Here is a 55,008-nt window from a genome sequence, read left to right on the forward strand (position 1 = left end):
TCGGACCTTTCGCGAACGTCAAACTTCTCGACACGCCCTATTCCATCGACGTTGTCGATCAGAAGGTGCTCGACAACCAGCAAGTTCGCAGCCTCGATCAGGCGCTGAAATATGTCCCATCGGCCCAACTCGAACCGCGCGGCGGTATCGACGTGGGGCGCCCTCAGTCGCGCGGCTTTGAAGGCGACACCTTCGCCAACACGCGCCTCGACGGCATGAACATCTTTGCCGTGACCGCGCAGCCGCTTGAGATGATCGACCATATCGAGGTCGTCAACGGTCTCACGGGTGCGTTCTACGGCCCGGCGAACCCCGCCGGCATGTTCAATTTCGTGGCGAAGCGGCCGACGGATTATTTCCTGAACGAATTCACGACCGGCTATTCGACAAACGGCGGCTGGCTTTCCCATGCCGATGTCGGCGGGCGTGTCGGCCCGAACGGCTTCTTCGGTTACCGCCTGAACTTCGTGAATGAAGAGGGGAGCGGCTACGTTTCGACGAGCCATCTCGACCGCAAGCTCGCCTCGGGCGCGTTCGACTTCCGCTTTTCGAACAATACTGTGCTTGAAGTGAACGCGAGCTACTACAACTACCAGAAGTCCGGCTACCCGGGCGGGTTCTCGGTGCCGAACTACTTTTCGAATGTCCCCACGAGCATTCAGCTTCCGAAGCTCGATCCCACGCAAGCGGGCTACGGGCAAGAATTCACCTCATCGCGCTATGAGGTCGATACGGAAAGCGCCAAGATCAAGCACGACTTCGGCAACGGCTGGAACCTGACGGCGGGCGTCCTTCACAACCGAACGGATCGCTTCTTCTCATCGGTCTCGAACGCCATCTCCGCCGATGGAACGAAGTTCACGCAAAGCCTGTCCGCCAATCCGGCCACCCCGCCTGCTCGCACGGATGCGTTCAGCAACACTGCAAATCTGAACGGCAAGCTCGACACCTACGGCATCGGCCACGAGGTGGTTCTTGGCACGACCGGCTATCGGACAGAGGCGTATAGTTCTCCCCAAACCAGCGCGTTGACGAAAACTCTCGTCACAAATCGGGATATTTACGATCCGCTTGAGGTGGCTCCGATCTACATTCCGGGACGTCCGCCGATGTACAAGAGTTCGGACGGATGGCAGCAGAGCGTGATCGTCGGCGACACCATCACCTTGAATCGCTATTTCTCGGCAATGGCGGTGGGCAGCTATAGCTGGATCGGCTCGCACGGCTACAACGCCAGCGGCGTTCAGACGAGCGAAACCTATACGGACGGTTTCAGTCCGACCGCAGCGCTGATGTTCAAGCCGCTTCAGAATATCACGACTTACGTGGCCTACGCCGACAGTCTGCAAAAGGGCGATACGCTCACGGCGGGCGGCGTAACCCGGACGCTTGACCCGTATCGCAGCGAACAATACGAGGCGGGCGTCAAAGCGAAGCTCGGCGGCATCGACGCGCGCGTCGCGATATTCCAGATCGAGCGCCCCTTCGCCTATGTCGATGGCACCGTCGTTAATGAAGCGGGTAACCAGCGAAATCAGGGCGTCGAATTTCAGGCGGGTGGACAGGTCTACGAGAATATCCATTTGCTCACAGGCGTGACGTTCCTCGACCCGAAGCTCCTTGATGCGGTCGATCCGAATGCCGAGGGCAAGCAGATCATCGGCGTGCCCGAAGTTCAGGCCAACATCCTCGTGGAATACTATGTGCCGTGGGTCGAAAACCTCGTGGCCAGCGCCAACGTGCATTATGTGGGAGAGCGTGCGGTGAACAACGTGAACACGTCATGGGCCGATGCTTTCACAACCGTCGATCTCGGCGCGCGCTATGAAACGGAGGTTTTCGGCCGAAAGACCACACTGCGGCTGAACGTCAACAACGTGTTCGACGAAAAATCTTGGGCGGCGGTCATGCCGGGCAGCATCATCGGCGACCCGGGCACAGCTACAAAGGGTGCTAACACGGCTTTTCTTGGCTCCCCGCGCGAAGTTGTGTTCACCGGCACGGTTCGCTTCTAGCAAAACTCACGCGAGAGGTGCCGCACTGCATTGCGCGGCACCTCGGCTGCCAAGCCTCAGTTAGAGAACGCCTTTTCCTGCTTCTGGTCATAGTCCGAGAAAGCCTTGGCGAGGCCCGTCAGCACCTCGGCGCTCGTCTCGAACATGGCGCGAAACTTCGGCTCGTCGACCTTGTCGATGTCCTCGCGCATGTGCTTTGCAAGATCCGTGAGCGCCGCATGCATCTTCTGGGTGTGATGGTGCGGATCGGAAACAGACGTGTCGGCCATTGTGCTTCCTTTCGATTATACGGGCGCCCGCAGGAGCGTCAGCGCGTCCTGTATGGGCGGGGATACAACCGAAACTCAAATGGCGGGTGCCGGTTCCGGCGGTCGCGATCAACGGCGTAGAGCGGAAGACTGCAACCCACCCGCCTAAAGCATCCGCACATAAGCGGATGCATCGACGACCGGCGCGGGCGCGGGCTCTTCCTTCGGCGTGCCCAGATAAAGGAAGCCCACGATCTGGTCCTTCTCGCCAAGCTCAAGCAGGTGATGCAGGTTGCGGTCGAACATCGCCCAGCCGGAGCGCCAGATGCCGCCGAACCCCTGCGCCACCGCTGCCATCTGCATCGCCATGACGGCGCAACCCGCCGTAAGTTGTTGCTCGAACAGATGAACGACGTCGCTCTCGCGCGCCTTGGCCACCACCACGATGACGAGCGGCGCGCGCAGCGGCATTTTGGGCGCGCGCTTCACGATCTCCTCGCTCTTGCCCGATGCTTTCGCCGCCACCTCCATCAGCGCGCCGAGGCGCGCAAGTCCATCGCCCCTGGCAACGATGAACTCATACGGCCGCAAGTGCTGGAAGTCGGGCACGCGAAGCGCCGCCTTCAGGATCGCATCGAGCGCCTCGCCTTCTGGAGCGGGTTCGGTCAGCGCAGAACAGGAGCGGCGTTCGTGAAGCAGCTTCAGCGCGTCCATGCATAATCCCTTCTTTTCAATCCTTCGCAAGCAAACCGGCCCACGCCAGCGGCGCGTCGATGCGCTCGCCGCTGCGCAGGCGGTGCCTCAAGGCCATCAGTTCGCAGTCGATCCGTTCGAGCACCGCGAGGTTCGCGCGCTCGTCAGCCCCCGTTTCGATGACGCCTGCGACCGCCCCATTTCTCACGGCGATTCGCCTCGTCCCCATCAGCGCAAGAATCGGATCATGCGTCGAGATGAGAACGATTTTTTCGCTCGCGATCAACAGGTCGAGCGAGCGCTTCCTGTCGATGCCCGCATTTTCGATCTCGTCGATAAGCACCACGGGGGAAGCAGAAAGAAGTGCCGTGTCGGCGATCATCAGCGCACGGCTCTGCCCACCGCTCAACTGCGTCAACGACACGGCCGCGGAGAAGCTCTCGCCTGCGAGTTCGTTCGCGCAGGCAATTACTTCGTCCACGATACGGTCGCGGTCCTCGACCATGCGGCAGTCGGCGTGCATCGCCACGAACTCGCCCACGGTGAGGTCGACCACGAAATTCATGTTCTGCGAAAGCTGCGCGATGAGCTTTCGATCCGACGCATAGCGCCAGGATGGGTCCGGCGCTTCGCCATTGACCAGCACGCGGCGGCGGGACGGCGTATCGCCCTGCGCAAGACACTCGATGTCGGCGAGAAGGCGGCTCTTGCCGGACCCCGTCGGCCCGACGATGCACAGCACGTCGCCCGCGCGAAGTTCGAGATCGAGGCGCTCGGCTTCGCCCTTCTTGTCGCGTCCGCCGAGGATCGTCAGCGAGCGCACTGTGACCTGAGAAGGAGCCTTCAGCGCTTCCACCTGTTCTGCGAGCGCCACGATATGAGAGAGCAGTTGTTCGCGCCCCATGCCGATGTCGGAAAGCCGCTCGTCGGTGAGCGAGGCTAGCCACGAGGCGACCGTTCGCGATGGCTTCGCGCCCTCGCCGCCCGTCTGGGCGAGGAGGTCGGCAAAAGCCGGGTGCGTGCGCGTCAGGTCTCCAAGCGTGAGCATCAGCGGATCAACCTTCATGTCCGGCGCATCCGAAGGTCATCTTGCGGACATTGCCGCGCTGATAGTCCTCGCCGATGACCGTTTCGCCGATGCAGTAAGGACATACGGCGGACGGCATCGGAAAGCGCAGGCGGCGCCCTTCGAGGCGTTCGATGCTCTGCGCGGCTTCGAGGCGATGCGCAAGTTCGCCCGCCCCCTGTCCGGTGATGCCGTTGAAGAACAGGATGGTCGCACGCGGATTGGCGAGCCGGACGTTGAACGCGAAAACCTCGCGCTCGGCCTGGCTCACGATGTCGCCCTTGGTGATGACGACGATGTCGGAGAGCTTCAGCATCGGCCCGATCTTCTTCGGCGTATGCACGCCCGAGAGCGCGTCCACCACGCAGACGGCGAGCGTGCCTTGCACGTGGGGCGAGCAGCGGTTGCACAGCCCCGCGCTTTCCGCGATCAGCATGTCGAGCGCCTGATCGCGGCCCCAGCCGAGGCAATCGTCGATGTTGCTGACGAAGAAATGGTCCGGGCAGACATTGCCCGCGAGGCCCACCGTCACCGGCAGCCCTGCGCGCTGATAGAGCTTGTCGTCGGATGTCGACAGCGAGTCGAACTTGACGATGCCGACGCGCTGGCCGGGCCTGTTCAGAAGTTCGGCCGTCTTGAGGATGACGGCGGTCTTGCCGACAGACGGCGGTCCCGCAACGGTGATCACGCGCATGGCAGAAACTCCTTTCGCGCGGCAGCCGCCGCATCCTGCGCCGCTTCAAAGGCGCGGCACGCGGCCTTGATGACTTCGCCCGTCGAACGATGACGGACGAAATCCCAGCCGATCCATTTGAAGCGCGCGCCGGGCGGCAAACGCGGCGCGACACCCGGCGCAAGCGCGGGATAGCGGTTGGCGTTGAGCGTGCGGGCGAGCGCGTCGCCGTGAAAATAGTCGACGAGCGGCGCCACGGCATTCGCGCGGGCCGCCTTGACGGTGAGCCACAGCGGGTAGGCGAGCGCGCCGTCTTCGGGCCAGACGACCTGCGTGCGGTCGCGGCGCGGGCACATGTCGGCCATAGACCACGGCAGCACGTAGATGCCGCCCATCGAAGCGTCGGTTCCGGCAAGGCGCGGCATCTGCGCAGAATGCATCAGCCCTGGCACGTTCGCGACGAGGCGGCGCACGCCATCGAGCCCGAACTCCTTCGCCATCGCGAGCAGGAAGAACTTGTTGTAGGCGCTGTAGCGGCGCTGATCCTCGCGCTTCCAGCCGCCGAAGACGACTTGTCCGCGATAGTCCGGCTCCATCAGGTCGGCCCATCGGCGGGGCACGGGGAGGGAGCCGATCTGCGTGCGGTCGATCAGGAGCACGAACGGCGCGACCGCATAGACGCCGATGAACCCTTTCGGATCGACGAGGCCGCAGTCGGCGAATACATCCGCCACGCCGTCCGGCTGGCAGGACGCGAACGCACCCCGCTCCACGAACTCCGCCTGAAAGCGCCGGTTGAAGATGTTGCCGTGTTCCGCCGAGACGATCATGTTGGGATAGTCGGCTAGATCGCGGATGAAACGCAGCCGGTCGAAAGGCGTTTCTCCGCCGCGCCCGTGCGGGAAGCAGCATTTGAGCGGACGGCCTCCGGCGGCGAAGTGCTCGATCACCCGCGCCTCGACGCCGTCATGGATGCGATGGCGCAGCGGCACCGGAACATTGCCGAGGAAGTCCCACACCTTCGGCGCTCCCACCGCTTCGGCGGCGTGGCCGAACAGTGCGCTCGGCGGGGCCATGTCTTCGAGGATGGTGGAAGCGCTGGTGAGCACACCCATTGACTATTCTTTCCACTTCGCCAACTGGCAAACGCTTTCAATGCGTTGAGTACAGCAAGGGTCGTGCCAGCTATATATCGCGCGATATTTATTCGTGATCGTACCGGAGCGAACGAAACGACGCCGTCGTGTACCGCCACGCACCTTTCAGCTCAGTCGTCTATCGAGGTGATCAGATCGTGCCGCGCGGGTTCGATGCCGGACAGCGTCGGCTGCGTCTTCGCCGCCTCGGCGCGTGCCTTTGCCTTGTCGACCCAAGGCAGGCCGCCATGCACGATCGCAAGGCTGACTTCATTCAAGAGGTCGATGATGTCGTGGCCCTCGTCCACGATAATCGGCTGCACGCCAAGCGCCATCAGGCGGCGGATCGAAGACGCGCCGATGGAGGCCGCATAGACGGCGGCGCATTCCTGCACGAAGTCGAGCTTCGGAATGACCTTGTCCTTGTCGGTCCCGGTCAAGCCGACGCGGGTCGTCTCCCCTTCCTGTTCAGCCTTCGGAAACTCCATGAACCCGACGAGATCAGCCTGCCCTGGAGCCACATCGTAAAGCATCAGCGCTTCCGCGCCGCCGAAATGAAGGTTGACCGTCTGGCGGTCGCTCGTGGCAAAGGCAATTCTCAACATGCTTTTCGATCCGTTTCGTCGTCGCGGGGCGTGCCCTGCCAGTAGATCGAGCGGTAGGGCGCGAGTTCGCGGTAATGGGCGGCGAGCAGGTTCGCAGTCTCGAATAGCGTGCTTCGCGCACCGCCATAGCCGACCCACACGCGGCTGTGCGCGCCGTAGCTGTCGTAGAGCGGGAAGCCCGCGCGAAAGAGCGTCGTTTTCGTCCGCTTCGCGATCTCCGCGCCGTGGGAATTCGTCACGATCATTTCCGCGCCCGTTTCGCGCACGAGCCATTCGAAGTCTTCGAGGTCGCCGACGACGACTTGCGGCAGTGGCAGCGTCGCAAGGTGCTGCGCCCGGGCCGACGCGACGGCCGCGACGATCTCAGCACCCATCGCCTGATAAAAGCGCACGAGGGTTGCCAGCAGGTCCGGGTCCGCCGCGATGGCGATTTTCGCGCCGCCAATCTGGAACTGCGTATCCACCATCGCGTCGAGAAGCTGCGCGCGCTTGCGCTGGAAGCCGGCAGGCACGGGCACGCCCGCGATGCCGGACAGCGCGCGGCTGAAGGCGTCGCATTCGTCGACGCTCATGAGGCCGGAGAAACGCCAGTCCGTAACGCCCGTCCGCTCGCGCAAAGCGTCGGCGGCCTTGTCGAGCGACGGGCCGATGACGAGCGTCGCCGCCGATTCTGCCATGGTCGCGATGCTCGCACGCGCCGCGCCGCCATAGGTCAGCGTGCGATAGCCATCATCGGTAAGGTGGCCATCGAGCGAGTCCGCAATGTCGGGCACGACAACCGCCGAGAGCCCGAACGACGCGATCCAGTCTTTCACGGCCTCGACGTCGCCCGGCGTCAGCATCGCCGAGGGCAGCACGTTCACCTGACGCGGGCGGGCCACGTTCGACGCGGCCTGCGGCACGAGCGTATCGAGGATTGCCTCGACGCCCGCCGCAAACCCTGTTTCGAGATTGCCGAGCGTATCCGACGCGCTGATCGGGACAATCGCCACGCCGTCATATCCCGGGTGGCGCTGGCGGAAGGCGCGAATCGTGGACGGCACGTCTGCACCCTGCACCTCGGAAAGCCCGGTCGTGATGAGGCCGATGACCTCCGGTTTGTCCTTTGCGCAGATCGTGGCGAGCGCCTCGACCACATTGCCGTCCGCGCCGAGCACCGTGGTGAGTTGGTCCATCGCCGTCGTCTGGAGTGCGATGGGGTCGCGGAAATGGCGCATGAAGAACAGTTTGTTGAAAGACGTGCAGCCGCGCGCGCCATGCTCCAGCGGCATCGCTTCGGCGAGGCCGAGGATCGCAAGCGACGCGCCGATGGGCTGGCTGGTCTTCAGCGGATTGACGGCAAGCGCCTTCGTGGGCAGAACGATCTCAGCCATGGTCAAGCCGCCCGCCGCTGGACTTGCGGGCGCATTCCGGCCTTGCGCCACACGGGCGAATTGACCGCGCGCTCCACATTGCGGGCAAGCTCGATGGCGCCCTCATAGCCCGCATAGCCGATGCGCCGCACGTGGTCGATGTCGAGGAACGGAATGCGCGATTTGAGCGACGAGTAGATATAGCGGTCGCCCGCAACCATCAGATCCGCAGCCCCGTCGTGGAACGCGCGGATCAGGCCGTTCTGGTCGTTGTCGGAGATCATCAGCGCGTCGTCGCCCATGAGCGCCTTGATGCGCGCCTTGTCTTCCTCGGTGGATTTCTCCGTGCCGGTGGCGACCACGATCATGCCTAGATCCTGCATGGCGGAAACGAGCGACCATGATTTGTAGCCGCCCGCGAAGACGAGCACGCGCTTGCCGGAAAGCCGGTCGCGAAAGGGCGCGAGCGCCGATGTCACGCGGGCTTCCTCCCGCGCGATCATCGCTTCCGTGCGGTCGGTGAGGTTCGCATCGCCGATGAGCCGCGCGAAGTCGCGGAACGCGTTCGAGGTATCGCGCACGCCGTAGAAGCTGCCCTCGAAGAACGGTGTGCCGTGATCTTCCTTCAAATGGCGCGCGACATGGATCATCGCCTTCGAGCAAACGACCATGTTGGCTTCCGCGCGATGCATGGTCTGAACCTCGCGAAATCGCGCGTCGCCGGAGAAGGTGCAGAGCACGCGCAGCCCGAGTTCATCGAACAGCGGCGCGACGTTCCAGAACTCGCCGCCGACGTTCCACTCGCCGATGAGGTTCACATCGTGAGTGCGGATGCCGGGGCGTTCGGCGGAGGCGGGTACCGGGTCCGGCTCGCGCGTGCCGATGACGCGCTTGTAGACGACATCGCCCGCGATGCGGTTGCCAAGATTCTTGTTGCCGTAGAATCCCGCGCAATCGACCGGGATGACGGGCAGGTCGAAGCGCTTCGACGCCGCCTTGGAGACAGCGACGATGTCGTCGCCATGCATGGCGGGCACGCAGGTCGTGTAGACGAAGATCGCAGGCGGTCGGTGGGCCTCGACGCACTGGCGGATGGCGTGAAACAGCCGCTTCTCACCGCGACCGAGGATCACATCCATGTCGGAGAGGTCGGTCGTCATGCCCATGCGGAAGGTATCGGCGCCGGAGGACCGCGAGCCGCGATTGTCCCATGACGACCCGGCGCAGCCGATAGGGCCGTGCACGATATGGGCGGCGTCCGCGATGGGCAGGAGCGCATTCCTCGCGCCGTCAAAGCAACACCCGCCCTGGGTCGAACCGGGCTGGGGCCGCGCGCAACCGGACTTCTCTTTGTTATTATGGGCGCAGTCTGGCTCGGTCTTGAGCGCTAGGATTTCGTCGGCGTTCATTCGGCTCACTCCTGTATTGATGACGATACAGCAATGAATGTGCCAGCACCACCGCCGGGCGCGAAAAAGCGTCAGGCCGCCGCAGCGCGTCGGGGTACGTCGGGCCAGCGAGGAGCAGCCGGCGAACTGTTCGAGAATGTACGGCTGCTCTCCCAATTGTACGCGCGACGCTGTCCAGCTTGCAGTTGGGCCTCGACGGTGCGGGACCACCCCCAGCAGCCGACCGCATCCATGTCTATCATGATGATTTTGACCCCAAAGAGTTCGGATTGTTCGGCAGCGTACAGCGGCATGGATAACCCTTTCGTGACCGGCATGACCTCTCCAAGAGCAATTGCCAGGCCAAAAAGCTATTCCTATGTCGATATAGCTATGGCAGGATGCTTGCATTCGATGGCGAACGCACTCTGCGGAAGTCTGAAACGCTACAAAATGTTCGTTTCCTCCCGCTATCGCCGCCCCTTGAGGGCCATCCGCCGTCTGGCGGCTGAAAATGTGAGAAAAAATGAACGGTTACTTTCTCGTTGATGGCGGCCTTCCGCCTGCCTTCCCGGCATTTCGTTCCTATTCGTGCCGCGCCTGCCTGACCGCAGCGGGGAGGCGCTGATGCCGATCCAACGCTCGGTCTCTGTCGAACTTGACGACATTTCCGATGATTTCACGCATTGTTTTACGGGCGAATGCCGCGTCAACGTGCTGCCGATCCTTTATCAGATCAGCGAAATCATTAACGACAGCGAAGATCTCGCAAGCTCGCTTTCCATCATCCTGAATGTGATGCAGCAGCGCCTGAAGATCGTTCGCGCCATGGTGACGCTCTATGACCGCCAGTCCGAAACGATCTTCATTCACGCGAGCTTCGGCCTGACGGACGAACAGAAGGCGAAGGGCATCTATTCGCCGGGCGAGGGCATAACCGGCAAGGTGGTGGAGGCGGGAAAGCCGATCATCATCCCGAAGCTTCGCGACAACCCCGGCTCGGCCAATCAAACGATCAGCGGCGACGGCGTGAACGGGAACACTTCGTTCTTTTGCGTACCAATCGTTCATTCGAAGCGCGTGCTCGGAACGATCAGCGCCGAGCGCGTCTATATCAATCGTCGGCTTCTGAAGCAGGATGTGGAGCTTCTCGCGACGATTGCTTCGATCATCGCGCCCGCCGTAGAGCTTTACCTCCTCGAAAACGTGGACAAGGTGAGGCTCGAAGCCGAAAACAAGCGCCTCAACGCGGAACTGAAGGAGCGCTTCAAGCCATCCAACATCATCGGAAATTCAAAGCCGATGAAGGACGTGTACAGCCTCATTCACAAGGTTGCCTTCACCAAAGCTACCGTGCTCATCCTCGGTGAAAGCGGCGTGGGCAAGGAACTCGTCGCGAACGCGATCCACTATAACAGCATCACAGCGGACGGCCCGTTCATCAAGTTCAACTGCGCGGCGCTGCCTGAAAACATCGTCGAAAGCGAGTTGTTCGGCCACGAGAAAGGCTCGTTCACTGGCGCCATCGCAATGCGCAAGGGCCGCTTCGAGATGGCGCATGGCGGCAGCATCTTCCTCGATGAGGTGGGAGAGCTTTCGCTGTCCATGCAGGCAAAGCTTTTGCGCGTGCTTCAGGAGAAGACGTTCGAACGCGTCGGCGGCATGAAGCCGGTGAATGTGGATGTCCGCATCATCGCTGCCACGAATCGCAACCTTCTGGACATGGTGGACAAAGGCACGTTCCGCGAAGACCTCTATTACCGGCTGAACGTGTTCCCGATTACCATCCCGCCACTGCGCGACCGGTCGAGCGATATCATCCTGCTCGCGGATTATTTCGTGACGAAGTACGCGGCCGAGACGGGCAAGGACGTGACGCGGATTTCCACGCCCGCGCTGAACATGCTCATTGCCTATCATTGGCCGGGCAATGTCCGCGAGTTGGAAAATGTCATCGAGCGCTCGGTGATCCTCGCGGAGGATGGCGTCATTCACGGTTACAATCTGCCGCCGTCGCTTCAGACGCCCGAAACTACGCCCGGCGCACCGTCGGGCATGACGATTGAAGCCAAGCTTCAAGCCGTTGAATACGAAATGATCGTGGAGGCGCTGAAAGCGCACCATGGCAATATGACCGAAGCGGCAAGGGAGCTTGGCCTGACCCGGCGCATGCTCGGGCTTCGCATGGAAAAATACGCCATCAACTACAAACAGTTCCGTCGTAAAGAGGCAGCAGCATGAACACCGAAACTCTGGAGCGTCTATCGCCCACGCAGTTGTACCATCGCGTACTCCTCGATATCGCGACGGCTGCGGCGGCGAGCGCACTCGGTACGTCGACGAACGGTGCTGCCCGCGCTACCGAAGAAAGCTACGTTCCAGGACGGTTGCGTGAAAGTCTGCTCGCCGAGTGCGACGAGGGAATGCGGCGGCGCCTCTCGTCGCTTGCGAACTCGGCAGTCGCAGCCCTAGCGATGCAGGGCCCGGACAATCTCGCGCAATCGGCCCGCAAACACGGCATCGATTTGTCAGCGGAAGAGGCGCTCCAGATCTCCGAGCATTTCGAAGCGAAACGCAATGCCGTGCTGAGCTATCAGCGGGGCCGTGAGCTGAGTTGAGCCGAACGACGCCGGAGCCGAAAGCGGTTCCGGCGGCGGCGTTTTGTCAAAGTGGCGAGATGCCGAATTCCTCATAGATCGTGTCGCGCGCTTTCTGAAATTCCTCCAGCGTGAAGTCGTAGCCCTGCTCGCGGATCAGAGCCCACGCGGCTTCCTCGTCATCGCTCTTCGCGTTGATGAGATGGTGGAAATCGTTGTCCTCGCGCATGCGGGTGATATAGGCGATGGCGGATTCGACGGACATGTTAGCTCCTTGCGTTCGGCGATGTACGAAAACGCGCGAGGCGTTCGCGGGGGTGCCTTCTTGGGATCAGGTTGCGGCGACGCTTTCCGCCGGTTCGGCTGCGTTTTCGGCCGGTACGGGCTCGAACAGCTCGATGCGATGTCCGTCCGGATCTTCGATGAACGCGATTGTCGTGTGGCCGTGCTTCTGGGATCGCGGCTCGCGCGGCATGGGCACGCCCGCTTCCTTCAGCCGGTTGCACAGCCCGTAGATGCCCTTTACTTCGATGGCGATATGGCCGAAATCCTGCCCGCGCTGGTAGGGCTCGTCCTGCATCCAGTTGAACACCAGTTCGAGCGCCATCTGATCGAAGCCGCCCGCATAGCCGAGATAGACCTGCGTGAACTGGTTCTTCTTGTGGTCGCGCTGCTGAAGCACGCGCATGCCGAGCTTGCCGGTGTAGAAGTCGAGCGCCGCGTCGAGGTCGCTCACGCGCAGCATCGCATGCGCGAGGCGGAAGCCGGTGCTGTCGATTGCGAGTGTGCCGCTCATGACGCCTTCTCCGCAAATACCGCGGCGAGTGCCGTTTCGACCTGTTCGCCCTTGTACTTTTCGATTGGCTCGATGCCCGCCGCTTCAAGCATCGCGCGCGGATTGGCGCCGACCTTTTCGAGCAGAAGCACCTTGCAGTCAGCGAGGATGCGGCATGCGGTATCGCGCACGTCTTCTCCTTCGAGCGCCAGTTCCGAGATGGACCGCTTTTCGACGAGCACCGCGCCTTCTACGCTGGCATCGTAGATAAAGAACGTGTCCGTCGCGCCGAAATGCAGGTTGATCTTCCGGCCGTCACGGGTCGAAACCGCCGCGCGGATAACGCCCGCGTGCGAAGTTTCGGATTTCGTTCGTTCAAGTACGTTTTCGGGCATTGGCTCTTCTCCTGATGCGATTTCGCGAATAGGTGCGCAACCATCGTGCCAGACGTGCTTCGGATCGTTTATCAGATCGTGGGCCCGAAATAGTACGCGCGCGGACGGTCGCCTGTACGGCAAAGAACGAAGATGTGCGAAACCATACGCACGCGAACGCCCATGGGACAGCGGTTTGCGCCTCATAGCTATATATAATGCGTAATAGCACGCCCGCGCGCTCATTCTCCGGGCGACATTAAAGTTATATCGCATAGGGAACAGCTTTTGGCGCAGTTTGGCACGCTCCCTGCAATAGGCTGGATCACAACGCTCCGTCTTCTGCCGAACGGATAGCATAGACCAGCAAGTTTGAGGATTAACTGCCATGCCTATGGTACTTCTCAAGTGCGATACGGATATTCCGGAGCGCCAAAAGCATATCTATTTGAAGGTTGACGGCGAAGACACGCGCGATTTCCTTCCTGTCTCCAACGCGCCGACCATCCCCGGTACGCTCTCCGAGCGCGGCTGCTCCTTCTGCGGCGCGAAGCTCGTGATCGGCGGCGTGTTGAAAGACACGATCCAAATGATCCACGGCCCCGTCGGCTGCGCCTACGACACCTGGCACACCAAGCGCTACCCGAGCGACAACGGCCACTTCCAGATGAAATACGTCTGGTCGACCGACATGAAGGAAAGCCACATCGTGTTCGGCGGCGACAAGCGGCTCGAAAAGGCGATCAACGAAGCTTTCGACGAGATGCCAGACGTCAAGCGCATGATCGTCTACACGACATGCCCGACCGCGCTCATCGGCGACGACATCCGCCACACCGTCAAGAAGGTGATGGGCGAGCGTCCCGACGTCGACATCTTCACGGTTGAATGCCCTGGCTTCGCCGGCGTTTCGCAGTCGAAGGGCCACCACGTGCTCAACATTGGCTGGATCAACGACAAGGTTGGCCAGGTCGAGCCGGAGATCAAGAGCGAATACACCATCAACTTCATTGGCGACTACAACATCCAGGGCGACACCCAGCTTCTTCAGCAATATTGGGACCGCCTCGGCATTCAGGTCATCGCGCACTTCACCGGCAACGCGAATTACGACGAACTGCGCTCCATGCATCGCGCTCAGCTCAATGTCGTGAACTGCGCGCGCTCGGCGGGCTACATCGCGAACGAACTGAAGAAGCGCTACGGCATTCCGCGCCTCGACATCGACTCGTGGGGCTTCAACTACATGGCAGAAGGCATCCGCAAGGTCTGCGCCTTCTTCGGTATCGAAGAACGGGGCGAAGCCCTCATCGCGGAAGAATACGCGAAGTGGAAGCCGCAGCTCGACTGGTACAAGGAGCGCCTCAAGGGCAAGAAGATGGCGATCTGGACCGGCGGTCCGCGCCTCTGGCACTGGACGAAATCGGTCGAAGACGACATGGGGATGACGGTTGTCGCGATGTCCTCGAAGTTCGGCCATCAGGAAGACTTCGAGAAGGTTATCGCCCGCGGCGCGGCCGGCACCTACTACGTCGACGACGGCAACGAGCTGGAATTCTTCGAAATCCTCCAGCATGTGCACCCGGACGTGATCTTTACGGGCCCGCGCGTCGGCGAACTCGTGAAGAAGCTGCACATCCCGTACATCAACGGCCACGCGTACCACAACGGCCCCTACATGGGCTTTGAGGGCTTCGTGAACATGGCCCGCGACATCTACAACGCCACCAACAACCCGCTCCTCTCCCTCGCCGCCAAGGACATCCGCGGCGCGAAGAAGACCGCCCCCGTGCTTGAGGCCGCCTGACCATGGAAAAGATCGACCAACTGTTCGCATATGTGCAGGAGCGCTGCCTGTGGCAGTTCTTCTCCCGCTCGTGGGACCGTCAGGAAAACATCGACGGTATCATCAAGACGGCTGCCATCCTCCTGAAGGGCGGAAAGCCGGTGCTCGAAACGCCGATGGACCGGCTGTTCTACGCCGACGCCAAGATCATGGTGCAAGACTTCCGCGAGCGCTTTTCGTGGATCAACGAGGCAAGCGCGGACCAGATCGACAGCCTTCTGGCGGAACTGAAGGACCGCCTTGTGGAGCACACGATCACGAAGTCGCTCAACGGCGAGCTGACGCACACGCTCTACTAGAGCCAAACCATCTGAATCGGCCCTCCGGGGCCAGCCCCCGCCGCGCGAACCACGCGGCGGGAACCGGAACACTATTCTCGAAAGGTTGACCCCCATGGGTTGCGAAGTTGTCTCGAAAGACCGGGTTGGCGTCATCAACCCCATGTACGACTGCCAGCCGGCAGGCGCACAATATGCCGGTATCGGCATCAAGGATTGCATTCCGCTCGTTCACGGCGGTCAGGGCTGCACGATGTTCGTGCGTCTGCTGTTCGCCCAGCACTTCAAGGAAAACTTCGACATCGCGTCGTCGTCGCTCCATGAGGACTCGGCGGTGTTCGGCGGCCATGACCGCATCGAGGACGGCATTGTCGTTCTGGCCCAGCGGTATCCCGAACTGCGCGTGATCCCGCTCATCACCACCTGCTCGACCGAAGTTATCGGTGACGACTGCGAAGGCGCTGTGGTGCGCGTGCAGAAGAAGCTCAAGGAGATGTTCCCGAACCGGAAATTTCACATCCCGGTCGTGCATACGCCGAGCTTCAAGTCGAGCCAGGTCGGCGGCTATGCCGAGTGCGTGCTTTCCGTCGTCAAGGACATCGCGAAGACGAAGACGACGCCCTCAGGCAAGCTCAACTTCTTCCCCGGCTGGATCAATCCGGGCGACCTCGTTCAGCTCAAGCACTACGTGAAGGAAATGGGCGTCGACGCTCACTTCTTCTTCGACATCGAGGATTTCGACTCCCCGATGATGCCCGACAAGTCGATCTCGACGCACGGCCGCACCACGGTCGAGGACATCGCGGACGCCCCGAACGCCCTCGCATCCATCTCGCTCGCCCGCTATGAGAGCGACCCGGCCGCGCAGCACCTCCAGAACGCCTTCGGTGTGCCTGCCGCGAAGCTCGCGACGCCCTACGGCATCGCCAACACCGACGCGATGCTCGAAGAGATCAGCCGCATCACCGGCAAGGCGATCCCGGACAGCCTCGCCCATGAACGCGGCGTCGCGATCGACGCGCTGCAAGACCTCGCGCACATGTTCTTCGCGGACAAGAAAGTCGCGATCTACGGCCACCCGGACCTCGTGCTCGGCCTCGCGGATTTCTGCACCGAGGTCGAACTGAAGCCGACGATCCTGATGCTCGGCGACGACAACGGCCGCTACAAGCGCGACAGCCGCATCAAGGACCTGAAGGATAAGGTCAACTGGGATATGGAAGTCGTCTGCAACGCCGATCTCTGGGAACTGGAGAAGCGCTGCAAGGATCCGGCCACGAAGCCCGACATCATCCTTGGTCATTCGAAGGGCCGCTACATCGCCATCGACGCCAACATCCCGATGGTGCGCGTGGGCTTCCCGTCCTTCGACCGCGCCGGTCTCTACCGGCATCCGCTCATGGGCTATCGCGGTGCGATGCTGCTCGGCGAGTCGATCGCGAACGCGCTCTTCACGCACATGGAATACACGAAGGACCGCGAGTGGCTCCTCAACACGTGGTAAGCAAGCGACCCTTTCGCGACCGGCCCTGAACCGGTCGCGGCACTCTACCAGCAGTTATGAGCGCTTCTCGCGCTTCCCGGCTTCGGGGGTGTTCCTGGCAGTTCGCCCCGATGACGCCAGCTAAGGATTTTCCGTAAACGGATCGAGTGAAACATGCCGCTTCTCGACGATATCGTCGCCGGTCTTTCCGACAGCTGTTCACCGCAGCTTCGCCTGCCCGAACATCGGCAGATAGAGCTGTCCACGGCGCGAAAACTTATCTCATTCGCGCCGGCAGACGCAGACTCCGAAGCGCCAATGCCGCTGGCCCTCGGAGCGTGCAGAACCTTCATGATGCTCGACGCATTTCATGAAGCGCGCCTTGCGGGGGCGGAAGGTGTATCATACTGGCAGAGATATACCGACCTTCCCCGCAAGTCGCTCTCCGACAAGATCGGAGCCGAGATTTATCGCATCCTGCGCGTTGTGCGCCTCTTGACCTTCCACCGCCTCGGCGAAATCTCGATGAAGAACGGCCTTCTCGACATCAAGGGAGAGGTCGCGCGCGAAGTACTGTGGCTGCGCATTTCACCCGCTGGATTAAAGCTGATCGAAAGCGCCGCCGTCTGGTACATGGACGCAGTCCGTCAGCCTTACCCGGACGCCTATATCGATGCGATGATGGCGGAGTATTACGCGGACATCATCGGCGAGATCAAAAAATACTCGGACGAGAAGCGAAGCCTGAACCAGTTCAGGAAGCCGTTTGCGACGTTCAACCGCCATTTCCGCCTCGACTGCGCGAGTTTCCCGCTGAAGATCGGCACGGATGCGCTCGTCATCGAGATAACCGAGTTGCACCGGAACGCCTCCGTCTATCCAGTCGACTTCTATCTGCCGTATGGCGAAGACCTCTACATCGTTCCGGCCGAGGCGCTGGAAAACGGGAAGATCACGCTCGCCGAACTTCCCAAATGGCAGGCACGCTCGCCGGATGGCACGCTGCCTGCAAGATACCGAGCACGCCTCGGCTACGAGGTGCCGGTCAAGAACCAACCCATGACGTGATCGACCGCCAGCAACGAGAGGACTTATCCAATGGACGCCGCGCATCTTCGCATAGCCGTCACGACCAACAGCCTCGTGCAATGCGATGCGAATTTCGCATCGGCGAAGCAGGTCGTGTTCTACGATGTCGGCCGCGACGGTGCCGAATTCGTCGACGTGGTTAGCTTCTCGAAGACCGGCCGCAAAGCCCCGGCTGGCGGCAAGGCCGCCAATAACGGCCGCTGCGTGATGGAAGACATGGGCGACGACGACGGCACGGGCCACGATCCGCTCGTCGAGCGCGTGGAAGTGCTGGAGAACTGCTCCGTGCTGTTCACACTCGGCATGAGCGATCTCGCCGCCGTGCGCGTTCACAACAAGCGCGTCTTTCCGGTGAAGAACTCGCGCATCCGCGATATCGACGACGTGATCGTCCAGATGCAGAAACTGATGCAGGGGACGCCGCCGCTCTGGATGCGCCGCGTGATGTTCGACGGCAAGGGCAGGCGCCTGCCGCTCGACGAGCAAGAGATTTGAAGGGGCCGGCGGCTGACTTTGGGATTCGCCGAAGTCAGTATGCTCCCCTTTCGCCGAACACATTCGAGAATCAGTTCTCTACATCTGACCCAAAAAATGCCGCCGGAGCCGTGCGCCGAGGATCGTGATCAGCGTGACGAGCACGAGCAGCACGATGATCAGCGCCATCGCCTCGCGATACTCGAACAGGTTGAACGCGGTGATGATTTCGAGGCCGAGGCCTCCCGCACCCACGACGCCGAGCGTCGTCGCCGCGCGGAGATTATGCTCCCAGCGGTAAAGTGTGACGTCGACCAGTTGCGGCAGAATTTGCGGCACGACGGAAAAGCGCAGCACGCCGAGCTTCGACACGCCGTGGCTCTTGAGCGCGTTACCGGGGCCGGGGTCCACGTGCTCCATGGTTTCGGCGTAGAACTTGCCGAGCATGCCGGTCGAATGCGTGGCAAGCGCGAGGACGCCGGGGAGCGGTCCGAAGCCAACCGCCGCGACGTAGATCACGCCCCAGATCAGGCCGGGGATCGAGCGCAGCATATTCAGCACGAAGCGAACCGGCACGTTGATGAAGTTGCTCCGCGTCACGTTGCGCGCGCCGAGCGCCCCCAGCGGCAAGGCCATGCACACGCCAAGCACGGTGCCCGCGACGCTCATCGACAGCGTTTCGAGAAGCGGCTTGCCCCAGCTTTGCCAGCGGCTGAAGTCGGGCGGAAACGCATCCGACGCGAGCTTCAGGATCGTGGGAATGGCGTCGGCGTAGCGCTTCGGATTCAGCGCGCCCGCATAGAGGAAGGCGGCAAGGATCACGACTGCCAGCGCCGCTCCGGTGAGGATCGCGGCGCGCAGCTTGCGGCGGCTATCCGCGAGAATAGCCGCCATCTCGGGCCGAAGGGCCTCTGCCGTCATTGAGGTGCCGGGATCGCTTCGGGGTTGGCGTTCTTGATCGCGTCCATCCAGGTGCGGACGCGATCCACGTCGGAATCGACGGCCGGGATGAAGGCTTCGGCGCGGAACACCTTCAGCGCTTCAGGGTCGTTCACGCTGGTGAACGCCTTGCGGATTTCCTCGCGGAACTCGGGATCGAGGCCCTCGCGGAACGTCCACATATATTCGGGGATCGGCGGCGAAAGTTCGAGAATGCGCGTGGCGTCCTTGTCGATCTTGCCCTCTTTCAGAAGGCGCTGGTAGATCGGGTAGGAAAGCCCGCCAGCCGCAACCTTCTTGTTCACGACCGCGAGCGCCACGGCGTCATGCGCGCCAAGCACGCGAAGCTGGTAGTCTCGGCCCGAAACGAGGCCCGCCGCCAGAAGCTGGTACCGCGGAACCCATGTGCCAGATGTCGACGCCGGGTCGCCGAACGCGATTTCGCCGCCCTTGAGGTCCGCGAGCGTCTTCGCGGGGCTGTCAGCCGGCACGATGACGACGGCCTGAAAGGTCGGGCCGACGACAGCGTGCGAGGGCCGCGCGAAGGGTTCGAGCTTGGCGCTTCGGGCACGGAGCAGATACGTCACCGGGCCGAGATAGGCGATGTCGAGGCGGCCGAAACGCAGCGCCTCGCCGGTGGCGGCGTAGTTGGCGCCGACGACCAGTTCCACGGGGATGTTCAGTTTCTTTTCAAGATAGGCGCGCAGCGGCTCGTTGAGGCGCATTACGGTTGGCGCGGACTCGCCGGGGAGGAGGCCCACGACAAGTTTCTCGGGGCGGGGCGACTGTGCGGCCGCCGTCATTACGCCGCCGATGAGCATGGCGGCTGCCATCGCAAGTTTTGCGATGAGTGCAGGTGTTTTAAGCATTACATCTCCTCTTGGGGTTGAAACGCGCGACTGCCCGCTTTCTGGGCAGGCGAAAAAATTCGTGCTTCGGCGTCCGCATCGAATTCCGCAGCAGGGCCATCGAACGCGATCCGTCCACCCGACAGGCCGACGATCCGATCCGCGAGCGCGCGAGCCATCTGAAGCTGATGCAGCACGAGGATCACGGTGATGCCGTGCTTGGTGATGAGGCTTTTGAAGTTTTCGGCGAGGCGCTGTGCGAGCACCGGATCGACCGACGCGAATGGCTCGTCGCCGAGCAGGATCACTGGCTTGCGTATCAGCGCGCGGGCGATGCCGACCCGCTGGCGTTCGCCGCCCGAAAGCTGGTCCGCGCGAACGGCTGCCTTGTCCAGAAGGCCGACCTGCTCCAGCGCTTCCGCTGCGCGCAGGCGCAACTCGCCCGGCCATGGCAGCGGCGAGAGGGGATGGCGCATGTCGGCAAGCCCGAGCAGCACGTTGTCGATGGCCGAAAGCCGCCCGATAAGGGCGTGATCCTGAAAGATAGTCGCGATGCGGTGTCGCGCGGCCTTCAGCGCCGCCGGGTTGTCGAGCGCACCGATACCCGAGACGGCGATGCGCCCTTTCTCCGGCAGAAGGAGCCCGTTTATCGCGCTGACGAGCGTCGTCTTTCCGACGCCAGACGGTCCGACAACCGCAGTCACGGAACATTCGCGGAAGGAAAGCGACAGATCACGAAGGACTTCGACCTTGCCGCGGCGGAGAGTGAGTTGCTCCACGACAATGGCGAGCTTCTGCTCCTCGCCTATGCGCCGCACACTCGCGGTCATTGCCATGCCGAACCCGCAGGAGAGCCGGGTAACGGCATTGGGATGGCTGTCGCCCCGTGAAATTTTCCGAGGTTTCTGAAGGGGACGTCTAAGGACATTATGCCCCGTAAGTTGGTTCGATGAAGATACAGCTTCTAAATCAGGCTAGAGCAAAGATCGAGCCAAAAAAGTTTATAAAACAATGCACACCCCAGCCGCGGGAGGGATTGACGCAAATGTAAAATGTGCGCCGTTTTCTACGTGGGTGTAAAAAGCCGAAGTGCAGGAGAAGACAAAGTGAAGCGAGCAACGAACGTGACGAGGCCGCGCCTCCGCCGCCATCACGTTGGTCAAGAAAAATCCATAATCGAACCGGTCGCGTCAGGTGTGGCGCGCGGGCTATGTGCGCGATACGCGCGGAGGCCGCGCCTTCTACGAACCGAAAGGCTGCCGAAAATCGGAAATCAGCGCGTTTATGTCATTCGCATTCCGAACGGCGACGACGGCGACGAGTTCGCGGCTGTTTCGCTCGCGCCTTGGTAATGGGAAAAACGGTGAGGCAGATGAGGCAAGGCCGCAAGGAATTATGCTGCACCCGCCACAAATGATGTGAGGCAAAAGCCATAGGGCATTAGCGTTCAGACCTCCGTTTGGGGAAAGCCAAATTGCGGCACCTGAGTGATGTAGCCCTGCAACTGCCGGGCTAGCTTGCCCGAAGGGATGGCCTTATTGCTGAGATCGGCGACCGCCTTTTGGGCTGCCCCGTCGCCCGGCACGATCACTGGCAGGAGGCCGCCTTCGATCATGCGAAACTTCTCGCCGAGTGCGATACTGGAAATACGTTCTGTTGCGATCAAACTTGAACTCTATCAGAATCTTCTTGCCGTCGAGCCTGTCGCCCACGCGCCAGAACACTTCCTCGAAGTAGTCCTGAATGGCGGCGGGCGCGAACAGATCAGCATGCTTGTGTCTGATACGTCCGAAATCGCCGATGAGCCCCTTGATCTCGCTCGGCACCGAATAGCCCACAGCCTCGAACACAGTGACGGCGCTGGCATCCGGATCGCGGCGGCCTTCACGGTTGCAGCGACCAGCCGCCTGCGCGATCTGGTCCAGCCCTGCTTCCGCGCGAAAAACGCGAGGAAAATCGACGTCGACCCCGGCTTCCACCAGGGAAGTAGCGATCAGCCGACAGGGACGGTCGTTTTCCAGTCGCGCGCGCACATCTTTCAGGATTCGCGCCGATGCACCGCATAGTGCCGTGTGGTGAGGTGCAAAACGCCGTCGAGCCCGGCCGCGATAGAGGTCGAGCGCGTGGGCGCGGCTGTTGCCGATGACGAGCGCCCGTTGCTCACTCCCAAGCGCATCCACCAGCGCGGCATTGTCCATCGGCCCCGCAAAGTCGAGCCGCGCTCGCCGTGGGCGATCAGTTCGGCGACCCCCCTTTCGCGCGGATTTCCTGTGAGAAAGGAGAAGTGCCGCACCGGCAATCGAATGCTCGACACGGATGTCGCTACCCTCGAGACGGCGTTGGAAATCAGGATGGTATTTGCCAAGGTCGTGCAGCAGCCCGGCCCCCAGGGACACCGAATTGCGCAGCAAGCGCCGAAACTTCTAACAAATGCTCAGCAAGAGGCTGCCAGTCACCCTTACCGCCATCCTTTGAAGAATGCGCAAAATACCTGGTTAATCAATCGTCTATTAACTAGGCTCAGGACTCATTAGCGGAGAAAAAATGTGTCTCGCTCGCTGTCTCACCATAAAGAATATGGTGCAAAATCAATGACTTACGAACAAAGTGGTGCCCAGAAGAGGACTCGAACCTCCACGCCTTGCAGCGCTAGTACCTGAAACTAGTGCGTCTACCAATTCCGCCATCTGGGCTGTGGGCGTAGTACGTAGATGGCGCCGCGGGCTTTGTCAATCGCGCTCGAACGGTCTTTTGACCATCTCAGCTTTTCATTCGAGAGAAGGCGCGATATGCGTTATGATTAATTCCCTCTCCCTCACGCACGCTTGATCTCCACAGGGTTTCGCATGGCATCTGCAAATGGAAATTCGACCGTGGTCACCGTTTTCGGCGGCTCCGGATTTCTCGGCCGATATGTGGTTCAGGCGTTGGCGAAGGCGGGGTTCCGCATCAAGGTGGCTGTGCGCCGCCCGGAACTCGCGCTGTATCTCCAGCCGCTCGGCTCGGTCGGCCAGATTGCGCTTGTCAGCGCCAATGTACGTGACGAGAAGTCCGTCGCCGAGGCCGTGAGAGGCGCGGACGCGGTCGTGAACCTCGTTGGCATCCTCGCGCCGTCGGGCCGTCAGCGCTTCAAGGCGGTGCATGCGGACGCGCCGGAACTTATCGCGAAGGCGGCGCGCGCGGCAGGCGTGAAACGCTTCGTCCATGTCTCCGCCATCGGCGCGGACCGGCTTTCGCACTCGGCCTATGCCCGCACGAAGGGGGAGGGCGAGGCCCGCGCTCTGGCCGCTTTCCCGCAAACCGTGATCCTGCGTCCGTCGCTGGTGTTCGGGCCGGAGGATCAGTTTTTCAACCGCTTCGCCGGGCTCGCGGCCCTGTCGCCGGTGCTGCCGCTCATCGGTGGCAACACGCGATTCCAGCCCGTCTATGTCGGCGATGTCGCGCGCGCCGTGACGGCGGCAGTCGAGGGACGCGCCACAGAGGGCGCCGTTTACGAACTCGGCGGCCCGAGCGTCTACACCTTCCGCGAAATCCTCCAGAAAGTCTGCGAGTGGACGCAGCGGCCCCGCGTTCTGCTGCCGGTGCCGTTCTGGGCGGCGAAAATACAGGCGTTTTTCGTTCAGGCGCTTCCGGGCGCGCCGATCACGCTGGATCAGGTTCGCCTGCTCCAGAACGACAACATCGTCGGAGCCGAGGCGATCCGCGACCAGCGCACACTTGAGGGCCTGGGTGTCACGGAGCCGAAAAGCATCGAGGTCATCGTGCCGCCCTATCTCCAGCGCTACCGGCCGAGGGGTGAGTTCTCCACCGGCCGCGCCGCCGCGTTTTAGCCCGCCGCCCCATGCCGACGACGCTGATTCATTTTCCGCTTTGCCCGGCCTCGCGCGCTATTCGTGTGGCGCTGTTCGAGTGCGGCATCGAGGCGGATCTGTCGGAGGTGAAGCCTTGGGCGCTCGCGCGCGACTTCCTCAACATCAACCCGGCGGGGACGTTGCCCGTTCTCATGCTCGATGCTCGGGCGATTTGCGGTGTATACCCGGTCGTCGAATATCTCTCCGAATCGACGCCGCGCGAAACGGGTGCCGCGGCACGGGCGCAGATCTGGCCGGGATTGCCCGTGGAGCGGGCGGAGGCGCGGCGCGTGGCCGACTGGTTCCTCACCAAATTCGATGCCGAGGTGAGCCAGAGCCTGCTCGACGAGAAGCTTTACAAGCCGATGGCGCGCGGGCGCCTCGCGCCGGACCTTCCTGCGATCCGCGCTTGCCGCTCGAATTTGCGTTATCATCTCTCCTACATCAGCTTTTTAAGCGATCAGCGGAAATGGCTCGGCGGCGATCATATCAGTTTCGCCGATGTCGCGGCGGCGGCGCAGCTTTCGGTGATGGACTATCTGTCCGAGATCCCGTGGACGGAGTTCCCCGAGGCGAAGGCGTGGTATCAGCGCCTGAAATCGCGGCCGTCGTTCAGATCCATTCTCGCCGATCGAATACCGGGCTTCAGCCCTCCGGAGACTTATGCGGATCTCGACTTCTGAGCATGCGCGGTCGGCAGCGGCGGGAGATAATCTTTCCGGCGTCGTGAAGGCGCGCGCGCTTGCGGAGGGGTTCGACACGGTCGGCATCGCGGACCCGGCGTCCATCGGCGGGGCAGGAGAGGGGCTTATGGGGTTCCTCGCGGCGGGTTTTCACGGCGACATGGGCTGGCTCGAAGCGAACGCGGACAAGCGCGCCGATCCGCGCGTGCTGTGGCCGGATGTGCGCTCCGTGATTCTCGTCACGCTGAGTTACGGCCCCGACGTCGATCCGCGCACCGCGCGCAACGATCCTTCGCGAGGCGCCGTATCCGTCTATGCGAAAGGCGCGGACTATCACGACATCATCAAGGCGAAGCTCAAGGCGGTGGCGCGGGATTTCGCCAGCATCGCGGGCGCCGACGTGAAGGTGTTCGTCGATACCGCGCCTGTCATGGAGAAGCCGCTTGCGCAGGCGGCGGGCCTCGGCTGGCAGGGCAAGCATACGAATCTCGTCGCGCGCGATCTCGGCTCGTGGTTTTTTCTCGGCGCGATCTTCACCACCGCAAAGCTTGCGCCCGACGCACCCGAGCGCGACCGCTGCGGCACCTGCCGCGCCTGCCTCGACGCGTGCCCGACGCGCGCCTTCCCCGCGCCGCATCGCATCGACGCGCGCCGGTGCATCTCCTATCTCACCATCGAGCACAAGGGCCAGATCGCGCCGGAATTTCGCGAGGCCATCGGCAACCGCATCTATGGCTGCGACGAGTGCCTCGCGGCGTGCCCCTGGAACAAGTTTGCGCAGGAAGCGAGCGAGATGCGCTTCCATGCGCGCGACGGGGCCGATAATCCGCTGCTCCGTGAGCTTCTGCGCCTCGACGATGCCGCCTTTCGCGCGCGCTTCGCGGGCTCGCCGATCAAGCGCATCAAGCGCGACCGATTTGTGAGGAACGCGCTGATCGCGGCGGGCAATTCCGGCGACGCGGCGCTTCTTGACGACGCGCTGTCGCTCCTGTGCGACGACTCGCCGCTCGTGCGCGGCATGGCTGTCTGGGCCGTAAGGCAATTAGGCGGGCTTGAGCTTAAATCGAAACTGAAAGAAAGTTATAGTTCAGAAGAAAAAGACGTCGCCGTGCGCGAGGAATGGGAGCGGACGCCATGAGCAATCTTTTCGTTTTCGGACTTGGATATTCCGCGCTTGCAACCGCCGTCCATCTGGCTGATGGCGGCTGGCCGGTGACGGGCACGGTGCGCTCGCGCGACAAGCTTGAACAAATCGCGCGAGACGGGATCACGCCGATCCTCTTCAGCGACGCCGAAGCTGTCGCGGCCGGGCTTCAGACGACCTCGCACTGCCTCGTTTCGGTGCCGCCGGATGCGGAGGGCGATCCGGCGCTGCTTGCCTATCGCGACGCGTTGCTGGAGGCACCGGAGCTTCACTGGATCGGGTATCTTTCCACCATCGGCGTTTATGGCGACCACGGCGGCAAGTGGGTCGATGAGGAAACGCATGTGGCCGCCACCGGTGGCAGGCGGTCGGCGCGCGCCGAGGCCGAGATCGAATGGACGGCGCTCGCGAAAGAGAAGGGCATCGCGCTCGACATCTTCCGGCTGGCGGGCATCTACGGTCCCGGACGCAGCCCCATCGACCGCATCCGCTCGGGCGAGGCGCGTTGGATACACAAGGCGGGGCAGGTGTTCAACCGCATCCACGTCGAAGACATCGCGCAGACCGTGCTTGCCGCGATTCGCCGAGACCGGCTGGGCGGCGTCCACATCTTCAACGTGACCGACGACGAACCGGCCCCGAACCCGGACGTGCTGGCCTATGCGGCGGACCTTATCGACGTGCCGAAGCAGCCGCTCATTCCTTACGAGGAGGCGGATCTATCGCCGATGGCGCGCAGCTTCTACGAAGGCAACAAGCGCGTGCACAACGCCAAGATCAAGCGCGAGCTTGGCGTGCTGCTGCGCTATCCGACCTATCGCGAGGGTCTGCGCGCGCTTGCACGGGAGGGCTGACGCGGGCTTACAAAAATTCCGCGAGCGTTGCGAACAGCAGCGCGAGATCCTGCGGGCGCGATAGGCGGTGTTCCGCGTCCTTGACGAGGGTCAGGCGGATGTCGGGCGCGGCAAGACGGTCGATCAGGTCCAGCGAGTGCCGCCACGGTATGTCCGCGTCCTGCTGCCCGTGGATGATACGGACGGGTGCGCTGATGCCGATGGTTTCGCCGAACAGATGCCGCTCGCCGTCGTCGACGAGCGTCTTCGTGATCGGATAAGGCTCCGCGCCATAGGCGGACGGACGCAGGAAAACGCCGTCGCGTTCGAGCGCGGCTTTCGCTTCGGGCGGGAAACGGTCGAGCATGACGCGCGTCATGTTCCAGGCGGGCGCGATCAGCACGAGCGCGGCGGGCGAGGGGCGATCCAGTTCAGCGAGCCGTCGCGCAATCAGCAGCGAGAGCCACCCGCCCATGCTTGAGCCGACGAAAACCGAACGCCCGGAAACCGCAGCCGCCGCAATGACCGCGTCAGCCTCGTCGAGCCATCGGCTGATCGTGCCGTCTTCGCACGCGCCGCTGGAAAGCCCATGGCCGGAATAATCGAAACGCAGGCACCCCGCGCCATTGCTGCCCGCCCACGCGTCGAGCGCCATCGCCTTCTCGCCGTCCATCTGCGATCTGAAACCCGAGAACCAGACAAATGTCGTCCTATTTTCTTCAGCTTTCCGAAATCGCCACGCGATAGAGCTTGTAGAGCCGTCCGCTGCCGGAACGGGGAGCAATTGCAGTTTTCCGCTGTTCATCTTATGCTTCTCCCATGAGACCGAGCAGAAGAGTGAGGTCCGTTCGCCCTTTGTCCGCGACCCCTCGCCGTATAGTGTGATATTTTGGGGCGATGATGCTCAAACGAAGCCCTTGGCCGGTCATTCTTCAGGTTGTCCCCGAGCTTTCCACGGGCGGCGCGGAGCGTACCGCCATCGAGATCGCCGAAGCGGTGACAATGGGCGGCGGCAAGGCGCTTGTGATATCCGAAGGCGGGCGCCTCGAAGACGAGCTTGCGGCTGTCGGCGGCGAGCTTATCCGCATGTCCGCTGCGACGAAGAACCCGGCGCTTGTACTCGCCAACGCGATGCGGATCGCGCGGCTTGTCCGCGAGCGCGGCGTGAGCCTAGTCCACGCCAGAAGCCGTGCGCCTGCCTGGAGCGCGTGGATCGCGGCGCGGCGGGCCAAGCGCACCTTCGTGACGACCTATCACGGCATCTATAACCAGACGGGCCGGGTCAAGGCGTTCTATAATGGCGTCATGGCCAAAGGCGACGCCGTGATCTGCAACTCCGAATATACCGCGCGCATCGTGCGCGAACGTCACCCGAAGGCGACGGATCGCGTTGGCGTTATCTATCGCGGTCTCGATGTGGAGCGGTTCGACCCCGCGCTGATCTCGCCTGAGCGCGTCCGCGCGCTTCGCGAAGCGTGGGGTGTGCCGCCCGGCAAACGAATCGTCCTCATGCCCGCGCGACTCACCCGGTGGAAGGGGCAGCGCGTGCTGGTTGAGGCAGCCGCCCTGCTCAGCGCGCGCAACCGCGATGGCGATCTCGTTTTTGTGCTCGTCGGCGACGATCAGGGCCGCACGCCCTACCGCGCGGAACTGGCGGCCCTCGTCGAAGCGCGGGGCCTTGCCGATCGCGTCATCATCGCGGGGCATTGCGACGACATGCCCGCCGCCTTCAAGGCTTCGTGGCTGACGGTCATCGCGTCGATCGAGGCGGAGGCGTTTGGCCGCGTGTCGGTCGAGTCGCAGGCGATGGGTTGCCCGGTGATCGCGTCGAACATCGGTGCCCTTCCCGAGACGATCGCGCCTGAGCCCGGCATTCTCGCCAACGCAGGGGCAGACGGCTTTTCCGAGCCGGTGCCAGCAGCCGGGCAAAGACCGTGGCTTTTCGAACCCGGCAATCCCCAGGCTTTGTGCGATTCAATTTCGGCCGCGCTTGCGCTCGACGCGGCTGTGCTCGACGCATTCCGTCAGCACGCCATGGAGCGGGCGCGCACGTCTTTTTCGAAGCGCGCCCTTCAGCATCAGACGCTTGCGGTCTATGATCGACTCATCGGGACGCAGCTCGCAGCGAATTTCGCTAATGCCGCTTCACGCTGAAAACCGCCAGGCGAGGGCCCGAAAACGCGCCGCTAAATTCTTATGCATCAATATGGCGCTTGACTTGTCTAGGCGGTTTTTTATCCTCATTTTATGGGCGCGTGCTCGGTTCGAGCACGGCCAAATTGCCGTTTTCATAAACTACGACAGGAGAGTCCGATACGCCGTCCCATGAGAGGCGCCCCCGTTAAAGAAGGGCCGCGCATTAACGAAGGCATCATCGCTCGCGACGTCCAATTGATCGACGAAGCTGGCGAAAATCACGGAACAGTTTCGAAGCGCGACGCGCTTGCGAAAGCCCAGGAAGCCGGTCTCGATCTCGTCGAGATCGCAGTGAACGGGGAAGTCCCCGTCACCAAGATCATGGATTTCGGCAAGTACAAGTTTCAGGCGCAGAAGAAAGCAGCCGAAGCGCGCAAGAAGCAGAAAACAGTCGAGGTCAAGGAAATCAAGCTTCGGCCGAACATCGACACGAACGACTACAATGTGAAGATGCGGTCGATCAAAAAGTTCTTCGAGGAAGGCGACAAGGTCAAAGTGACGCTTCGTTTCCGCGGCCGTGAAATGGCTCACCAAGACATCGGCATGCAGCTTTTGCTCCAGGTGAAAGAGGAAACGACCGCCATCGCCAAGGTCGAGCTGGAGCCGCGACTCGAAGGCCGTCAGATGATCATGGTGCTCGCACCTAGATAACGCTGAATCGGCACGGCTGGAGATGCGCCGCAAGTTGCGGATGCCGGGTTCTTTGCCCGGTTGATTTTTTGCGCGAACGCGCGCATGTTTTCCCCGTGTTGAAATAGTTTTTTACCTGTTGCCCAATATTCGCCTGATCCTATATTATGGTGGGTGGGTGACCGGCGACTGAATCCAGAACGGTGCAACACAAAAATACTGAAATGACAATCAAAGTAACCGGCAAAAATATCGATCTCGGAGAAAGTCTCCGCGAATACGCTCTCAATCGGGTCGAGTCCGCGCTTGATAAATACTCGGGGCGCTCGGTTTCAGGGCAAATCAGCGTTGAGAAAAACACCGACGGATTCTTCTCGCATTGCGCGATTCACCTTGAGAGTGGCCTCGACCTTCAGTCGACCGGCACCGGTGTGGATGGCTATGCCAGTGTGGATTCCGCCATGGAGCGCCTGGAAAAACGGTTACGCCGTTACAAGCGCCGGATTGATGACCATGGCCAGGGCGACGCAGCCGCGCTGCAATTTGAAAGCGCGGGTGTCGACTATATCATCGATGTGGAAAGCGCGGACGAGTCCGCCGATACGCATGACGGGGACGGTGCGCCCGCGGTGATCGCGGAGAGCCCGGTGCAGGTCAAGGCGCTCTCGGTCAGCGACGCGGTGATGCAACTGGATCTTGCCGACAAATCTTTTCTTGTGTTTCGCAACGCTGCGCACGGCGGAATCAACGTCGTTTATCGGCGCGCTGACGGCAACATCGGATGGATTGACACCGGCGGCGCTGTCACAAGCGCGAAATCGTAATGGTGCTTGATGCGGGCAGCATATGGAGGATTACGCGTGGGACACGATATGGATTTGAGTGACCTGATAACGCCCTACGGCGTGATCCCGTCTCTCAAGGCAGCGAACAAGAAGCAGGCGCTTAAAATTCTGTCCGAACGCGCGGCCGATCTGACAGGGCTGAACAGCGTCGAGATCTTCAACATCCTGATCCAGCGTGAGCGGCTCGGTTCGACCGGCGTCGGCTCCGGCATTGCGATCCCGCACGGCAAATTGACCACCATCAAGGCGAGCGTCGGCGTATTCGCCCGCCTTGAAGAGCCGCTCGATTTCGATTCGATCGACGAGGAGCCCGTCGACATCATCATGCTGCTTCTTGCGCCGGAAAGTGCTGGCGCGGATCATCTGAAAGCACTGGCGCGCGTGTCGCGTCTGCTGCGCGACCAGAAATCCGTGGATAAGCTGCGTGCTTGCCGCGACCGGGCCGCGATCTATGCGGTGCTCACCGAGAAGGCCGCGTCGCACGCCGCTTAGGCGGACGGGCCTCCGCGCCGCCTTATCCTTTCGATGGCAAGTGTTTGCGGCCGGTTTTCTCCGGCCGTTATTTTTTGCGGTTCAAGCAAGCGTCCATGCGCCGAGCAACAGGCTGCGATTTCGCAGATGTAAGCCAACGCCGGATCACCCTGCGATCCGATGCGATTCGACGCAGAGAACTCGACCCCAACCGAAATTGGTCCGCAATCTAAGCGCTGCGAGTCGTTGCTGGCGCGACATGTTCTCGAATGGCGGCGTGTCGCGCCAAGCTGCCTTAAGGCCGCGGCTTCTCATAAACGGCGATCATCGGTCCAAGCCCGAACAGCACATTGCCGCTGCGCGTGCCGGGCACGAACAGTGCGGGCGCGGTGCCGCCGTCGAGAAACAGCGCGTTCCTGCATTTCAGCCCATCGCGGAACAGCCGCATGAATGTGTCGAACGGAACGCCGCCGTCCGAGATCGCGAAAACGACGCTCTTGTCGCCGCGAACGCAGACGCCGTCGCGCGGTTTCGCAGAGACGTTTGCCTTCGCGATTCGCGGATGCAATTTGCCGTCGATCACCAGCATAGGCCCCGATTGCGTCGCAAAATTCGCCTTCGGCTTCTTCTTGAGGAAGGCGCCAGTCTCCATCACCCCAGCTTCAGCTTCCCCAAAATAAAAAATGCCGTTCGGCCTGAGGTGGAAATTCCCGGGGCCAGGCCGCGTGTTGGCGCGCACGAGTTCGCGGCCGTTCTCGACATGGAGGCCGACGGGCTTGTAGTCCGGGTGGAACATGCCGCCATTAAGGGCGAAGGCGAGCCGCCCGCCGCGCTCGTCGGTTTTGGGCAGCGCGCTGAGATAGGTATAGGGGCCGCCGTCAGGCTTCTGCCAGAACAGCCTGACCGCGAAGCGGTCCAGCGAAGCCTCGCACAACGTATAGCCGTTGCCCTCGAAAGCGTACGGCTTGCACGTTTGCGCCGCTGCTTCACTTGAGCCACAGAACGCCGCCATCGCGATGAAAGCAGTAGCGCGGAGCATGATCTTTCTCATTCTGTTCACTAGGAAACGAAGATTGATTCGATGCGGAGATTTACTCCGAGGCGTTTCTTGAGGCGGGCGGGCTACGGGCACAAAACCTTGGCTTGTCCGACCACGATATCGGCTTTGGGCATCTCGCCGGCAGCGACGGGATGCGCTTTCGGCGGGCGGAGCGGGACTATGCCGGACTATGGGAACAGCCAGGCGCAGGGTCAAGTCCGTGCTCGCGCGCGCAAGCTTCCGATTGCGAGACGGCGCGCATTCGGCCAATCATCGTTTCGTAACCGCTCGAATGCGAATTTCAGCGACTCCCTGAGGAATGCCGCCTTGTCGTTCAATGTCCGGGCCAGAGCCGCCAAACTTGCATTCGCCAGGCAGCGGAAGCGGTACACGCCGCTTCACGTGCTGGTGCGCGTGTGGAAGTCGATCGCGGCGGACAATATCAGCCTGCTGGCGGCCGGTGTCGCGTTCTATGCGCTGCTCGCGATTTTCCCGGGCCTCGTGTTCTTCGTCGCGGTTTTCGGGCTGCTAGCGGAGACGGGGCAGGTGCAGAATTTTCTGCTCACGCTGAAGGACGTGCTGCCGACGGAAGCGTGGGAGGCGATCAACGCGCAAGTCGAGGTGCTCGTCCGCCAGAATACGACATCGCTTTCTCTCGCCACGATGATCTCGCTCGGCCTTGCCTTTATCAACGCCCGGCTTGGTGTCTATGCGCTGATGAGTGCGCTCAACGGCGTCTACAGACGAACCGAGACGCGAAGTTTTGCGCATACGAACAGCCTCGCGATCCTGTTCACGCTCGGCGCGCTCGCCGTGCTCGCCTTCAATATCCTCGTGGTCGCGGCGGTTCCCGGCATCTTCCGCCTCGTCGGCATTTCGGAATTCACCAACGCGGTGCTGCATTATGCGCGATGGCCGGCGCTTGCCATTATCGTGGCGTTGAGCCTCGCGGTGGTGTATCGGTACGGACCGGATCGGAAAGACGCGCATTGGCGATGGGTTTCGCTTGGTTCGCTTGCGGCAACAGCGCTCTGGCTTGCGGCATCAACGGGCTTTTCATGGTACGTGTCTGCGTTTAATTCATACGACCGGATCTACGGCTCGTTCGGAGCCGTTGTTATTCTGCTCTACTGGCTCTGGCTGACAGCTTTTGCCGCACTCATGGGAGCAGAACTGGACATGCAAATTCAGACCGCGCTAGAAGAACGCCAATGACCCGCCCAGTTTATCCTTTTTCCGCCATCGTAGGACAAGACGAGCTCAAGCTTGCCTTGATCATCTCCGCTATCGATCCATCGATTGGCGGCGTCCTGGCTTTCGGTGATCGCGGAACCGGCAAGTCGACCACGGTTCGGGCGCTTGCCGCACTGCTTCCCCCGGTTCGCGCCGTGCGCGATTGCCGCTTCAACTGCGACCCCGACGGGTCCAACCTGTGCGAGGAATGCCGCGAGAAGCTGCGCGAAGGCGAGAAGCTCGTCGCGCGCTTCATCCGCGTGCCGGTGGTCGACCTGCCGCTCGGTGCGACGGAAGATCGCGTCGTGGGCGCGCTCGACCTCGAAAAGGCACTGACGCGCGGCGAGAAAGCATTCGAGACGGGGCTTCTGGCCCGCGCTAATCGCGGCTTCCTCTATATCGACGAAGTGAACCTCCTCGAAGACTTCCTCGTGGACCTGCTGCTCGACGTGGCGGCTTCCGGCGAGAACGTCGTCGAGCGCGAGGGCATGAGCCTGCGCCATCCCGCGCGCTTCGTGCTTATCGGTTCCGGTAACCCGGAAGAGGGCGAGCTTCGCCCGCAGCTTCTCGACCGCTTCGGCCTTTCGGTTGAGGTGCGTACGCCGCAGGATCTGGCATCGCGCATCGAGGTCGTCCGCCGCCGCGACGGCTTCGAGCGTGATCCGCACGGCTTCGCGGCCGCGTGGCGCGGTGAAAACCGCAAGCTCCGCCGCAAGGTGGCGACCGCGCGCGCCCGCGTCAACCTCATCGCCGTGCCGGATTCGATCCTCGAAGATTCGGCCAAGCTCTGCCTCGCTCTCGGCACCGACGGGCTTCGCGGCGAACTTACGCTGATGCGTGCCGCCCGCGCGCTCGCCGCGTATGAGGGCGCGGAAACCGTGACGCAAAAGCATCTCATATCCATCGCGCCGCCCGCCCTGCGCCATCGCCTGCGCCGCGATCCGCTCGACGAGGCGGGTTCGTCGGTGCGCGTCGATATGGCGCTTGAGAAAGCGTTCAGCGCATGATGAACGGCGGCGGCGAGGCGGAAGAACGCTCGCTGTGGGAAGAAGCCGTCATGGCGGCTTCCCTGTTCGCCGTCGACCCGGTGGGGCTTGGCGGTATCGCCGTCGCCTCGAAATACGGGCCGGTGCGCGACAGCTGGATGGACTTCCTGAGAAGCATCGTGCCGGGCTGGGCGCCGTTCCGCAAGCTGCCGCTCTACGCGGCGGACGAGCGGTTGTTCGGCGGCTTGGACCTCGCGGCGACGCTCGCGCGTGGCAAGCCGGTCGCCGAGCGCGGCCTTCTCGCTGAAATGGATCGCGGCTTCCTCGTCATCCCATCGGCCGAGCGCATGGAGTCGGGGCTAGCCTCGCGGCTCGGCCTCGTGATCGACGCGGGCGCGGTGCATGTGGAGCGCGAGGCGGCTTCGCTGATGCATCCCGCGCGCTTCGGCGTGATCGCGCTCGACGAGAGCGAGTCTGGCGACGACGAAACGCCACCCGCCGCGCTTCTGGAGCGCCTCGGCCTTCGCATCGACCTTACCGACGTGACGTGGCGCGATGTCGGCCTGTCCGATACGACGCTCGAAGAGATCGAGGCGGCGCAGGCGCGTCTGCCGAAGGTCGTCGTGCCCGATAACATCATCGCGGGGCTTGTATCGGCCGCCGTGTCGTTCGGCATCCAGACGCTTCGCGCGCCGGTTTTTGCCGTCCGTGCCGCTCGCGCTTCGGCGGCGCTTGCGGGCCGCGACGAAGCCAACGAGGAAGACGCAGGGCTTGCCGCAATGTTCGTGCTCGCCCCTCGCGCGACGCGCATGCCCGAGCCGATGGAAGATCAGGCTCCGCCCGAGCCACCTCCGCCGGAGCCGCAGGACGACAAGGAAGAGGACGGCAAGGGCGGTGGCGAGAGCGGCGAGAACGAAACCGCCCCCGAGGACGACAAGGCGCTTACCGACATGATCATTGCGGCAGCCGCTGCCGCAATGCCGAAGGAAATGCTGGTGAAGGCCGCCGCGAAGCCGTTTCGCGTGCCGCCATCCGCGCCCATGGGCAAGGCCGGGGCCGAACGCACGAATGCCGCGCGCGGCCGTCCGGCTGGCGTGCGCCGTGGCATGCCCAAGCCCGGATCGCCGTTGAGCCTGCTCGAAACGCTGCGGGCCGCAGCACCGTGGCAGAAAATTCGCAAATCGATGCTCGATAAGGCGATCGGCGCCGGTGGACGCCTCGACAGGATCGAGGTCCGAAGCGACGACTTCCGCATCAAGCGGCTGAAGGCGCGCTCGCAGACCGCCACGATCTTCGCTGTCGACGCCTCCGGCTCCGCCGCCATGCAGCGCCTCGCCGAGACGAAGGGCGCGGTCGAGCTTCTGCTCGCCGAATGCTACATCCGCCGCGATCAGGTGGCGCTCGTCGCCTTTCGTGGCACGCGGGCGGAAATTCTCCTGCCGCCGACTCGGTCGCTGACGCGCGCCAAGAAAAGCCTCGCGGCGCTCGCGGGCGGCGGCGGTACACCGCTCGCCTCGGGCATCGATGCGGCTGGCGCGCTGGCGCTCAACATCCGCCGTCGAGGCATCTCGCCCCTCGTCGTGTTCTTAACCGACGGGAAAGCCAATATCGCGGCAGACGGGAAGCCGGGCCGCGAACGCGCTCAAAATGACGCGAACACAGCCGGTCGGCGCTTGCGCGCGGAGGGTATCGCCACGATCTTGGTAGATACATCTCCGAGGCCGCAGGTGCAGGCTGAGAAGCTTGCGCAGGAGATGGCGGCACGCTACGTGCCGATGCCCTACGCGAACGCGGCCGCGATATCGAAGGCTGCGAAAATGGCTGCTAAGGGATGACAGCGTTAAAATGGGAACGGGACGGCCTTCACTGGCCGAACCGTGCCGCGAGTCGATTTGTGTCCGCCGGCGGGCTGCGCTGGCATGTGCAGGAAATGGGTAGCGGGCCGACCGTGCTTCTGCTGCACGGGACGGGGGCTTCCACGCATTCGTGGCGGCATTTCATGCCGATCCTCGCACGGCGCTTCCGCGTGATCGCGCCGGACCTGCCCGGCCACGGCTTCACGGAAGCGCCGCGCACCTCGTCGCTGCTCACGCTGCCGCACATGGCGCAGGCCATCGCGACCTTGCTCGGCACGCTTCACGTCAAGCCCGACCTCGCCATCGGCCACTCCGCGGGCTCGGCGATCCTGTGCCGCATGGCGCTCGACGGCAAGCTCGGCGCACAGGCGATCATCAGCCTGAACGGCGCCTTCCTTCCGTTCCCCGGCATCGCCTCGCAACTCTTTCCCATGATCGCGCGCGCGCTGTTCCTGAACCCTTTCGTGCCCGGCTATTTCGCCTGGAAGGCCCGCGACAAGGTCACCGTCCGCAGGCTGATCGAAGGCACCGGCTCTCATCTTGATGCGGAGGGACTTGCCCAGTATGGACTTCTTCTCGGAAACTCGACGCACATTGCATCCGCGCTCGGCATGATGGCGAACTGGGATCTGCAATCCCTGTCGAACGACCTGCCGAAACTCAAGACGAAGCTGACGCTCATCGCCTGCACCGAAGACAAGGCCGTGCCGAGCCAGGTTGCGTTCAAGGTTTACAACATGGTCCCCGGCTCGAAGGTCATCCTCCTGCGGCACATGGGCCATCTCGCCCACGAGGAAAAGCCGCAGGAAGTCGTCGATATCGTCTTTGCCGAAGCCGAAAGATACGGAATACTCGCGAAGGACGAATACCCGGCAGAACCGCAACCCGCCGCAGAATAGCGGGTGCACGATTCGCGAATCATCCGACCTGAAGGAGGCGACCCATGGGCGTGGAAGCGGAGCTTCTTCTGGTACTCGGAGTTCTCGCCTTCGCAGTCTATGAACTCATCAAGACGCGGCGGGCGTTGCGAAAATCCCGTGAGGAAAAGCCGCCGCCGAAGGGCGAATAGCGCTATGGACCGCGCGCGGTGCCGTTATTCCGTCTCATTATAAACCGATTTTGACGCTCGACCTCGGAGCCGCTCATCGAAAAGTCATGCTTCGAGCGTTGCGTTTCGACACCCATTGAGAAACCTTGTCCCAAATCGGCCAGATCGAGCCCGCCAAACCGACGAAGCCGCTCATAGCCAAAACGCCAGGACACGACATTGCAGGCATCTGACATGCTGACATCGGATTTCGTTCGCCGCATCTCGCTACGCAATACGTCTCGTGCGTTGGTGGCTGCCTGCCTCGCCATTCTGCTGGCATACCCGGCCGATGCGCGCGCGGCGCCGAACCAGAGCAAGGCCCCGGTCCGGTCCGAGAGCTTTGGCAGCAATTCGCTCCTCGGAAGCTATCTGGCGGGGCATGTGGCGCGGTCCGCCCGCGACAGCGAAAACGCGGCGCTGTACTACCGGCGCGCGCTCCAGAAAGACCCGGCGAATTCCGATATCCTTGACGATGCGTTCCAGCTCGAACTGGCGTCGGGCGCGTTCGCATCGGCCAAGACACTCGCGCTGCGGCTCATCAAGCGTCCGGGCGAGGCCGCCATCGCCTACGATTTCCTTGGCCTCGACGCGTTCAAGCGCAAGGATTACGCGAAAGCCGACGAATATTTCCGCCTGGCCGCGAAAGGGACATCACCCGAAGAGCCGACGATGAAGCTCGCCCGCGCCTGGGTCGCGGTGGCGCAGGGCCAGTCCGACCAGGCCATCGCGACGCTGTCCGAGCCGAGCAAGGCGGCTTGGGCCACCCATTTCGAAACCGTGCAGCGCGCCTTCGTCGCGGATGTGGCAAAGAAGAAGGCGGCGGCGACCGAAGCCTATAAGGCGGTTTACGAGAAGAAGCCGACGAACATGCGCATCGCGGAGGGCTATGCCCGCCACCTCGCGGTGTGGGGTGACAAGCAGCAGGCCCTCGCCGTGCTGAAGGAAAGCGGCGCCGAGGATACGCCGCTCGGGTCGGCGCTGATGGCGGACCTGAAGGCCGGCAAGACGCCGAAGCTCATGGTTTCGACCGTGGATGAGGGGCTTGCCGAAACATTCCTTGGCATCGGGCAGGTGCTGGCGTCAAACAATGGCGTCGATGCCGCGCAAATCTATCTTCGCCTCGCGCTCTATCTCAACCCGGCCTCGGACATCGCGAAGCTTGAACTGGCTGAAATCTACGGCAATCTCGAACAGTACCATAAGGCCGTGTCGGTTCTCGATGCGATCCGCGAGACGTCGCCGTTCCGGCTGAACGCGCAGGTTCGCAAGGCGCTCTATCTCAACGCTTTGCAAAAGACGGACGAAGCGACGGCTCTGCTGACGGCGCTTTCCGAAAAGCACCCGAAGGAAGAGTCCGTTCTTCAGACGCTCGCTTCCATCGACAGCGCCGCGAAGCGCTACGACGCAGCGATCCCCTATTACACGCGCGTGATCGAGCTGGTCGACGAGCCGGAAAAGCGCCACTGGACGCTGTTCTATCAGCGCGGCATCGCCTATGAGCGCACCAAGCAATGGGCCAAGGCGGAGGCCGATTTCAAGCGGGCGCTCGATCTCGATCCCGAGCAGGGCGCAGTGCTCAACTACCTCGGCTATTCCTGGCTCGACCAGAACATCAACATTCCCGAGGCGTTCGACCTTATCAAGAAGGCGGTCCGCCTGAAGCCGAACGACGGCTACATCATCGATAGTCTTGGCTGGGGCTACTATATCCAGAAGGACTACGTGCAGGCCGTGAAGCATCTTGACAAGGCGGTGGAGCTTCGGCCCGAAGACCCGACGCTGAACGATCATCTCGGCGATGTTTACTGGCGGCTTGGGCGCAAGCTCGAAGCGAAGTTCCAGTGGACGCAGGCCTTAAGCCTCAATCCGGAGCCGGATGACGTGGTCAAGATCAAGAAGAAGCTCGAAGCCGGGCTTCCCGACGAAGCAGGCCCGCACGCCGAGTTGCAGACGCAGCCGGAGGCGGTCCCCGCAGTCGCGTCCGAGCCGCAACCGCAGGCCACGGCAAACCCATAAGGCGAAAAGCCTCGGATGCGGCACGGTGCGCCTCGCGTTCGCCGGAGTCGACAATCGCTGCGAGGCCGCTTAGACATGGAATGCCAGCGTTGTGTCGAGCGGTCCAGCAGCGGCGCTTCCGAGACGTTGGGCGTTGCGGGCAGTCGCGCAGCGCATGAAATCGCCATCGCACGACTCGCACGCAGTCGCTGAAGCCCACGACATCCGCAGAGTAAGCCAAGGTTGCCATGACTCACTCTTCCGAAGCCGACATCATCCAGGCTACCGCCCATGAGGATACCTGGCCCGTGACGATCCGCGAGCGCGCCCGCGCCAAGGTCAACTTGACACTTCACGTCAAGGGCAAGCGCCCGGACGGCTACCACGAGCTTGAAAGCCTCGTTGTGTTCGCAAACGACGTGGCCGACGAGCTGGAATTCAGCCCGGATATCGACGACCGTCTGGAGATCGACGGCGCGTTCGCGCCGCTTCTCGAAGGCGACAACCTCATCCTGAAGGCCAAGCGCGCAGTCGCTGAATGGTTCGACATGGACATTCACGGCCATTTCCGGCTGCGCAAGAACATCCCCGTCGCGGCGGGCCTCGGCGGCGGATCGTCGGACGCGGCCGCGACAATACGCGCGCTCGTTGCGATCTACGGCGAGAATCGCAAAGCCCATGAGTTCATCGAAGCGAGCAAAGAAATCGGCGCGGACGTGCCCGTGTGCCTTTATGGTCGCGCGGCGTGGATGTGCGGCTTGGGCGAACGCATCACGCCGGTGACGCGTCTCGCGCCGCTGCCCGCGATCCTCGTCAATCCGCGCATCAAGCTATCCACGGCCGACGTGTTCCGCACACTCGCGGCCAAGCCGCTTGAGCCGGGTGCGGAAAACGCGCCGTTCTCGGTATCGACGGATTGGGATTCGCCCGAAAGCGCGGCCGCGTGCCTCGCCCATGGCCGCAACGACCTCGAAGGCCCGGCGATCGCGCTGGAGCCGCAGGTCGCGCGGGTGCTCGACACCGTCCGCGCGCTCGACGGCTGTGTGCTCTCGCGCCTGTCCGGCAGCGGTCCGACCTGCTTCGGTGTGTTCGCTACGGCGGAAAAGGCGAAGGCGGCGGCTGGTGCGCTGGCGGCGGCTCACCCGAACTGGTGGGTCGCGGCGACAATTCTGGCGTAAGCGCGTTGCCGGTGACGTTGCGAGGCCGACAGATCAGAACGCCAGTGGATGACCGTCACGCATTTCCCGAGAGCGCGGCTGGCGGAGCAGGACGGTCATCGGTCTTGATTCGCTTCGCCGGGCTTGCGGTCGTCCTCGACGGCTCCGGCGCTGCGTATCTGCCGGATCATGCCATGCTGATCGTTTCCGACCTCCACCTCGAAAAAGGCTCGGGCGCGGCTGCGCGTGGTCGCCTCGTGCCCGCGCTCGACAGCCACGACACGCTTGCCCGGCTTCGGCGCGCGGTGGAGGCATGGCGCCCCCGGTGCGTCATTTGCCTCGGCGATAGCTTTCACGATGGCGCGGCGGGCTCACGCATGGCTGAGGCGGACCGCGCGGCGCTGGCCTCGCTCTGCGCGCTGGCGGAGGAGTGGATCTGGATCGGCGGCAACCATGACCCGCATGCGCCGGACTTCTGCGAAGGCGCACGACTGCCGGAACTTCGCCTCGACGGCGTTGTGCTCCGCCACGAGCCGGGCGAGGAGCACAAGCCGGAGCGCGGCGCGCCCGAAATCGTTGGGCATTTCCATCCGAAGGCGCGTCTCAAGGGCGGCGGCTACGGCTTTTCGGGGCCGTGCTTCTGCGTCTCCGACGATCTGATGATTCTGCCAGCGTTTGGCGCCTACACTGGCGGGTTATCCTGCTCGGCACCAGTTCTGCGCGCGCTACACAGAAATGAGCCGCGCCTGTTCATGCTGCATGGCGGAAAAGTCTGGCGCGTGGCGTGAGCGCGGAGCCGTCGTTTTGGGGAGGCGCGCCGACTCGCTCGCCGAGAGCTGTAGAAATGCGCTTTTCAGCGCAGGCGATTCAGGACAGGTTCTTTACGGTCGGAAGCGGTTTTCCGTTGACATCAAGAGTAAACTGCAATTCCAGCCGCCTCAGCGCGGACGGATCGAGGGGGACGGATGAGACTTCGCTTCGCGTTCTGGCTCGCTTCTCTGGCGGCGGTCGCCGGGACGACGCCGATGCCGCACTCTGCGTTGGCACAAGGCTTTGGCCAGCCGATGCGTGGCCCGACCAACATCCTCGGTCGCAGCTATCCCGGCAAGATCAAGGCGATCGGGGTGGAGAGCATGACCGTCAATCTGCGCGAGGGCGGCCCGCAGACGGTGCTCTACTCAGACATTTGGCGGCTCAGGCGTTCGTTTGCGTCCGACGAGCCGAACGGTTCGTCCATCGTGGATTTTGGTAACAACCGCATGTTCATCGCCGCCTCATTCGATGCGCTTGTTGCTGAAGTGAGCAAGAAACTGCCGCTGACCAAATTCACGGCGCCCAATGGCGACACGGTCTACCTCGTCGCGAACAAGGTGACCGACATCACGGGCGCGATTCCCGGCCTGCATAACCCGGCGAGCAAGACGGTGGTTGGCACGCGCAACGGCTCGCAGCAGGTGCTCGAAACGATCGCCGATACGAAGAAGGTCATCGCGGCCGCGAGCATCGCGAGGTAGGCGACCACGAGTTGCCGTAGGGGCTTGTCATGTGGCGAGTTGGAGTGGATCTCGGGGGGACGAAGATCGAGGCGCTTGCGCTATCGTCCGATGGCGAGGAGCGGGCGCGCCTGCGAATGGCGACGCCGCGCGGGGATTACGAAGCCACGCTCGATGCGATTGCGGCGCTCGTCGCGCGCTGCGTCGATGGTCTGCCGCCGTCGGACATCGCGGGCGTTGGTGTCGGCATCCCGGGCAGCCTTTCGCCCGCAACCGGCCTCGTTCGCAATGCCAATTCCACATGGCTGAACGGGAAGCCGCTGCATCGCGATCTGCAGGCGCGTCTGCCTTGGCGTTGCGTCGTCGAAAACGACGCGAACTGTTTTGCGCTGTCCGAGGCGGCTGATGGGGCAGGCGCGGGCTATCGCACCGTTTTCGGCGTGATAATAGGCACGGGCGTCGGCGGCGGCATCGTGATCGAGGGGCGCTCGCATCTGGGGTTGAACGCGCTGGGTGGCGAGTGGGGGCACAACGCGCTCCCTTGGCCCGACGCGGACGAATGGCCGGGCGAGCCTTGCTATTGCGGCAAGCGCGGCTGTATCGAAACCTTCCTCAGCGGTCCGGCGCTCCAGCGCCAGTATGCCGCGCTTTCGGGGGAAACCGTCAAGGCGAAGACCATTTCCGTGCGAGCAGAGGCGGGCGAAGCGGCGGCCATTGCGGCGCTCGAAACCTATTCGCGGAGGCTGGCGAAGGCGCTCGCTTCGGTTGTCAATATTCTCGATCCCGACGTCATCGTGTTCGGTGGCGGGGTCTCCAACATCGATGCGGTCATTACCGGAGCCGCGCATCGGTTGCCCGATTGGGCTTTTTCCGACAGTTTCGCAACACAGCTGCTAAAGAACCGCTGGGGCGACTCGAGCGGCGTCCGGGGCGCTGCACGCCTAATAATACTCGGGTAACTCCATATAATTCCTGAGTTACCCGAGCAGTATCACTGCAAAACGTGAAGTTATTACAGATTGGTGCTTACAAACCAATTATGCCGGAGTGATAACGCGCTGTTCCGTTGGTTGCATCACCTATTCGGATGAAATTTGGCATAGGCAGCTATGTTTGCGCGATTTGTTGCATTCCGGTTACAGATGGAAAAGGTGATTTGTCGGAAGCGCACAGCGCATCAAGCCTTTTTGCACAAGGTTGTTGACCTCACGTCTGGTGCGGCAACGTGGCGTCGGCACGCAAGAATTGCAGGGGGCGCGGCGACGCTTGCGGTTGGATCGGTGGAGAGGGTGGCAAACATGAAGTCGCGTGCTGCAAACCAGGCCGCCGGTGGCATATCGGGCGAGACGTGGCGCGCGGCTGACGTCGCCAGTGCAAGCGGTCAGGAAAAAATCTTGCCGCGCTTGTCGAGGCGTTGCAGCACGGCCGGAAGGACTTCCGTCAGATCCTCCGCGATGAGCCCGGGACCGTAGGTCGTCGCGAGCTCGCCGTGGATCCACACCGCCGCCGAGGCCGCGTCGAAGGCAGCCATGCCCTGTGCGAGAAGGCCGGTGACGAGGCCCGCGAGTACGTCGCCCGAGCCCGCAGTGGCAAGCCATGGCGGTGCGTTTTCGCTGATCGCGGCCAGCCCGTCAGGGGCGGCAACCACGGTATCCGCGCCCTTCAGGATGATGACGGCGCCGGATAGCTCAGCTGCGCGGCGCGCCCGTTCAAGCTTCGACACCTCGTTTTCGAGCTCCGGGAAAACCTTGAGGAATTCGCCCTCGTGCGGTGTCATGATCGTCGGCGCCGGGCGTGCCCGGATCTGGTCGAAAAGCTCGGCGGGCGCGTCTTCGAATGCCGTGATGCCCTCCGCGTCGAGGACGGCGACTGCGTCGCTCGCCAGCACGCTCAGGACGAGATCTTTCACTTCGGGATCGCGGCCCGCGCCGGGACCGATCAGCGTCGCGCGGATGCGAGGGTCGGACAAATAGTCGGAGAGACCAGCCGCACCGTCGAAGGGGGCGACCATGATTGCGGTGAGTTGCGCGGCGTTGATGTAGAAGGCGGCTTTCGACGTGGCCACGCTGACGAGGCCCGCACCGGAGCGCAGCGCCGCGCGCGCCGCAAGCCGCGCCGCGCCCGTGCTCTCCATAGGGCCGGAGACGACGATCGCATGTCCGCGATCGTATTTGTGTCCTTCGAGGCGTAGCTTAGGATAATAACGCAGCCAGAAATCGGGGTCGTTCGCGAAGGTCCGTGGCGCTATGTCGGCCAGCACCGTCGCGGGGATGCCGATCTCGACGGCGCGAACGTCGCCGCAATAAAGGCGGCCAGGCAGCAGCACATGCCCGGTCTTGCGTCGGAAGAAGGTGATCGTCGCCGCCGCCTTGAAGGCGAGACCTCGCACGTTGCCGCGCGTCGCGTCGATGCCGGTCGGCACGTCAACGGAGACCACCGGCAGCTTGCGCGCGGTCACTTCCTCGATGATCTGCGCCACAGCGCCGCCGATGTCGTCGCGCAAGCCCGTGCCGAAAATCGCATCGACAATGATCTGCGCGCCTTCGAGCGACTGGAGCGACAAGGGTTCGATGGCCTCATCCCAGCGCCGCGCCATTTCCTTGGGATCGCGGTGCAGTTCCTCCTGCTTGCCGAGGAGGGCGAGACGCACCTGATAGCCGCGCTCGCGCAGGTATCGCGCGCAGACGAACCCGTCGCCGCCATTGTTGCCCGGTCCACACAGCACCGTGACGCGGCTGCCACGGGGATAGCGGCGCACCACCTCCTCCGCGACCGCGCGGCCCGCGTTCTCCATCATGGTGAGCGTGGACGTTCCGGCCTCGGCGGCAAGTTGCTCGGCGCGGGCCATTTCTTCGGAGGTCAGAAGTTCAAGCAAGGCGAGCCTGCGTAGTGCGGGGTTTTACACGATACCATTAGAGGGACTTGTGCGGCGAATGTAGCGAAAATTTGCACATGGCGAAAGAAAAGCGATGCGCGTCGAGCGCTGCTGGTAAACTCCGACTTTCCACTTTCGCCGTGAGATCGATGGCCCCACGCGGCCGCGCGCGTTCGCGCCCTGCCGGGGAGACGCCCCGGGCGTCGCGCGGTGCATTGCCGCGCGGAACATTTTTGCTCCTCTGCGTAATTTTCGAGCAATGCGCCTTCTTTTTTGGCAGAGTGGTTTCGTTTCGTGGGCCTTAACCTTTGTTGTCAAAGAGTGAAGGTGTTTGGCACGGGCTATGCTTGCGTCGCGAGACAGTGATTTTCGCCCCGTTCGGAGGAATCGATCCGTCATGAAAAAAATTGAGGCGGTCATAAAGCCTTTCAAACTCGATGAAGTTAAAGAGGCGCTTCAGGAAATCGGCCTGCAGGGTATTACCGTGACGGAAGCCAAGGGCTTTGGGCGTCAGAAGGGTCATACGGAGCTTTATCGCGGCGCTGAATATGTTGTCGATTTTCTGCCCAAAGTGAAAATTGAGATTGTGCTTCCCGAAGACATGGTGGAAAAAGCCTGCGAAGCGATCAAGAACAGCGCGAGAACCGGGCGCATCGGCGACGGAAAGATCTTTATTCTCAATGTTGAAGACGCGATCCGCATCCGCACGGGTGAAACTGGTACTGAGGCGATTTAGCCTGCTGACCTGCCTCATCAAACCAATAATATCCGAACCCACACCATTCCATCCGGCGCTCACGCGCTGAACATCACCTCACGGCTAACAGGACGAGGGAGTTACATGGCTAACGCTAGCGAAGTTGTTAAGAAACTGAAGGACGAAGACATCCGTTTCGTCGATCTCCGCTTTACCGATCCGCGCGGCAAATTGCAGCACGTGACCATGGAAACGAGCGAGATGGGCGAGGATGCCTTCGCCGAAGGCATCATGTTCGACGGTTCCTCGATCGCCGGCTGGAAGGCGATCAACGAAAGCGACATGACGCTGATGCCGGACCCCGAGACGGCTCACCTCGATCCGTTCTTCGCGCAGTCCACCCTCGCGATCTTCTGCGACATTCTTGAGCCGGCCACCGGCGAGCGCTATGAGCGCGACCCGCGCGGCATCGCTCGCAAGGCCGAGGCTTATCTGAAGCAGACCGGCATCGGCGATACGGCTTATTTCGGTCCGGAAGCTGAATTCTTCATCTTCGACGACGTTCGTTTCTCGGCCGACCCGTACAATTGCGGTTATCGCCTCGACTCGTCCGAGCTGCCTTCCAACATGGGCACCGAGTACGAGATGGGCAATCTCGGCCATCGTCCGCGCACGAAGGGCGGCTACTTCCCGGTGCCGCCGGTCGACAGCGCTCAGGACATCCGCTCCGAGATGCTCTCGACGATGGCTGCCATGGGCGTCAAGACCGAGAAGCACCACCACGAAGTTGCGGCCGCCCAGCACGAACTCGGTATCAAGTTCGGCACGCTGACCACGACCGCAGACGCGATGCAGATCTACAAGTACGTGACCCACAACGTCGCCCAGTCCTACGGCAAGACGGCCACCTTCATGCCGAAGCCGGTCTTCGGCGACAACGGTTCGGGCATGCACGTCCATCAGTCGATCTGGAAGGGCTCCGAGCCGGTGTTCGCAGGTAGCGAATATGCCGACCTTTCGGAAACCTGCCTGTTCTACATCGGCGGTATCCTGAAGCACGCAAAGGCGCTGAACGCTTTCACCAACCCGTCGACGAACTCCTACAAGCGTCTCGTCCCGGGCTATGAAGCGCCGGTGCTTCGCGCTTATTCCTCGCGCAACCGTTCGGCCTCCTGCCGTATCCCGGTCGTGTCGAGCCCGAAGGGCAAGCGCGTCGAAGTCCGCTTCCCCGATCCGACGGCGAACCCCTACCTCGCGTTCTCCGCGATGCTGATGGCCGGCCTCGACGGCATCAAGAACCGCATCCATCCCGGCCAGCCGATGGACAAGAACCTGTACGACCTGCCGGAAGCGGAACTCCGCGAAATCCCGACGGTTTGCGGTTCGCTCCAGGAAGCCATCGACTCGCTCGACGCAGACCGCACCTTCCTCAAGGAAGGCGGCGTCTTCACGGACGACCAGATCGATGCGTACATCGCGCTGAAGGTTGAGGAAATCGACCGCTTCCGCATGATGCCGCACCCGATCGAGTTCGAGATGTATTACTCGGCCTAAGGGCTTGATCCCGCGGTGCCTCGCATCGCAGCCGCAGAACATGAAGGCCGGGAGCTATCCCGGCCTTTTTTGTTGGGTCGATTTCGCAGCGTCTTTTGGTGGCGGCGAAGTTGACGCTCGGCGGAGGCTTCACGCGTGCGGCATCTGCAAGGGCCGCGCATCGCGGCGGCCTCATGCCGACGAGAACCACGACTCTTCGTCCGGTGTTCGAATATTCACGGTATCGGTTCCGCTTGGGGCGGATAATTCGCCCATTCCACGCCGCCGCTGATCGGCGCGGCCTCGCGGCAGATAGTTTGGCACGACACACGGTCGTGGCGTCGGCGGAGTTCACGGGGGCGTAGTGATCGGCGTGGCGAAAGCGCGACGATGGCGCCTTCAGCCGCGCCAGTGCAGCGCGCACAGCAGCGTGAACAGCCGCCGTGACGTCGCCGTGTCCATCCGGACCTTGCCTTCAAGCCGCTCCTGAAGGAGCTGGCTGCCGTCGTCATGGAGCGCGCGCCGTGCCATGTCGAGCGCCTCGATGCGGCTCGGCGGCGCGGTCTTGATTGCCTCGAAATAGCTCTCGCAAATAAGGAAGTAGTCTTTAACCACCCTGCGGAACGGGTTCAGCGACAGGATGAAGGTTGCGTCGGCTTCGGCGGCTCCGTTCGTCCGCACCGCGAGGACGAGCTTCTGCTCGATCATCGCGATGTCGAGCTTGTACGGGCCCGCCGGTCCAGCGATCAGCTCGAAGGCGTTCTCTTCCAGCAGGTCGAAGATCGCGACCCGGCGCTCATGCTCGACTTCGAGCGCGTTCGCGCCCATCGAAGCCTCGTCGATGTTGACTTCGATCAGCCGCGCCGAAGGGTCTACCTCAGTTCGCTCCGGCATGGCGTGCGCCTCAATCCGATCCGTTTGTTCTGACCGCGACCGACTGGCGATGGCCGAACAGGCCCTCCGCCTCGGCGAGTGTCATCGTGGGAGCCGCCAGAACGGCAAGACTTGCCCGGCTGAGCTTCAGGAGCGACGTGCGCTTCATGTAGTCGAGCACGCCGAGCCCTGAGGAGAACCGCGCCGCGCGCGATGTTGGCAGCACATGGTTCGACCCGCCCACGTAGTCGCCCACCGCTTCCGGCGTGAAATGGCCGATGAAGATCGCGCCCGCGTTGCGAATCGCGGGCAGCATGGCTTCCGCTTCGTCGCAGGCAAGCTCCAGATGCTCCGGCGCGAGCGCGTTCACGAGGGCCGGCGCTTCCTTCGCGAGGTCGGATACAAGCAGCACCGCGCCATGGTCGGCCCAGCTTTTGGCGGCGATCGCGCCGCGCGGCATAATGGCAAGCTGCGCGTCGACGGCCTTGGCGGTCGCCTCGGCGAGGGCGGGCGAATCCGTGATGAGGATCGATTGCGCGGCTTCGTCGTGCTCGGCTTGCGCGAGCAGATCGGCCGCGAGCCAGACCGGATCGGCCCTGGCGTCTGCAACGGCCACCACCTCGGACGGCCCGGCGATCATGTCGATGCCAACGACGCCGAACACCTGTCGCTTGGCTTCCGCCACCCAGGCATTGCCGGGGCCGACGATCTTGACGACGGGCTTGATTGTCTCGGTGCCGTACGCCAACGCCGCCACGGCCTGCGCGCCGCCGATACGGTACACTTCGCGGATGCCCGCAAGATGGGCAGCGGCGAGCACGGCGGGATTCACCTCGCCCTTCGGCGTCGGCACCACCATGACGAGGCGCGGCACGCCCGCCACCTTCGCGGGCACGGCATTCATTAAAACCGAACTCGGATAGCTCGCCTTGCCGCCCGGAACGTAGAGGCCCACGGAGTCCAGCGGCGTCCAGCGATGGCCAAGCTCCGCGCCGATGGCGTCGGCGTAGCGGTCGTCGGCGGGGATCTGGCGGCGGTGATGCTTCTCGATGCGCTCGTAGGCGGTCTGAAGCGCAGCCTTGAGATCGGGCGCAAGGCCGTTCCACGCCGCCTCAAGCTCTTCCGGCGCGATGGCGAGGCCGGTTTCGGCGAGGTCCACATGGTCGAAGCGCTCGGTAAACTCGATGAGTGCAGCGTCGCCACGCTCGCGCACGGCGGCGATCATGGAGCGAACCGCGTCCTGCACATCATGCGGCTGGTCGCGCCGTCCATGCACAAGAGCATCGAACCGCTGCTGAAAATCAGGCTCCGTCGAACGCAAGTAGAGTGTCAAGAAAGTCGTCCCGTCTCTTTCGAGCGCCGTCCGCTTGTGCCGACGCTCACGATGTTGTTATCGATGCCGTTTGTCCGCCGTGAGGCGAAGCTGCGACCAAGCCTTGAAACGAACCGAGGCGCCCGGCGGCTCCCGCCGGATGCGCCCGCCTAGCTTGAATCCCGCACAAGTTCGGCGGCGGGTGATCCCGGCTCTGCATCGCCCAAGGCATGCTCTGGCTTTATAGCGGTTTTCCACGCCGCGCCAAGGTCGCGCATTTCCGCCTCGATGCACTCGACATGGAGGCGGAGCGCGCCACCCCCCGCGAAGTAGAGCGTGATAAATCCGCCCGGCGGCTCGGATTCTTCGTAGGTTACCGCGAGGAGCTCGGCAAAATCCGTTGTCTCGCCGGGGCGAATGTTCAGTACCTGCGCGCGTTTGACGCGTTCGAAGCGAAGCGCGCACCGGCAGCGATGGAGCGCGGCGGGATCGCCTTCCCCTTCCACGGCGGACAACCAGTCGAAGCGGTTCAGGATCGCCGCGAAACGGTGTTCCGATGGCACGTAGGCCATGTCCGCCATGCGGATCACCGCATCCTGAAGATGGGCGGAGATGACTTTCAGATCGTCTTCGTCGAGGGCGATGAGCTTGAGGGGAGCTTTGGGGAAAGAGCCCATGACACGAAGCCTCGTTGAGTGAAATTTCACTCATGAATGAAGGCGTTCGATCTCCGCTCCGCAAGACCCAAGTTTCTCTTCCAGGCGTTCAAAGCCGCGATCGAGGTGATAGACGCGGTTCACCATCGTCTCGCCTTCGGCCATCAGACCTGCAATCACGAGCGAAACCGACGCGCGAAGATCCGTCGCCATCACTTCCGCGCCGTGCAGCCTCGGCACGCCCTTCACGCGGGCCATGTCGCCCTTCACCTCGATGTCCGCGCCAAGGCGCGTCAATTCGGATACGTGCATGAAGCGGTTCTCGAAAATCGTTTCGCGGATTTCGGAGATGCCGTCCGCCCGGCACATCAGCGCCATGAGCTGCGCCTGAAGGTCGGTCGGGAAGCCGGGGAAGGGCTCCGTCTCGACGGTCACGGGGCGCAGTGCTGCGCCGTTGCGCGTCACGCGGATGCCGCGATTCGTTTCGGCGATCTCGACGCCCGCATTGCGAAGCAGGTCGAGCACGCCCGGCAGCAGATCGCCGCGCGCGCCTTCGAGCGTGACATCGCCGCCGGCGGCCGCCACGGCCATGGCGTAGGTGCCGGTCTCGATCCGGTCGGGGAGCACCGTGTGGGTCGCGCCTTCGAGTTCGTCCACGCCCTGAATGTGAATGGTTGGCGTGCCCGCGCCTTCGATCTTGGCGCCCATCTTGGAAAGGCAGGCCGCGACATCGACCACCTCCGGCTCGCAGGCCGCGTTTTCGATCACGACCTCGCCTTTGGCCAATGTCGCCGCCATCAGCACGTTATGCGTCGCGCCGACCGAGATCTTCGGAAAGCGCACGACGCCGCCCTTGAGGCCGCCCGGCGCGCTCGCAACCACATAGCCGCCGTCGAGCTTGATGTCCGCGCCAAGCGCCTGAAGGCCGGTCAGATGCAGGTCCACGGGGCGCGTGCCAATGGCGCAGCCGCCCGGAAGCGAGACGCGCGCCTTGCCTTCGCGAGCGAGCAGCGGCCCTAGCACCCAGAAGCTCGCGCGCATGCGGCGCACAAGGTCGTAGGGTGCGGTGGTGTCCACGATGTCGCGCGCGGTGAAATGGATCGTATCGCCCTGATGGACATGGCCGTTCGCGCGCTTGCCGTCGAAGGCCGCGTCGGTGCCGTGATTGCGCAGGATGCGGATGAGAAGGCTCACATCGGCGAGGTTCGGCACGTTCTTCAGCGTGACCGTCTCCGGCGTGAGCAGGCTCGCGATCATCAGCGGCAACGCCGCGTTCTTCGCGCCGCTGATCGGGATAGTGCCGTTCAGGTGACGTCCGCCGACTATGCGAATTCTATCCATGATGCCCGCCGGTTGAATTGATGGTGCCGATTGCCCGGAAAAAGCGGCGTAAGCGCGGCACGCTAGACGAGCGCCGCGCGCCCCGCAAGTGCGGAAAGCCCCTAATGGGTATCGGGGTTGCCGCCGGAATCGGTCTGTTTCGTGTCTTTTCGCCGGGCGATATTGCGACGAAGCGCGGCGGCGAGGCGCTTTTTCTTGTCCTCGTCGCGCGAAGTCTTCGCGGCAAGCTGCGCGCCAGCCGGATCTTTCTCCTTAGCCATGTCCTCTTGCAATCCAGTTATGATGATAGGCGCGCGATTTCTAACAAAATCCTAGATCGATAGCTCAACAGCGATGCAGCGCTAACATACCGCTAACATATCAGAGTCTTTTCCTTACCGTTCGGCCTTTAAAGCCGCGCAACCCCGAAGGCGTTCGGGTGAAGCTTGCGCGCGTCGGCTTCGGCGGCGAGCGAGAGGCACAGCGAAAGCACGGCGCGCGTGTCGCAGGGATCGATGATCCCGTCGTCCCACAGGCGCGCGGTCGCATAAAGCGCGGTCGATTCGCGGTCGAGTTGGGCCTCGATCGCCTGCGCCATCTGCTTCAGCACCGGCTCGTTCACGCCGCCCGCCTTCTCGAACTTCGCGCGCGTAATCATCTCCATCACCTTCGCCGCCTGCGCTCCGCCCATCACCGCAACGCGCGCGTTCGGCCACGAAAAGATGAAGCGCGGATCGAAGCCGCGCCCGCACATGCCGTAATTGCCCGCGCCGTAGGAGCCGCCGACGAGGATCGTGAATTTCGGCACGCGCGCGTTCGCCACCGCCTGGATCATCTTCGAGCCGTGCTTGATCGCGCCGCCGCGCTCGGCGGCGCTGCCGACCATGTAGCCCGTCGTGTTTTGCAGAAAGACGAGCGGCGTGCCGGTCTGGTCGCACGCTTGCATGAATTGCGCGGCCTTGGTCGAGCCGTCCGGTTGGATCGCGCCGTTGTTGCCGAGGATGCCGACCTCGAAGCCGTTGATCGCCGCAAAGCCGCAGACGATCTCCGCGCCGTAGTCGCGCTTGAAGTCGAGGAAGTCGGAGCCGTCGACGAGCCGCGCGATGATCTCGCGCACGTCGTAAGGCTCGCGCTCGGAGACGGGCACCAGCCCGAGGATTTCTTCGGCATCGTATTTCGGCGGGGCGGCCTTCGCGCGGGCGGGGGCGCGGTCCCATTTGAGCTTCGCCAGAAGATCGCGCGCAAGCTGGATGGCGTGAGCGTCGTCGCGCGCCACGAACTCGCCGAGGCCCGTCACGCTCGCATGCAGGTTCGTGCCGCCGAGCGCTTCGTCCGTGGTGTCTTCGCCGATGGCGGCCTTCACCAGCGGCGGCCCGGCGAGGAATATCTTGCTGCGGTCCCGCACGAGGATCACGTAATCGGAGAGGCCCGGCAGATAGGCGCCACCCGCCGTCGAAGAGCCATGCACGACCGCGATTTGCGGAATGCCCGCCGCCGAAAGCCGCGCCTGATTGGCGAAGCTGCGCCCACCCTCAACGAACATCTCGGCCTGATAGAGGAGGTTCGCGCCGCCCGACTCGACGAGGTAGATCAACGGGAGCTTGTTTTCGAGCGCGATCTCCTGCGCACGCAGCGCCTTCCGCAGCCCCATGGGCGAAACGGTGCCGCCCTTGATCGCCGAGTCGCTCGCCGACACCAGCACGCGCTTGCCCGACACGACGCCAATGCCGATGACGCTGCCGCCACCCATCGCACGCGCCTCGCCGTCGTCGTCATGCATGCCGAGACCCGCGAGCGTCGACAGTTCGAGGAACGGCGTGCCGGGGTCGAGAAGGCGCGTGACGCGCTCTCGCGGCAGAAGCTGACCGCGCGCGGCGAACTTGTCCGCGGCCTTCGCGGAATGGGCGATGACGGCGCGTTCAACGGCGCGAAACGCCTCCACCTTCGCCAGCATCGCCGCCGCGTTCGCCCTGAAGGCATCTGAGCCGGGCGCGATCTTCGAGGCAAAAGGCGGCATCAGCTTTCGTCCTTCGAGTCGAGCACCTTCGGCTTCGCGGCGCGGTGAAAGCCGTTGAATTCGGGGGAGGGCGGACTTGTTCCCATGTCGAACAGCGGATTGCCGAGCGGCGCGCCGCCATCGATCTGGATCGTGGTGCCGTTAATGAACGCCGCGCCCTCCGACAGCAGGAAGCAGATCGCCGCGGACACCTCCGCCTCGGTGCCGAGACGGCGCAGCGGCACGTGATCCTTGAGCTTTGGTATGAGCGCCTTCACCGGCCCTTCGTAGCGGTCCATGCCCGACGACGCGATCCAGCCGGGCGCGACCGCATTTACGCGCACACCGGCAAAGCCCCACTCAAACGCCGCCGTCTTGGTGAGGTTCACCATACCCGCCCGTGCCGCGCCTGAGTGGCCCATGCCGGGCATTCCGTTCCACATGTCTGCGGCCATGTTCACGATTGCGCCGCCGTGCGCGCGCATCGATTGCGTGAACACCTCGCGCATCATGAGAAAGCCGCCGGTGAGGTTTGTCGCGACAACGGCGTCGAAGCCCTTTTTCGGGATCGCCATGAGCGGCGCGGGGAACTGTCTGCCCGCGTTATTGACGAGCCCGTGGATGCGTCCGTGTCGCGCGACGATGCCGGAGACGAGCGTCCTCACGGCGTCCTCGTCGCGGATGTCGCAGACGGCGTGCGAGGCTGTGCCGCCGTCTTCCGCGATCTCGGCGGCGGTGGCGGCGAGGCGGTCTTCCTTGCGGCCGACAAGCACCACGGTTGCGCCGAGGCTCGCCAGTTCATGCGCGGTGCAACGCCCGATCCCGGTGCCGCCGCCGGTGACGATGTGCACCTGTCCGGCGAACAGGCCGGGCCGGAAGATGCTGCGGTAGCTGCCTGCCTCGCTCATGCGCTCCGTCCCCTGATATTTTTGTCAGAGAAGCTAACGCAGGGGTGACGCATGCGTCAACGCGTTCTATTTGGAGCTATGGCCTGTCAATGTTGAGAAAACTGAGGATAGAATAAAACGAGATCGATTATCTCATTTTCTAGGTGTATCGTCCGATTCTGTTAAAAAGGATTAGATCATGACGGTGACGGACATCCTTCTTGTTTGTGTTACTCTTCTTAGTCCGCTTATCGCAGTTCAAGTGCAGAAGTGGATTGAACGTTCCACAGAGAGAAACAGAAGTAGGCAACAACTATTCAAAACACTGATGGCCACCCGAGCTACGAGGCTCGCCACGGAACACATTCAAGCTCTAAATATGATCAGTTTGGAATTTGGCGCTCGTCCAAAAGTATCTAATGTGATCGCAAAGTGGCGACTATACGCTGATCATTTGAATCCACCAGCGCCGGACACTTCTCAAGCGTGGCAAGCAAAAGCGGACGATCTTTTTCTAGATCTATTGGAGTCTATGAGTAAATCACTAGGCTATGATTTTGATAAAGTCGAAATAAGACGTGGCATCTATTATCCAAATGGCCAATTAAAGAATGATCTTGATAGAGAAATATTCAACACCGAGATTCTCAAAATTGTGAAGGGTGAGAAACCTCTCCCAATCTCAATCTCAGCTACTCAAGAGGCGCACGAGCAGCAGAAAATCATTCAAGAACGAATGGCACAATGCTTTTCCGAGGACGGTGCGATAAAAATTCATATGGATTTGCATCGCAAACAGGATGCAAAGCGATAATACGGCATTAGCCTGACGTATACGTCAACCGCATCTTGTTAATGACAACCGGATGCGCTACCTTCCGTTCCGAAACGAACAAGGAGCGCATGATGGATCTCAACGAAGTGGCCGACGCCCTGACGAAGCGCGTGGGAAGCAAGTCTCCCCTCGGCGGCAGCGTAAAATTCGACCTCGGCGAAGCGGGCTGTCTCTACATCGACGGCACAGGCGCGGCCAACACGGTCGCGGTCGACAAGAACGACCCGGCGAAATGCACCATCAGCATGAGCGCGGGCGACTTCTCCGACCTGATCCACGGTCGCCTTCAGCCGACGTCCGCCTTCATGCAGGGCAAGATGCGCGTCGATGGCGACATGGGCCTCGCCATGAAGCTGGGGCAGATCGTCTGAAGCAAAAATTTCGATCGACTAACCCGCGTTCGGGCGAATCTCGAACGCGGATTGAACCGGAGCACCAGAAAGCCGGAATGCATTGACCGCCGTACGCCAGCGAGCCAAGGCCGATTCGTCCGAGTCCGAGAAGCTCTACGGCATCGCCGAGCTTGCGGCGGAACTCGGGATAACCGCGCGCGCCATTCGCTTTTACGAAGCGAAGGAACTGCTCGCTCCCGTGCGTGCGAATGGCGGTCGCGTTTACACGAGGCGGGATCGCGCCCGGCTGA

Annotated in this window: 57 protein-coding genes and 1 tRNA gene (2 of these 58 running past the window's edge); 32 read left to right on the forward strand and 26 right to left on the reverse strand. The window is 62.7% G+C overall.

Translation table 11 applies throughout. From position 1 onward, the window contains the following. Window positions 1–2,015 carry the 3' portion of a TonB-dependent receptor gene (locus RVAN_RS02465; RefSeq protein WP_155942328.1) on the forward strand. 313 nt of this gene lie to the left of the window's left edge, so 2,015 of the gene's 2,328 nt are visible here — the last part of the coding sequence; its start codon lies off the left edge, out of view; the stop codon is at window positions 2,013–2,015. A 56-nt stretch (window positions 2,016–2,071) separates the two neighbouring features. Here RVAN_RS02465 and RVAN_RS02470 read toward each other — a convergent pair whose 3' ends face one another. The 8 genes from RVAN_RS02470 to nifE form a co-directional block, all read right to left on the reverse strand. After that, the gene (locus RVAN_RS02470; RefSeq protein ID WP_013418186.1) at window positions 2,072–2,284 is read right to left on the reverse strand and encodes a hypothetical protein; all 213 of its coding nucleotides are present in this window, start codon (window positions 2,282–2,284) and stop codon (window positions 2,072–2,074) included. Window positions 2,285–2,428: 144 nt separating this feature from the next. Continuing rightward, window positions 2,429–2,977, reverse strand: a complete 549-nt coding sequence (locus RVAN_RS02475) for an NAD(P)H nitroreductase (RefSeq protein WP_013418187.1) — start codon at window positions 2,975–2,977, stop codon at window positions 2,429–2,431. A 16-nt stretch (window positions 2,978–2,993) separates the two neighbouring features. Continuing rightward, window positions 2,994–4,022 carry an ATP-binding cassette domain-containing protein gene (locus RVAN_RS02480; protein ID WP_013418188.1) on the reverse strand — a complete coding sequence of 343 codons (1,029 nt, stop codon included), beginning with the start codon at window positions 4,020–4,022 and terminating at the stop codon, window positions 2,994–2,996. Beyond that, entirely contained in the window at window positions 4,012–4,716 is a 705-nt protein-coding gene (locus RVAN_RS02485) for a GTP-binding protein (RefSeq protein WP_013418189.1), read from the reverse strand. The genes RVAN_RS02480 and RVAN_RS02485 overlap by 11 nt, the downstream gene beginning before the upstream one ends. Further along, on the reverse strand, window positions 4,707–5,810 hold the full coding sequence (locus RVAN_RS02490; protein WP_013418190.1) for an ABC transporter substrate-binding protein: 1,104 nt from the start codon (window positions 5,808–5,810) through the stop codon (window positions 4,707–4,709). Before RVAN_RS02490 ends, RVAN_RS02485 begins: the two co-directional genes overlap by 10 nt. A 152-nt stretch (window positions 5,811–5,962) precedes the next feature. After that, on the reverse strand, window positions 5,963–6,436 hold the full coding sequence (locus RVAN_RS02495) for a NifB/NifX family molybdenum-iron cluster-binding protein (protein ID WP_013418191.1): 474 nt from the start codon (window positions 6,434–6,436) through the stop codon (window positions 5,963–5,965). After that, window positions 6,430–7,809: a nitrogenase iron-molybdenum cofactor biosynthesis protein NifN gene (gene nifN / locus RVAN_RS02500; RefSeq protein ID WP_013418192.1), complete on the reverse strand. Its 1,380-nt coding sequence runs from the start codon at window positions 7,807–7,809 to the stop codon at window positions 6,430–6,432. The genes RVAN_RS02495 and nifN overlap by 7 nt, the downstream gene beginning before the upstream one ends. A 2-nt stretch (window positions 7,810–7,811) precedes the next feature. Further along, complete coding sequence (gene nifE, locus RVAN_RS02505; RefSeq protein ID WP_013418193.1) at window positions 7,812–9,197, reverse strand: nitrogenase iron-molybdenum cofactor biosynthesis protein NifE; 1,386 nt, start codon at window positions 9,195–9,197, stop codon at window positions 7,812–7,814. Window positions 9,198–9,437: 240 nt separating this feature from the next. Here nifE and RVAN_RS20000 point away from each other — a divergent pair, with 240 nt between their 5' ends. The 3 genes from RVAN_RS20000 (at window position 9,438) to RVAN_RS02520 (ending at window position 11,794) form a co-directional block, all read left to right on the forward strand. Next, entirely contained in the window at window positions 9,438–9,725 is a 288-nt protein-coding gene (locus RVAN_RS20000; RefSeq protein ID WP_155942329.1) for a hypothetical protein, read from the forward strand. Between the two features lie 78 nt (window positions 9,726–9,803). Continuing rightward, window positions 9,804–11,417 carry a sigma-54-dependent Fis family transcriptional regulator gene (locus RVAN_RS02515; protein ID WP_013418195.1) on the forward strand — a complete coding sequence of 538 codons (1,614 nt, stop codon included), beginning with the start codon at window positions 9,804–9,806 and terminating at the stop codon, window positions 11,415–11,417. Next, a complete protein-coding gene (locus RVAN_RS02520; protein WP_013418196.1) occupies window positions 11,414–11,794 on the forward strand; it encodes a hypothetical protein in 381 nt (126 codons plus the stop codon). Before RVAN_RS02515 ends, RVAN_RS02520 begins: the two co-directional genes overlap by 4 nt. Window positions 11,795–11,840: 46 nt before the next feature. Here the strand turns inward: RVAN_RS02520 and RVAN_RS02525 are convergent, their stop codons facing one another. From RVAN_RS02525 to RVAN_RS20455, 3 genes are all read right to left on the reverse strand, one after another. Continuing rightward, complete coding sequence (locus RVAN_RS02525) at window positions 11,841–12,038, reverse strand: Nif11-like leader peptide family natural product precursor (RefSeq protein WP_013418197.1); 198 nt, start codon at window positions 12,036–12,038, stop codon at window positions 11,841–11,843. A gap of 66 nt (window positions 12,039–12,104) precedes the next feature. Further along, window positions 12,105–12,569, reverse strand: coding sequence for a VOC family protein (locus tag RVAN_RS02530; protein WP_013418198.1), 465 nt, complete (start codon window positions 12,567–12,569; stop codon window positions 12,105–12,107). Next, a complete protein-coding gene (locus tag RVAN_RS20455; RefSeq protein WP_013418199.1) occupies window positions 12,566–12,943 on the reverse strand; it encodes a NifB/NifX family molybdenum-iron cluster-binding protein in 378 nt (125 codons plus the stop codon). Before RVAN_RS20455 ends, RVAN_RS02530 begins: the two co-directional genes overlap by 4 nt. Before the next feature lie 367 nt (window positions 12,944–13,310). On the opposite strand from RVAN_RS20455, the gene vnfD reads away from it, so the two are divergent. The 5 genes from vnfD to RVAN_RS02560 all read left to right on the forward strand — a co-directional run bounded on the left by vnfD (window position 13,311) and on the right by RVAN_RS02560 (window position 18,113). After that, on the forward strand, window positions 13,311–14,729 hold the full coding sequence (gene vnfD, locus RVAN_RS02540; RefSeq protein ID WP_013418200.1) for a nitrogenase vanadium-iron protein, alpha chain: 1,419 nt from the start codon (window positions 13,311–13,313) through the stop codon (window positions 14,727–14,729). Between the two features lie 2 nt (window positions 14,730–14,731). Continuing rightward, window positions 14,732–15,067, forward strand: coding sequence for a V-containing nitrogenase subunit delta (gene vnfG, locus RVAN_RS02545; RefSeq protein WP_013418201.1), 336 nt, complete (start codon window positions 14,732–14,734; stop codon window positions 15,065–15,067). A gap of 94 nt (window positions 15,068–15,161) precedes the next feature. After that, window positions 15,162–16,550: a nitrogenase component 1 gene (locus tag RVAN_RS02550; RefSeq protein ID WP_013418202.1), complete on the forward strand. Its 1,389-nt coding sequence runs from the start codon at window positions 15,162–15,164 to the stop codon at window positions 16,548–16,550. Between the two features lie 153 nt (window positions 16,551–16,703). Further along, entirely contained in the window at window positions 16,704–17,597 is an 894-nt protein-coding gene (locus tag RVAN_RS02555) for a hypothetical protein (protein ID WP_013418203.1), read from the forward strand. Window positions 17,598–17,627: 30 nt separating this feature from the next. Further along, on the forward strand, window positions 17,628–18,113 hold the full coding sequence (locus RVAN_RS02560; protein WP_013418204.1) for a NifB/NifX family molybdenum-iron cluster-binding protein: 486 nt from the start codon (window positions 17,628–17,630) through the stop codon (window positions 18,111–18,113). A gap of 78 nt (window positions 18,114–18,191) precedes the next feature. Here RVAN_RS02560 and phnE read toward each other — a convergent pair whose 3' ends face one another. From phnE to RVAN_RS02590, 5 genes are all read right to left on the reverse strand, one after another. Continuing rightward, window positions 18,192–19,013: a phosphonate ABC transporter, permease protein PhnE gene (gene phnE / locus RVAN_RS02565; RefSeq protein ID WP_013418205.1), complete on the reverse strand. Its 822-nt coding sequence runs from the start codon at window positions 19,011–19,013 to the stop codon at window positions 18,192–18,194. Continuing rightward, entirely contained in the window at window positions 19,010–19,900 is an 891-nt protein-coding gene (gene phnD / locus RVAN_RS02570) for a phosphate/phosphite/phosphonate ABC transporter substrate-binding protein (protein WP_013418206.1), read from the reverse strand. Before phnD ends, phnE begins: the two co-directional genes overlap by 4 nt. Then, entirely contained in the window at window positions 19,900–20,715 is an 816-nt protein-coding gene (locus RVAN_RS02575) for a phosphonate ABC transporter ATP-binding protein (RefSeq protein ID WP_210160450.1), read from the reverse strand. Before RVAN_RS02575 ends, phnD begins: the two co-directional genes overlap by 1 nt. A 699-nt stretch (window positions 20,716–21,414) precedes the next feature. Continuing rightward, entirely contained in the window at window positions 21,415–22,290 is an 876-nt protein-coding gene (locus RVAN_RS20005) for a hypothetical protein (RefSeq protein WP_155942331.1), read from the reverse strand. A gap of 197 nt (window positions 22,291–22,487) precedes the next feature. Further along, window positions 22,488–22,572 (reverse strand) — tRNA-Leu (locus RVAN_RS02590). 153 nt (window positions 22,573–22,725) lie between these two features. Between RVAN_RS02590 and RVAN_RS02595 the strand changes: the two genes are divergently transcribed. Genes RVAN_RS02595 through RVAN_RS02610 form a run of 4 tightly spaced genes read left to right on the forward strand, consistent with a single transcriptional unit; the run spans window position 22,726 to window position 26,411 of the window. Continuing rightward, window positions 22,726–23,709, forward strand: a complete 984-nt coding sequence (locus tag RVAN_RS02595; RefSeq protein WP_013418208.1) for a complex I NDUFA9 subunit family protein — start codon at window positions 22,726–22,728, stop codon at window positions 23,707–23,709. 11 nt (window positions 23,710–23,720) lie between these two features. Then, window positions 23,721–24,413, forward strand: coding sequence for a glutathione S-transferase family protein (locus RVAN_RS02600; RefSeq protein ID WP_013418209.1), 693 nt, complete (start codon window positions 23,721–23,723; stop codon window positions 24,411–24,413). Beyond that, entirely contained in the window at window positions 24,394–25,551 is a 1,158-nt protein-coding gene (queG, locus tag RVAN_RS02605; RefSeq protein ID WP_013418210.1) for a tRNA epoxyqueuosine(34) reductase QueG, read from the forward strand. Before RVAN_RS02600 ends, queG begins: the two co-directional genes overlap by 20 nt. Further along, window positions 25,548–26,411: an SDR family oxidoreductase gene (locus RVAN_RS02610; RefSeq protein ID WP_013418211.1), complete on the forward strand. Its 864-nt coding sequence runs from the start codon at window positions 25,548–25,550 to the stop codon at window positions 26,409–26,411. The genes queG and RVAN_RS02610 overlap by 4 nt, the downstream gene beginning before the upstream one ends. A gap of 7 nt (window positions 26,412–26,418) precedes the next feature. Here RVAN_RS02610 and RVAN_RS02615 read toward each other — a convergent pair whose 3' ends face one another. Next, window positions 26,419–27,063, reverse strand: coding sequence for an alpha/beta hydrolase (locus RVAN_RS02615; RefSeq protein WP_169309504.1), 645 nt, complete (start codon window positions 27,061–27,063; stop codon window positions 26,419–26,421). Window positions 27,064–27,287: 224 nt separating this feature from the next. On the opposite strand from RVAN_RS02615, the gene RVAN_RS02620 reads away from it, so the two are divergent. The 4 genes from RVAN_RS02620 to RVAN_RS02640 all read left to right on the forward strand — a co-directional run bounded on the left by RVAN_RS02620 (window position 27,288) and on the right by RVAN_RS02640 (window position 30,553). After that, window positions 27,288–28,544, forward strand: coding sequence for a glycosyltransferase family 4 protein (locus tag RVAN_RS02620; protein WP_013418213.1), 1,257 nt, complete (start codon window positions 27,288–27,290; stop codon window positions 28,542–28,544). A 171-nt stretch (window positions 28,545–28,715) separates the two neighbouring features. After that, window positions 28,716–29,237 (forward strand): translation initiation factor IF-3, encoded by a 522-nt coding sequence (gene infC, locus RVAN_RS02630; RefSeq protein ID WP_013418214.1) that lies wholly within the window; start codon window positions 28,716–28,718, stop codon window positions 29,235–29,237. A 203-nt stretch (window positions 29,238–29,440) separates the two neighbouring features. Further along, a complete protein-coding gene (hpf, locus tag RVAN_RS02635; RefSeq protein WP_013418215.1) occupies window positions 29,441–30,040 on the forward strand; it encodes a ribosome hibernation-promoting factor, HPF/YfiA family in 600 nt (199 codons plus the stop codon). Window positions 30,041–30,088: 48 nt separating this feature from the next. Beyond that, window positions 30,089–30,553 carry a PTS sugar transporter subunit IIA gene (locus tag RVAN_RS02640; protein ID WP_037235595.1) on the forward strand — a complete coding sequence of 155 codons (465 nt, stop codon included), beginning with the start codon at window positions 30,089–30,091 and terminating at the stop codon, window positions 30,551–30,553. A gap of 274 nt (window positions 30,554–30,827) precedes the next feature. On the opposite strand, the gene RVAN_RS02645 is transcribed toward RVAN_RS02640, so the two are convergent. Then, window positions 30,828–31,571: a phosphodiester glycosidase family protein gene (locus RVAN_RS02645; protein WP_013418217.1), complete on the reverse strand. Its 744-nt coding sequence runs from the start codon at window positions 31,569–31,571 to the stop codon at window positions 30,828–30,830. Between the two features lie 327 nt (window positions 31,572–31,898). On the opposite strand from RVAN_RS02645, the gene RVAN_RS02650 reads away from it, so the two are divergent. The 10 genes from RVAN_RS02650 to RVAN_RS02695 all read left to right on the forward strand — a co-directional run bounded on the left by RVAN_RS02650 (window position 31,899) and on the right by RVAN_RS02695 (window position 42,340). Continuing rightward, the gene (locus RVAN_RS02650; protein WP_169309505.1) at window positions 31,899–32,786 is read left to right on the forward strand and encodes a YihY/virulence factor BrkB family protein; all 888 of its coding nucleotides are present in this window, start codon (window positions 31,899–31,901) and stop codon (window positions 32,784–32,786) included. Further along, window positions 32,783–33,811, forward strand: a complete 1,029-nt coding sequence (bchI, locus tag RVAN_RS02655; protein WP_013418219.1) for a magnesium chelatase ATPase subunit I — start codon at window positions 32,783–32,785, stop codon at window positions 33,809–33,811. Before RVAN_RS02650 ends, bchI begins: the two co-directional genes overlap by 4 nt. Beyond that, the gene (locus RVAN_RS02660; RefSeq protein WP_013418220.1) at window positions 33,811–35,625 is read left to right on the forward strand and encodes a magnesium chelatase subunit D; all 1,815 of its coding nucleotides are present in this window, start codon (window positions 33,811–33,813) and stop codon (window positions 35,623–35,625) included. Before bchI ends, RVAN_RS02660 begins: the two co-directional genes overlap by 1 nt. Continuing rightward, the gene (gene bchO / locus RVAN_RS02665) at window positions 35,622–36,545 is read left to right on the forward strand and encodes an alpha/beta fold hydrolase BchO (protein ID WP_013418221.1); all 924 of its coding nucleotides are present in this window, start codon (window positions 35,622–35,624) and stop codon (window positions 36,543–36,545) included. Before RVAN_RS02660 ends, bchO begins: the two co-directional genes overlap by 4 nt. Before the next feature lie 44 nt (window positions 36,546–36,589). Beyond that, window positions 36,590–36,715: a hypothetical protein gene (locus RVAN_RS20750; RefSeq protein ID WP_013418222.1), complete on the forward strand. Its 126-nt coding sequence runs from the start codon at window positions 36,590–36,592 to the stop codon at window positions 36,713–36,715. Window positions 36,716–36,928: 213 nt separating this feature from the next. Continuing rightward, window positions 36,929–38,752, forward strand: a complete 1,824-nt coding sequence (locus RVAN_RS02675) for a tetratricopeptide repeat protein (protein WP_013418223.1) — start codon at window positions 36,929–36,931, stop codon at window positions 38,750–38,752. Window positions 38,753–38,979: 227 nt separating this feature from the next. Continuing rightward, a complete protein-coding gene (locus RVAN_RS02680) occupies window positions 38,980–39,909 on the forward strand; it encodes a 4-(cytidine 5'-diphospho)-2-C-methyl-D-erythritol kinase (RefSeq protein ID WP_013418224.1) in 930 nt (309 codons plus the stop codon). Between the two features lie 104 nt (window positions 39,910–40,013). Next, window positions 40,014–40,676: a ligase-associated DNA damage response endonuclease PdeM gene (gene pdeM / locus RVAN_RS02685; RefSeq protein ID WP_049779189.1), complete on the forward strand. Its 663-nt coding sequence runs from the start codon at window positions 40,014–40,016 to the stop codon at window positions 40,674–40,676. 177 nt (window positions 40,677–40,853) lie between these two features. Continuing rightward, on the forward strand, window positions 40,854–41,402 hold the full coding sequence (locus tag RVAN_RS02690; RefSeq protein WP_013418226.1) for a hypothetical protein: 549 nt from the start codon (window positions 40,854–40,856) through the stop codon (window positions 41,400–41,402). Between the two features lie 29 nt (window positions 41,403–41,431). Then, entirely contained in the window at window positions 41,432–42,340 is a 909-nt protein-coding gene (locus RVAN_RS02695) for an ROK family protein (protein ID WP_013418227.1), read from the forward strand. A 422-nt stretch (window positions 42,341–42,762) separates the two neighbouring features. Here the strand turns inward: RVAN_RS02695 and RVAN_RS02700 are convergent, their stop codons facing one another. Next, window positions 42,763–44,256: a bifunctional ADP-dependent NAD(P)H-hydrate dehydratase/NAD(P)H-hydrate epimerase gene (locus tag RVAN_RS02700; RefSeq protein ID WP_013418228.1), complete on the reverse strand. Its 1,494-nt coding sequence runs from the start codon at window positions 44,254–44,256 to the stop codon at window positions 42,763–42,765. A gap of 397 nt (window positions 44,257–44,653) precedes the next feature. On the opposite strand from RVAN_RS02700, the gene RVAN_RS02705 reads away from it, so the two are divergent. After that, window positions 44,654–44,992 carry a P-II family nitrogen regulator gene (locus RVAN_RS02705; protein ID WP_013418230.1) on the forward strand — a complete coding sequence of 113 codons (339 nt, stop codon included), beginning with the start codon at window positions 44,654–44,656 and terminating at the stop codon, window positions 44,990–44,992. A gap of 105 nt (window positions 44,993–45,097) precedes the next feature. Beyond that, window positions 45,098–46,507 carry a type I glutamate--ammonia ligase gene (gene glnA / locus RVAN_RS02710; protein ID WP_013418231.1) on the forward strand — a complete coding sequence of 470 codons (1,410 nt, stop codon included), beginning with the start codon at window positions 45,098–45,100 and terminating at the stop codon, window positions 46,505–46,507. A gap of 378 nt (window positions 46,508–46,885) precedes the next feature. Here glnA and RVAN_RS02715 read toward each other — a convergent pair whose 3' ends face one another. From RVAN_RS02715 to RVAN_RS02740, 7 genes are all read right to left on the reverse strand, one after another. After that, window positions 46,886–47,380, reverse strand: coding sequence for a UPF0262 family protein (locus RVAN_RS02715; protein WP_013418232.1), 495 nt, complete (start codon window positions 47,378–47,380; stop codon window positions 46,886–46,888). 10 nt (window positions 47,381–47,390) lie between these two features. Further along, the gene (gene hisD / locus RVAN_RS02720; protein ID WP_013418233.1) at window positions 47,391–48,692 is read right to left on the reverse strand and encodes a histidinol dehydrogenase; all 1,302 of its coding nucleotides are present in this window, start codon (window positions 48,690–48,692) and stop codon (window positions 47,391–47,393) included. Window positions 48,693–48,841: 149 nt separating this feature from the next. After that, window positions 48,842–49,348 (reverse strand): DUF2948 family protein, encoded by a 507-nt coding sequence (locus tag RVAN_RS02725; RefSeq protein WP_013418234.1) that lies wholly within the window; start codon window positions 49,346–49,348, stop codon window positions 48,842–48,844. A gap of 30 nt (window positions 49,349–49,378) precedes the next feature. After that, a complete protein-coding gene (murA, locus tag RVAN_RS02730) occupies window positions 49,379–50,668 on the reverse strand; it encodes a UDP-N-acetylglucosamine 1-carboxyvinyltransferase (RefSeq protein ID WP_013418235.1) in 1,290 nt (429 codons plus the stop codon). 101 nt (window positions 50,669–50,769) lie between these two features. Continuing rightward, the gene (locus RVAN_RS20010; RefSeq protein ID WP_013418236.1) at window positions 50,770–50,928 is read right to left on the reverse strand and encodes a hypothetical protein; all 159 of its coding nucleotides are present in this window, start codon (window positions 50,926–50,928) and stop codon (window positions 50,770–50,772) included. Window positions 50,929–51,056: 128 nt separating this feature from the next. Then, complete coding sequence (locus tag RVAN_RS02735) at window positions 51,057–52,664, reverse strand: acyl-CoA carboxylase subunit beta (protein ID WP_013418237.1); 1,608 nt, start codon at window positions 52,662–52,664, stop codon at window positions 51,057–51,059. Further along, complete coding sequence (locus RVAN_RS02740; protein WP_013418238.1) at window positions 52,664–53,551, reverse strand: SDR family oxidoreductase; 888 nt, start codon at window positions 53,549–53,551, stop codon at window positions 52,664–52,666. Before RVAN_RS02740 ends, RVAN_RS02735 begins: the two co-directional genes overlap by 1 nt. A gap of 178 nt (window positions 53,552–53,729) precedes the next feature. On the opposite strand from RVAN_RS02740, the gene RVAN_RS20015 reads away from it, so the two are divergent. The 3 genes from RVAN_RS20015 to RVAN_RS02755 all read left to right on the forward strand — a co-directional run. After that, entirely contained in the window at window positions 53,730–54,344 is a 615-nt protein-coding gene (locus tag RVAN_RS20015) for a DUF6680 family protein (RefSeq protein ID WP_013418239.1), read from the forward strand. 89 nt (window positions 54,345–54,433) lie between these two features. Continuing rightward, window positions 54,434–54,736 (forward strand): SCP2 sterol-binding domain-containing protein, encoded by a 303-nt coding sequence (locus RVAN_RS02750; RefSeq protein ID WP_041788104.1) that lies wholly within the window; start codon window positions 54,434–54,436, stop codon window positions 54,734–54,736. An 82-nt stretch (window positions 54,737–54,818) separates the two neighbouring features. Further along, window positions 54,819–55,008 carry the beginning of a MerR family transcriptional regulator gene (locus RVAN_RS02755; RefSeq protein ID WP_013418241.1) on the forward strand. Its footprint extends 305 nt past the window's final position, so 190 of the gene's 495 nt are visible here — the first part of the coding sequence; its start codon is at window positions 54,819–54,821; the stop codon falls past the right edge of the window.

Source organism: Rhodomicrobium vannielii ATCC 17100 (genome assembly GCF_000166055.1).
GTDB lineage: Bacteria > Pseudomonadota > Alphaproteobacteria > Rhizobiales > Rhodomicrobiaceae > Rhodomicrobium > Rhodomicrobium vannielii.

What these genes read in the sequence shown, in the direction of transcription:
- phnD (WP_013418206.1), bottom strand. Translation starts at nt 19,900, where the DNA reads ATGCTTAAAACACCTGCACTCATCGCAAAACTTGCGATGGCAGCCGCC.
- murA (WP_013418235.1), bottom strand. Translation starts at nt 50,668, where the DNA reads ATGGATAGAATTCGCATAGTCGGCGGACGTCACCTGAACGGCACTATC.
- RVAN_RS02640 (WP_037235595.1), top strand. Translation starts at nt 30,089, where the DNA reads ATGGATTTGAGTGACCTGATAACGCCCTACGGCGTGATCCCGTCTCTC.
- phnE (WP_013418205.1), bottom strand. Translation starts at nt 19,013, where the DNA reads ATGACGGCAGAGGCCCTTCGGCCCGAGATGGCGGCTATTCTCGCGGAT.
- RVAN_RS20455 (WP_013418199.1), bottom strand. Translation starts at nt 12,943, where the DNA reads ATGCCCGAAAACGTACTTGAACGAACGAAATCCGAAACTTCGCACGCG.
- RVAN_RS02560 (WP_013418204.1), top strand. Translation starts at nt 17,628, where the DNA reads ATGGACGCCGCGCATCTTCGCATAGCCGTCACGACCAACAGCCTCGTG.
- RVAN_RS02520 (WP_013418196.1), top strand. Translation starts at nt 11,414, where the DNA reads ATGAACACCGAAACTCTGGAGCGTCTATCGCCCACGCAGTTGTACCAT.
- RVAN_RS20750 (WP_013418222.1), top strand. Translation starts at nt 36,590, where the DNA reads ATGGGCGTGGAAGCGGAGCTTCTTCTGGTACTCGGAGTTCTCGCCTTC.
- RVAN_RS20015 (WP_013418239.1), top strand. Translation starts at nt 53,730, where the DNA reads ATGACGGTGACGGACATCCTTCTTGTTTGTGTTACTCTTCTTAGTCCG.
- RVAN_RS02690 (WP_013418226.1), top strand. Translation starts at nt 40,854, where the DNA reads ATGAGACTTCGCTTCGCGTTCTGGCTCGCTTCTCTGGCGGCGGTCGCC.
- RVAN_RS02620 (WP_013418213.1), top strand. Translation starts at nt 27,288, where the DNA reads ATGATGCTCAAACGAAGCCCTTGGCCGGTCATTCTTCAGGTTGTCCCC.
- RVAN_RS02480 (WP_013418188.1), bottom strand. Translation starts at nt 4,022, where the DNA reads ATGAAGGTTGATCCGCTGATGCTCACGCTTGGAGACCTGACGCGCACG.
- nifE (WP_013418193.1), bottom strand. Translation starts at nt 9,197, where the DNA reads ATGAACGCCGACGAAATCCTAGCGCTCAAGACCGAGCCAGACTGCGCC.
- RVAN_RS02645 (WP_013418217.1), bottom strand. Translation starts at nt 31,571, where the DNA reads ATGCTCCGCGCTACTGCTTTCATCGCGATGGCGGCGTTCTGTGGCTCA.
- RVAN_RS02490 (WP_013418190.1), bottom strand. Translation starts at nt 5,810, where the DNA reads ATGGGTGTGCTCACCAGCGCTTCCACCATCCTCGAAGACATGGCCCCG.
- RVAN_RS20000 (WP_155942329.1), top strand. Translation starts at nt 9,438, where the DNA reads ATGATGATTTTGACCCCAAAGAGTTCGGATTGTTCGGCAGCGTACAGC.
- vnfG (WP_013418201.1), top strand. Translation starts at nt 14,732, where the DNA reads ATGGAAAAGATCGACCAACTGTTCGCATATGTGCAGGAGCGCTGCCTG.
- RVAN_RS02750 (WP_041788104.1), top strand. Translation starts at nt 54,434, where the DNA reads ATGATGGATCTCAACGAAGTGGCCGACGCCCTGACGAAGCGCGTGGGA.
- RVAN_RS02695 (WP_013418227.1), top strand. Translation starts at nt 41,432, where the DNA reads ATGTGGCGAGTTGGAGTGGATCTCGGGGGGACGAAGATCGAGGCGCTT.
- RVAN_RS02675 (WP_013418223.1), top strand. Translation starts at nt 36,929, where the DNA reads ATGCTGACATCGGATTTCGTTCGCCGCATCTCGCTACGCAATACGTCT.
- RVAN_RS02735 (WP_013418237.1), bottom strand. Translation starts at nt 52,664, where the DNA reads ATGCCGCCTTTTGCCTCGAAGATCGCGCCCGGCTCAGATGCCTTCAGG.
- RVAN_RS02530 (WP_013418198.1), bottom strand. Translation starts at nt 12,569, where the DNA reads ATGAGCGGCACACTCGCAATCGACAGCACCGGCTTCCGCCTCGCGCAT.
- RVAN_RS02550 (WP_013418202.1), top strand. Translation starts at nt 15,162, where the DNA reads ATGGGTTGCGAAGTTGTCTCGAAAGACCGGGTTGGCGTCATCAACCCC.
- RVAN_RS20010 (WP_013418236.1), bottom strand. Translation starts at nt 50,928, where the DNA reads ATGGCTAAGGAGAAAGATCCGGCTGGCGCGCAGCTTGCCGCGAAGACT.
- RVAN_RS02515 (WP_013418195.1), top strand. Translation starts at nt 9,804, where the DNA reads ATGCCGATCCAACGCTCGGTCTCTGTCGAACTTGACGACATTTCCGAT.
- RVAN_RS02475 (WP_013418187.1), bottom strand. Translation starts at nt 2,977, where the DNA reads ATGGACGCGCTGAAGCTGCTTCACGAACGCCGCTCCTGTTCTGCGCTG.
- RVAN_RS02575 (WP_210160450.1), bottom strand. Translation starts at nt 20,715, where the DNA reads ATGGCAATGACCGCGAGTGTGCGGCGCATAGGCGAGGAGCAGAAGCTC.
- RVAN_RS02660 (WP_013418220.1), top strand. Translation starts at nt 33,811, where the DNA reads ATGAACGGCGGCGGCGAGGCGGAAGAACGCTCGCTGTGGGAAGAAGCC.
- vnfD (WP_013418200.1), top strand. Translation starts at nt 13,311, where the DNA reads ATGCCTATGGTACTTCTCAAGTGCGATACGGATATTCCGGAGCGCCAA.
- RVAN_RS02525 (WP_013418197.1), bottom strand. Translation starts at nt 12,038, where the DNA reads ATGTCCGTCGAATCCGCCATCGCCTATATCACCCGCATGCGCGAGGAC.
- glnA (WP_013418231.1), top strand. Translation starts at nt 45,098, where the DNA reads ATGGCTAACGCTAGCGAAGTTGTTAAGAAACTGAAGGACGAAGACATC.
- RVAN_RS02705 (WP_013418230.1), top strand. Translation starts at nt 44,654, where the DNA reads ATGAAAAAAATTGAGGCGGTCATAAAGCCTTTCAAACTCGATGAAGTT.
- RVAN_RS02615 (WP_169309504.1), bottom strand. Translation starts at nt 27,063, where the DNA reads ATGGACGGCGAGAAGGCGATGGCGCTCGACGCGTGGGCGGGCAGCAAT.
- hpf (WP_013418215.1), top strand. Translation starts at nt 29,441, where the DNA reads ATGACAATCAAAGTAACCGGCAAAAATATCGATCTCGGAGAAAGTCTC.
- RVAN_RS02740 (WP_013418238.1), bottom strand. Translation starts at nt 53,551, where the DNA reads ATGAGCGAGGCAGGCAGCTACCGCAGCATCTTCCGGCCCGGCCTGTTC.
- infC (WP_013418214.1), top strand. Translation starts at nt 28,716, where the DNA reads ATGAGAGGCGCCCCCGTTAAAGAAGGGCCGCGCATTAACGAAGGCATC.
- RVAN_RS02725 (WP_013418234.1), bottom strand. Translation starts at nt 49,348, where the DNA reads ATGGGCTCTTTCCCCAAAGCTCCCCTCAAGCTCATCGCCCTCGACGAA.
- bchI (WP_013418219.1), top strand. Translation starts at nt 32,783, where the DNA reads ATGACCCGCCCAGTTTATCCTTTTTCCGCCATCGTAGGACAAGACGAG.
- RVAN_RS02555 (WP_013418203.1), top strand. Translation starts at nt 16,704, where the DNA reads ATGCCGCTTCTCGACGATATCGTCGCCGGTCTTTCCGACAGCTGTTCA.
- RVAN_RS02680 (WP_013418224.1), top strand. Translation starts at nt 38,980, where the DNA reads ATGACTCACTCTTCCGAAGCCGACATCATCCAGGCTACCGCCCATGAG.
- RVAN_RS02610 (WP_013418211.1), top strand. Translation starts at nt 25,548, where the DNA reads ATGAGCAATCTTTTCGTTTTCGGACTTGGATATTCCGCGCTTGCAACC.
- RVAN_RS02485 (WP_013418189.1), bottom strand. Translation starts at nt 4,716, where the DNA reads ATGCGCGTGATCACCGTTGCGGGACCGCCGTCTGTCGGCAAGACCGCC.
- bchO (WP_013418221.1), top strand. Translation starts at nt 35,622, where the DNA reads ATGACAGCGTTAAAATGGGAACGGGACGGCCTTCACTGGCCGAACCGT.
- nifN (WP_013418192.1), bottom strand. Translation starts at nt 7,809, where the DNA reads ATGGCTGAGATCGTTCTGCCCACGAAGGCGCTTGCCGTCAATCCGCTG.
- RVAN_RS02595 (WP_013418208.1), top strand. Translation starts at nt 22,726, where the DNA reads ATGGCATCTGCAAATGGAAATTCGACCGTGGTCACCGTTTTCGGCGGC.
- RVAN_RS02600 (WP_013418209.1), top strand. Translation starts at nt 23,721, where the DNA reads ATGCCGACGACGCTGATTCATTTTCCGCTTTGCCCGGCCTCGCGCGCT.
- RVAN_RS02470 (WP_013418186.1), bottom strand. Translation starts at nt 2,284, where the DNA reads ATGGCCGACACGTCTGTTTCCGATCCGCACCATCACACCCAGAAGATG.
- RVAN_RS02715 (WP_013418232.1), bottom strand. Translation starts at nt 47,380, where the DNA reads ATGCCGGAGCGAACTGAGGTAGACCCTTCGGCGCGGCTGATCGAAGTC.
- queG (WP_013418210.1), top strand. Translation starts at nt 24,394, where the DNA reads ATGCGGATCTCGACTTCTGAGCATGCGCGGTCGGCAGCGGCGGGAGAT.
- RVAN_RS02495 (WP_013418191.1), bottom strand. Translation starts at nt 6,436, where the DNA reads ATGTTGAGAATTGCCTTTGCCACGAGCGACCGCCAGACGGTCAACCTT.